Here is a 57,671-nt window from a genome sequence, read left to right as displayed (position 1 = left end):
GAATGGAACAGAGATGAACTGCTGAAGCAGTCCACCGATCTGATCCTGGAATATCTCGAACAGAAGAAATATTTCATGGCCAGAGACGAGCTGATGAAATATAATGCGGCGGATATTGCAGAGATGCTGGAGGAAGTGTCCGATGAGGCTTCCCTTCGTATGACCGTCATCCTGTTCCGCCTTTTGCCCAAGGACGTCTCGGTAGATGTGTTCTCCTATATGTCCTCCGACGGACAGGTGGATATCGTCAGCGAGATCACCGACAAGGAAACCCAGTTCATTGTGGATGAGCTGGATTTCGACGACAAGATCGACATTCTGGAAGAGCTGCCGGCCAATCTGGTGAACCGCATTCTGGAGAAGACGCCCCGCAGCGAACGCCACCTGATCAATACATTCTTGAATTATCCCGACAACAGTGCGGGGAGCCTGATGACCCCGGAGTTCGTCAGTCTGAAGAAGGACTGGACGGTGCGGGAAGCCATGGAGCACATCAAGGAAGTGGGCACTGATGCGGAGACCATTTACACCTGCTATGTGCGGGATAATGCCTGGAAGCTGATCGGCATTGTGCCTCTGAGCACACTGGTGGTCACCAATTCCGATACGAAAATCAACGAAGTCATGCGCACGGAATTTGTGTGTGAATACGTGGATACCGACCAGGAAGAAGTCTCCGACGACTTCCAGAAATACGACCTGATCGCCATTCCGGTGGTGGACAAGGAATACCGGCTGGTGGGCATCATCACCGTAGACGATATTCTGGACGTCATGGAAGATGAGGCCACCGAGGACATCGAGCGAATGAACGGTGTCATCGATCTGGATAATTCCGACAGTGATTATCTGGACATTTCGGTGATCCAGCATGCGAAGAACCGTCTGCCGTGGCTGCTGGTGCTGATGATCGCCTACATTTTCACGGGCATGATTGTCACGAATTTCGAGAATGCGCTGTCCTCCATGATTGCACTGGTCACCTATATGCCGATGCTCATGGGCACCGGCGGAAACTGCGGCTCCCAGGCGGCCACCCTGATCATCCGCGGCCTTGCCACCGGCGAGGTGGAGCTGGACGACTGGATGCGGATTATGTGGAAAGAACTGCGTATCGGCGTTGTGGTCGGTGTGGTGCTGAGCGCCGTGAACTTCCTCAGGGTTACGATCATAGACGGGCAGAGTGCGATCGTGGCGGTTACGGTGTGCACCTCACTTCTATTTATTGTGATGATCGCGAAGCTGATCGGCAGTATGATCCCTCTGATTGTAAAGGGCATTCACCTGGACCCGGCGCTGGTGGCGAACCCGGCGATCTCTTCGGTGTCCGATGCCATCGCACTTTCGATTTATTTCGTCATGGCCGGGCTGTTCCTGCATGTGTAGCGGAGTAAGACAAAGGTAAGGATTGACATAACCGATCGGACAGGGTATGGATATGAAAGAAGAAAATGAAAACAACAGAACAGGCTGTCCTTCCGAAACAGAAGAACAGAGGGAACTGACGCCGGAAGAAAGGGAAGACCTGGCCCGGCTGCACCGGCAGAATGTGAATCTGTACGGCGTGCGGGTGGACCCCAATGATCCGTTCGGCATCCGTGAGCAGGAAAACGGGGGGCCGTATGAGAACCAGGCCGGCCGGGATCCGGGAAAAGCCGCCGGAACGTTCTTCGGGCTGTTCCGGGAATACGGCAACATCGCAGTGCCGGTCATTGCCGTGGCTGCGTTTCTGATCTATCTGGCGGCAGCGAAATTTCATTTGTTTTAGACAAGTGTTCACGGGAAGTGCTGTATCCGGGACAGAGGAAAGAAGGTACTATGATCACGAATATCACCGGAACCATTACAGAAGAATATGTGCGGAAGGTGATCCGTCCCCGTCCCCGGGATATGCACAAGGGGGACTGCGGTCACGTGCTCGTCATCGCCGGAAGTGCCGGCATGACCGGCGCTGCGTGGCTGGCCGCCGGAGCCTGCCTGCGCACCGGATCCGGTCTGGTTTACGTGTGTACGCCGAAAGCGAATTTCAGTGTGATCCAGACGCTGGCTCCGGAGGCGATCTGTATTGAGTGGGATGAGGCCCTCCGTCTTCTGAGCGGGGACAACACGAATACCGGCCGCCATTTCAGCGGTTACGATGCAGTGGCCTTCGGGCCGGGGGTCGGAACGGGGATGCAGTCGAAGCGCCGCATGAAGGCTTTGCTGATGACCTACGGCGGGCCCCTGGTGCTGGATGCGGACGGGCTGAATCTGATCGCCGGAGACGATGAGCTAAAGGAGTTGGTCCGTTCCTATCCGGGAGAAATTGTCATGACGCCTCATGCGGGGGAAGCAGTCCGTCTGCTTCAGATCCGGGAGACGGGAGATTTGAAGGAAACAGAAACCCGCAGGCGCATGGCTTCCTATCTGGAAGAAACTTACGGCGTGACGGTGGTTCTGAAGGGCGCCGGTACTCTGGTGGCGGGCCGGGAAACGGAAGACGGGGTTCCCCGGTTCGTGATGTATGAGAATACCACCGGGAATCCGGGGATGGCATCGGCAGGCAGCGGAGATGTGCTCACCGGGGTCATCACCTCCCTGGCAGGACAAGGCATTCCGGTTACAGATGCTGCGAAAACCGGGGTCTGGATTCACGGCCGCGCCGGGGATCTGGCAGCAGCGGATCTGGGGGAATACGGTATGATCGCCGGGGATATTCTGCGGAAGTTGCCGGCGGCATTGAAACCTTTCGGGGAACGGTAGCGTTTCCGAGCGGCTGCCCGGGGATTTTTTGTCCCGGAACCGCCGAAAAAACCGAAAAGATTGACATGTTCATCATATGAGTTCATTATAAAAACTTACGAAGATATATTTTCGACGCTGCGCCGCAGCGCCTGGGAAAGGAACAGTATGCAGAGAGAAAACATTGAGTACTACGAGAAAATCGCCGCTCAGCTGCGCATCGATGCAGTGAAGGCGGTTTATCACGCGGGCTCCGGTCATCCGGGCGGCTCGCTGTCAGCGGCGGACATCGTCACTGCGCTTTATTTCGGAGAGATGAATATCGATCCGGAGAACCCGGAAATGGAAGGAAGGGATAAGTTCGTTCTGTCGAAGGGCCATGCGGCGCCGATTCAGTATGCCGCACTGGCGGAGAGAGGTTACTTCCCGGTGGAGAAGATGATGTCCCTGCGGAAGCTGGGCAGCAAGTTCCAGGGCCATGCGAATATGCACTACGTGCCGGGTGTTGAGATGTCCACAGGCTCCCTGGGTCAGGGAATTTCCGCTTCTGTAGGCATGGCGCTGGCAGGGAAGATGGACCATTCCGACGGACGGATTTACACCCTGCTGGGAGACGGCGAGCTGCAGGAAGGCATCGTCTGGGAAGCGGCGATGGCTGCTGCCCACTATCAGCTGGACAATCTGACCGCAATTGTGGACTGGAACGGTCTGCAGATCGACGGACGGAATGATGATGTCATGAAAGTGACGCCGATCGACGAGAAATTCCGTGCCTTCGGTTGGAAGGCCATTATGATTGACGGCCACGACTTCCGTCAGATCTTCGATGCGCTGGACGAAGCGAAGGCGACGAAGGGACAGCCTACGGTCATTGTGGCGAAGACTGTGAAGGGCAAAGGCGTGGATTTCATGGAAGATCAGGCCGGATGGCACGGCAAGGCGCCGAGTGAGGAAGAAGCGAAGAGCGCTGTCAAGCAGCTGGGAGGTGAGTGGTAATGGCTAACAAGATCGCAACGAGAGCCGCTTATGGCGAGTTCCTGGTGGAAGAAGGCAAGGCGAATCCGAACCTGGTGGTCCTGGACGCTGACCTGTCCGGTTCCACGAAAACGAAGAGTTTCGGCTCGGAGTATCCGGACCGCTTCTTCAATTTCGGTATTGCGGAGCAGGATATGATGGGCGCTGCGGCAGGCCTGGCTCTGTCCGGAAAGACTGTGTGTGCCTCCTCCTTTGCTATGTTTGCGGCGGGAAGAGGATTCGAGATTATTCGTAATTCCATCGGATATACCCATGCGAACGTGAAGGTCTGTGCCACCCATGCAGGCATTACGGTCGGCGAAGACGGTGCGACACACCAGACTTTCGAGGATCTGGCTCTCATGAGAACGATCCCGGGCATGACTGTTGTCAATCCGTGCGATGCTGCCAGCGCCAAGATTCTGCTGAAGCAGGTGGTGGAAATGGACGGACCGGCGTATGTCCGTCTGGGCAGAGCGGCTGTGCCGGTTTTCTACGATGAAACGGCGCCGCTCAAGCTGGGCAAGGGCAACGAACTGCGTCCGGGCAAGGATGTGACGGTTATCGCCACCGGCATCATGGTATCTGCAGCAATGGAGGCAGCTTCCATCCTGGAGGGCGAGGGAATCGACGTCCGCGTCATCGACATCCATACCCTGAAGCCGCTGGATGAGGAAATCATCCTGAAGGCGGCGAAGGAGACCGGCAGAATTGTGACGGCAGAGGAACATTCGATCATCGGCGGTCTGGGAAGCGCCGTGGCGGAAGTGACTTCCAGAAACTGCCCGGTGCCGATCCGCATGGTGGGACAGCAGGATACGTTCGGCGAGTCCGGCAAGCCGGATGAGCTGCTGGAGAAGTACGGCATGACTGCGGCGGACATCGTTCAGGCAGTCAGAGAACTGTATTAATCGGAGAACAGAAGTGCGGCCATATGGCTGTGGAAGCTGGGAAAGCTGGGAAATGGCGGACGAGTGGCCGCAGAAGGGTGCGATAATCGCGATTTTGGCGATTATCGCACCCTTTTTTCGTCGCTTTCCGGTACCGCTGGAGGGGAACCGAATATCGCAGGTGCGATAATCGTATTTTGTGGATTTTCGCACATGCCCGGAACCGGCAGGGATTTTCAGATCGTAATTTTATTTCCCGGGAATCCTCGGGTGGGTATATCAATTAAAAAGTGTGCATATTTACTTACGATGGTGGGAAAATTTTCCATAAAAACAGCTAAATACTTCAGGCGGGCATCCGGCCCATCCTGTTTTTCGGGTGCGGAAACGGGAGAATGTGGTCGTTTCGCACCTTTGGGCCGGCATTCTATATATTAATCGGGATTTTCTTTTGTTTTCGCACCCCGTTCAGCGTAAATTCGGGTGCGGAATCGGCCGAAATAGGTGATTCCGCACTTTTCAGAGATATGCATTCCTTTCAGAGCCATATCATATGGTAGATATTGTAAAAAATTTGGCGGCGTGGTAAAATATGGAAGTTGAACGCTGCGCCTGCGAGTGCGTTGGAAGTGAAGCGCTGTGCTTGCGAGTGCGTTGGCAGCAGAGCGCTGCGCTTGCGCGTGCGGTGGCAGCAGAGCGCTGCGCCTGCAGGCAGTGTGGGAAGTGAAGCGCTGCGCCTGCAGGGAAGCGTCATGCATCAGGAAGGGAGTGGGGTATGGGAACGATCGAAAGGATGTTTCTCCGGGAAAGAACCCGGTCGGGGTGGAATCATACAGAGCAGAAGCGAATTGCCGTCGCAGGAATGAGTCACTGCGCCGGCACCACTACGGTGGCATCCGGGCTGGCGCTGTTTCTTGCCGGGAATGGAAACAGTGTGTCGTTTGTGGAATGCGCCGACCCCAGGGAGGCGGAGGGGCTGTTTTTTGAATCCTGCGGCATGACCATGCGCTTCGGTCCCCGGACCTTCACCGATGTATATCAGAAACTGGCGATGGGAGAGCCGGTTCGGGAAATCCGGAATCTGGAGAAGGGCGTGAACTGGATCCTGATTACGCCGGAAGATGTGGAGCGGGAAATTGTACTGGATGGGGCCATGAAGGGGAGACTGATGCAGGCGCCCCGAGGGGATTATGTTGTTTTTGATATGGATCTCCGGCGGGATCCGGGATGGAAGGAATGGATTGCAGACATGGATTATCTGGTGGCTGTGATGGATCCCATGCCTTGCCGCATGATGACGAACAGAAAGTCTTTTGCACTTCTGAAATCCCTGGAACGGGAGATGGCAGGGCGGTTTACATGGATCATTAACCGGATGAACCGTGGCATATCCCGGCGCCAGGTCCGTCGATTTCTGGAAAGCGGACACATACTGGAAGTACCGGATGTGCCGGCGGAAATTGCGTATGGCAATGAGTTCTGCTGCCGGATTCATTATGAAGAGGAACATTTTCGGAAGGCGCTGGATCCGGCACTCCGCAGGATATGGGAGGCCTTCCCGGAGGCAGAGACGTACCTGCCCGGGAAGCATGACGGACCCGAAAACGGCGGCACCGGCGGGTGCAGCGGGAGCAGAACCGTTCACGAAAACAACACAAAGAAAAGAAACTCTTAAGGTTTCTTAAGAGGTGATATTGTGCTACAATGGGTGAGGTTTGTAAGTGGGTAAACCGAATCATTCGTGTATTGAGTATAATATTAAACAGATCGGCAGAAAGAGAGAACCCCGTCTGTGGGATATTCCGGGGTACTGCTCGAATAACTGACACGGAGAAGAAAGACCTGATTCATGATATCATTTAAGAACGTAACGAAAATGTACGACGGGAACATCGGACTGGAGGATGCGAATATCGACATCGAAGACGGCGATTTCGTTTTCCTGGTAGGCCCAAGCGGTGCCGGCAAGTCCACGTTCATCCGCCTGATACTGAAAGAGATCGAAGCAGATGCCGGCGAGATCAAGGTCGGCAAGTTCAATGTAACGGAAATGAGCAACCGTCAGATTCCGCAGCTTCGGCGGCGGATCGGGATCGTATTCCAGGATTTCCGTCTTCTTCCGAAGAAGACGGTGTTCGAGAATGTGGCGTTTGCCATGGAGATTCTGCATAAGCGCAGGAGGACCATCAAGCGCAGGGTGCCGGAGGTGCTGCGCCTGGTGGGAATCGAAGACAAGGCGAAGCGGTATCCCCAGGAGCTGTCTGCCGGTGAACAGCAGCGTGTGGCCATTGCACGGGCGATTATCAATAATCCCCGGGTGCTGATCGCTGACGAGCCCACGGGAAATCTGGATCCGATTACGGCGGACGGCATCATGCAGCTGCTGGACGAGATCAACGCCACCGGCACGACGGTGGTCATGGTAACCCATGCGAAGGACATCGTGGACAAGATGAACAAGCGGGTTGTGGCCATCGAATCCGGGCACATCGTCCGGGACGAGTTCGGCCAGTACGGGTATGAGGAGAAAGGAAAATTTAACGACGAGGAGGTATTCGGAGAATGAGAAGGGCGATCTATAACATCAGACAGGCTCTTCAGCAGATCTTCCGGAACAAGGGTATGAGCCTTGCCTCCGTCTTCGCCATTACGGCGATGATGCTGATCCTCGGCCTGTTTTTCATTATTTCCGTCAACGTCAATGTGTTTACAGAAGTGGTCCGGCAGGATTACGACCAGGTGGAGGTGTATCTGGATGACAATGTGACGGAGTCCAGTGCGGAACAGATCATGAACACGTTCAAGCAGACGGACGGTGTTTCGGAAGTGAAATACCGTTCGAAAGAGCAGGCGATGCAGATCATGAAGGAGCGCTGGGGAGAAAACGGCTATCTGCTGAATTCCCTGGATTCGAACCCGCTGCCGAATTCCATTCTGGTGAAGGTGGATAATCTGAAGGCGGCGAATAATATCAATGCCATTGCGAAGCGGACCACAGGGGTGGAGAGTACGAAGTATTACAAGGAGACGGTGGACAAGCTGACGAAGGTCACCAGTTTCCTGCAGATCGCCATGCTGGTGATCATGATCTTCCTGGTAGCGGTGTCCGTTGTGGTTGTATCCAATACCATCAAGCTGACGGTGTTCGCCCGTGCCCGGGAGATTTCCATTATGAAATATATCGGCGCCACGAACTGGTTTATAAGGGGACCGTTCCTGGTGGAGGGCATCATCATCGGCATCTTTTCATCGCTGATCTCTTCTCTGGCGCTGTATGCATTCTACGCAAGGGTGGTGGACTTCATGGGGGTCCGGGTGATGACGATTCTGTCTGCACCGATGGTGCCGGCAGGATATCTCGCCAGCAATCTGATCCTCATCTTCCTGGCAGTGGGGATCGGAATCGGATCCACCGGCAGTATCATCTCGATGAGAAAGTTCCTGGACAAGTAACTCCCCGGAAAGAAAAGGAGGCGGCATGACTGGAAAATTCAACCGAAAACTGATTGCATCCGTGCTGATTGCGGCGCTTTGTGTCACTTTCTTCCCGGTAACGGGATATGCGAAGACGTCGGAGAAGGCGGCGAAACAGAAGCTGGATACTGTCACGAAGCAGAAACAGAAAGTCTACAATCAGATGAAGGATCTGCAGGACAAGATTAAGACCCAGAAGAAAACCATCCGGAAACTGGACAAGCAGGTGGAGAAGAAGGACCGGAAACTCCGGGCCACCACCGTGGAACTGAATGCGGCCAGGGCTGATCTGGAGAAACAGAAGAATAATCTGAGCGCCCGGGTTCGGGCGATGTACAAGAACGGAACTGTGGGCTATATCGAGATCATTCTGGGTTCCCGCAGCGTTTCGGAGCTGGTCACCAACGTGGAGATGGTCCAGGACATCTACCGGAACGATCAGACCGTTCTGGACGAGATCAAGGAAAAGAAAAAACAGATTCAGGAGCGGGAAACGGATCTGAAGAAGCAGAAAGAGGAACTCACCAAGAAGCAGTCCCAGCTTGAGTCCAGCAAGGCGACTCTCACGGAATCGAAAAATGAACTGAACCGACAGTATAAGCAGCTGAAGAAGGAAGAGGATGCCCTGCGGGCGAAGATCGATGCGATTGAAGCTGCGAAGTCCGTCACCGACGTCAACGGGAACAAGGTCAGCCTTCCGTCCAGCTACAAGGGCGGCCGGTTCATGTGGCCGGTTGCTTCCACAGTTATCACAGCACCGTTCGGACAGAAGCGGTCCTACGAAAGTCACCCGGGCATCGACATTTCTGTGGCCACCGGCACGCCGGTTCATGCGGCGGCGGCCGGAACGATCACCATTGCGGGGTGGAACGGCGGATACGGATACTGTGTGGCCATCAGCCACGGCAGCGGCCTGACGACGATCTACGGACATAACTCCCAGGTGAAGGTGAAGGTGGGACAGCATGTGTCCAAGGGACAGCTGATCGCCCTCTCCGGCTCTACCGGCATGAGTACGGGTCCGCACTGCCACTTTGAGGTGCGCCGCAACGGTACTGCGGTCAATCCGATGAATTACGTCGGTCGTTAAGAGCGGTCATCCGTAGCTGCGGCCGAAAACAGAACGAATGGAAGTCCCGCCGGCCGGAGGCTGGCGGGACCTTCTGCATTATATCCCATTAACAGAAAGGAACGTCCGGATTATCATGGAACTGGAACCGAAATTACTGGAACTGCTGAGAAACAGAGGAATCGAGTCGGAGGAGGATATCCGGGAGTTTCTCTCGGACAAGCCCCGCAGAACGTATGACCCCTTCCTGCTTCCGGATATGGAAGAAGGAGTGGACTGCATTCTTTCGGCCATCGAGGACGGACAGAAAATCTGTATTTTCGGTGATTATGATGCCGACGGCGTCACCTCCACTACGATTCTGTGGGAGGTGTTGTCCCGGCTCACCGATAATCTGATGTATTATATTCCTTCCCGCTTCGGAGAGGGATACGGATTGAGCCGGGGTGCCATCGACCGGGTACGGGAGCAGGGGGCCGGCTTTCTGGTTACCGTGGACTGCGGCAGTGTCTCCGTGGATGAGGTGGCTTATGCCCGGTCTCTTGGCATGGGAGTGGTGGTGACAGATCATCACACCGTATCTGACCGCATGGCGGACTGTCCGGTGATCAACCCCGCCCGGCCGGACAGCGCATACCCGTTCCCCTATCTGGCGGGATGCGGTGTGGCGTTCAAGACGGCCCAGGCTCTGTCGGAAGTCACCGGCCTGCCGAAACGGGTTCTGACCCGAACCCTGGATCTGGTGGCCATCGGGACCATCGGTGATATCGTCCCCCTGAAAGACGAGAACCGGACGCTGGCGAAATACGGCCTTCGGGTCATCAACACCGGGGAGCGGAAGAATCTGGACCGGCTGATCCGGGCCTGCGGGCTGAAGCCGGGTCATGTGACCGCCGAAAATGTATCCTTTGTCCTCGTTCCCCACATTAATGCTGCGGGACGCATGGAGCATGCCCGGCTGGCTGCGGAGCTTTTCATGACAAAGGACAACGGGCAGGCGGACGCCCGGGTGGAAGATCTGATCCGGTGCAACAGCGGCAGGAAATCCGCCCAGGAACGGATTTACGAGGAATGTGTCAGGCGGGTGGAATCGGATTTCCGCCAGGACGATTTCCTGACGGTGGATCTTCCGGACGCCAACGAGGGGGTTACCGGCATTGCCGCCGGGAAACTGAAGGACAGGTACTACAAGCCGGCAGTGATCCTCACGCCCATCGGTGACGGGATGTACAAGGGAACCGGGAGAGGCATCGAAGGGGTCAATCTTTATGATATGCTGAAGGAGAATGAGGAACTGTTCACGAATTTCGGCGGGCATGCTGCGGCCTGTGGTTTTACTATGAAGGCGGGGGCACTGGAGACCCTGCGCTCGAATCTGAACCGGCAGGCAGCGGCGCTTCGGGCCGGGAAGCCTGAACTGTGGGAGCGGCATATCGTTCCGGATCTGGTGCTGGAAGCGGATGAGGTGAACCGGGAGCTGGCGGAGCAGTTCACGCTGCTGGAACCCTGCGGATGTCAGAACGAAAAGCCGCTGGTCCGGTTCCGGGCGGCGGCGGACAGCGTGCGCCGGATCGGGGAGAACGGGAAGTATCTTTGTTTTGATGCGGAGCTGGAGAATATGCGGCGGGTGCGCTGCATCGCTTTCCGGGCGGCGGAGGAAGCCCGGAGCGTGCTGGAGCAGGCAGGAGGAAGCGCGGTGCAGGTGACCGGTTCCCTGCAGGAGAAAACTTGGAACGGCAGATCCTATCTGGAGATGCTGGTAGCGGAGGTTGAGAATCCACGTGATTAAGATCAAGAAAGAGAAATTCATCATTATTCTGGTGTCTGTTGCGCTGGCTGCCGCTGCCCTGGTGGTGGTGGCATTCGCCGTTCATGACCAGATCACCGGAGAGGTGAAAGTGAAGCGGGAGACTTACGAGGAAATGGCCGCTGTGAAAAACCGCTATCAGAAACTGTACGAGCTCCAGGAGAAGGTGAATGCAGAGGGCCTGTACCGGACCAGCGAGTCGAAACAGATGGATACCATGTACCACGCGCTGGTGCACAGTCTGAACGACCCGTACAGCGCCTATATGACGAAGGAAGAGGCGGAATCCTGGGACGATGCGGTGAATATGAAGTATTACGGCGTCGGCATTTCCATGGAGGAAGAAGGCCGGGGAAATGTTGTGCTGCAGAATGTGTACGACGGAACACCGGCGGATGCGGCGGGACTGAAGAAGGGGGACCGGCTGCTGAAGGTGGACGGGAAATCCTATCACTCCGTTTCCGGATTCCGTCAGGCCATCCGGAGCAGGGAGCAGACGGAGGTGAGCATCACATACCGGCGGGACGGGAAGGATGATACCGTGAAGATTCTGCGCTCTGAGCTGGACAGCAAGTCCGTCTACGGCGGCGTTCTCCGGGGATCGAAGATCGGATATATTGCCATCTTGCGTTTTGCAGAGGACACTGCGGATGATTTCCGCTCCGAGCTGGACGATCTGACTGACCGGGGGGTGAAGAAAGTGATCATTGACCTCCGGGGGAACGGGGGCGGATACATGGACCAGGCGGTGGATGTGGCGGACCAGCTTCTGCCGGAGGGTACGATTACAGTCACGAAGAATGCTGAGGGCAAAAAGAAATATTACAATTCTGACGAGACCTGCACGAAGATGAAATATGCGCTGCTGGTGAACGGTGATACGGCCAGCGCCTCGGAGATTCTGGCCTCTGCTGTTCAGGATAATCACGGGGGACCGGTTGTGGGAACGAAAACCTACGGGAAGGGTGTGGTGCAGAGCGAGTATCACTTCGGAGACGGTTCCGGCCTCCGGCTCACCACCATGGAATATTTTTCACCGAAGGGCCGGGAAATCAACCACCGGGGTATCACGCCGGACCATGTGGTGAACCGGGGAAAGGGAAGCAGCGATCCTCAGCTCAGGGCCGCAGAGAAGCTGCTTTCTTAGTCCCGGGTATGGCGCCGGAAGAATCGCTTATGTTTTTCTGAACGTACATCGGAGCATTTTTTTGTCCCGGGAAAACAGACCGGCTGCATTTCCCCCTGTTTCCGAAAATCCGGCGGGTTTTCCGGGGAAAGTTGTTTGACTTTAGTATGTAAAAGTGTTACGCTGATTAGACGATATTTTCTGAAGTGCCGAAAGGAGCTGAACCGATGGCTTTCGAGTCGAAAATCAAGAGCGAAGAAGTAGACGAACTGTGTGATGCGATCCTGACTTTGAAAGACAGGGAGGATTGCTACCGTTTCTTCACAGATATCTGCACAATCAATGAGATCCGCGCGATTTCCCAGCGTCTTCAGGTGGCGAAGCTGCTCTCCGAAAAGAAAACGTACAGCGAGATTGAGGAGATCACCAAGGCGTCCACCGCAACCATCAGCCGCATCAACAAATGCCTGGTTTACGGTGCCGACGGGTACCGTCTGGTGCTGGACCGGCTGGCGGAAGAAGAAAAATAGACGAAGAGACAGCGTCCCGGTGAAAGCGGGCGCTTTTCTTTTTTCGGAAAGGATCGCCGGGAAACCGAAGGCGGCGGGAGACCATGGACATTATCTACACATATGAAGGAAAATACGGACACGGTGCCGCCGCAGACCCGATGGTCCGGGCCTGTGTTCTGGACTGGGCGGAGCGGAATCCCGCCGCACTTCCGGGAGCGCACCGTGACCGGCAGCGGATCCGGAATGCGGAAATCCGGCGGACGGAGAAGGGGAAACCGTTCTTTCCGGATCTTCCGGTGCATTTCTCGGTGACGAACAGCGGGGAGCACTGGATGTGTATGGTCTCGGACAGTCCCTGCGGCCTGGATCTGCAGCAGGTTCGGCCCGGCCGGGAACAGAAGCTGGCCCGCCGTTTCTTCCGGCCGGAGGAAGCGGCATATGTGGCGTCCGGCGGACCGGAGGCCTTCTTCCGGCTCTGGGTCTGTCATGAGGCTTATGGGAAAATGACCGGAGAGGGACTCTTCGGCAGTCCGCTCCCCCCGGCACTGGCGGATCGGGGACAGTGGAACGGCCGGCCTTACTGTTTCCGGGAGATCCGGGTCGGCGGAGGATTTCTGTGTGCTTCGGCCACGGAGACACCCCGGGAATATGAACTGCGGCCGCTGACAAAGAATATGCTGAAACGCGTTCGACCGGAGAAAGGAGAAGCCTGTGGAAAATGAGAAGAGGCGCCGGGCCTGTGAAGAGGCGGCGGCCCGGAAACTGGCCGCCCGGGCCATGACGGAATATGAACTGAGGCAGTTTCTCCGGAAAAAGCAGTTTCTGCCGGAGGAAACGGAGCCGGTGATCCGGATGCTTCTGGAATACCACTATCTGGACGACCGGCGCTATGCCATGGAGTTCTTCGATTACGCCTTCCGGAAGCGCTGGAGCCGGGTCCGGACTCTGGGGGAACTCAGAAAACGGGGAGTGGGTCCGGAAGTTTCCGAACCCGCCTTTCTGGATTATCTGGAGGACCATCCGGCATTCAGTGAACGGGAGATGGCGAGGCAGGAGGCGGAGAATGTGCTGCGGATGGCGGATCTGGAGCCCGGGGATCCGGTGCCGGACCGGATCCGGGGAAGAGTCGCCCGCCGGCTGGCTGCCCGGGGGTATTCTTCCGGACTGATTTACGATATCCTGAGTGACCTGGAAAACTGACGGAAGCAGGATGAAAACCGGGTGAAGAATTGAGAAATCCGGATTCAACCCGGGGCCGGTGTGGTATAATGCGTAAGGTCTGCGGCAGAAGCCGCATGAGAAACAGCATTCTGATAATGAAGATAGAAGAGGTGGATAACGATGGCTACGAAGGTAGATATTTTCTCCGGGTTTCTGGGCGCCGGAAAGACGACACTGATCAAGAAACTGATCGCAGAGGCGTACGGAGATGAACAGGTTGTGCTGATCGAAAATGAATTCGGCGAAATCGGTGTGGACAAGGGGTTTCTGGAAAGCACCGGCATTCAGATTAATCAGATGAATGCGGGGTGCATCTGCTGCACGCTGGTGGGAGACTTCGGCAGAGCGCTGAACGATGTGATCAGCCAGTACCATCCGGACCGGATCCTGATCGAGCCTTCCGGGGTGGGCAAGCTGAGCGACGTCATCATTGCCGTACAGGATCTGCAGAATGACGAGATTCAGCTGAACGGCTTCACCACAGTGGTGGACGCCAAGAAGGCGAAGATGTACCTGAAGAATTTCGGCGAATTCTACAAGAACCAGGTGGAGCACGCCAGTTCCATTATTCTGAGCCACACGGACGGGCTGTCCCGGGAGAAGATGGACCAGGTACTGGAACTGCTCCGGGGCCTGAACAGTGAGGCTTCCATCGTCACCACGCCGTGGGATCAGATCGACGGGAAAGAGATTCTGGACATCATGGAACAGAAGAAGACCCTGTCTGCAGAACTGGATCACCTGCGGGAGGAGGCGTACCGGGAACTGGAGGAGCATGAAGCGGAGCACGATCATGACCATGAGGATCATGATCATGAGCATCATCACGACCATGATCACGATGACCATGATCATGAGGAGCACGGGCATCATCACCATCATCACCATCATCACCACGGCCACGATGCCGATGAAGTGTTCGATGAGTTCGGCGTTGAGACGGCCCATACTTATACGAAGGAGCAGCTGGAGCAGGCGCTGGCATCTCTGCAGAATTTTGCGGAATGCGGCCAGGTGCTGCGGGCGAAGGGCATCGTTCCGGCAGTGGACGGCGGCTGGCTGGAGTTCGACTATGTGCCGGGTGAACCGGAAGTCAGAGAAGGGCATCCTTCTGCAACCGGCATGATCTGCGTGATCGGCACAGGACTGGAACAGGACAGAATCAAGGAACTGTTCGGACTCTAAGCCGGACGGATGACGCAGGGATAGAATGGAGAGACAGATTCATGGCAGATAATTTTACAGAAGTACCGGTATATCTTTTTACCGGATTCCTGGGATCCGGTAAGACGAAGTTCATTCAGGATGCTCTGGAAGGGGAGGACTTCAACGCCGGCGAGCGCACACTGCTTCTGCTTTGTGAAGAAGGAGAAGAAGAATACGAAACAGAGAAGTTCGCTTCTCCGAATGTGTTCATCGAAACCGTTGAGGAGGAAGAAGAGCTGACCACAGCTCTGATGGCCTCCCTGTATGCGAAGCATGCCTGTGAGCGGGTGATTGTGGAATACAACGGCATGTGGAATCTGGATACGCTGTATCGGAACATGCCGGAGGGCTGGATCATCTATCAGGAAATGACCTTTGCGGATGCAAACACTTTCCTGGTATACAATCAGAATATGCGCCAGCAGACCTTCGATAAACTGAAGAGTGCCGAGCTGGTGGTGATCAACCGCTGTGTCCGGGGAGACGATTTCGGCGAACAGCAGCTGGCCATACACAAGGTCTGCCGGGTGGCCAACCGGAAATCCCAGATTCTCTATGAATTCGGACCGGACGATATCATCATGGACGACATCGTGGATCCGCTGCCGTACGATATGAACGCAGATGTGATCAACATCGAAGATGACATGTATGCGGAGTGGTACCGGGATATCAACGACAACCAGGAGAATTACGAGGGAAAGGAACTCCGGGTGAAAGGCCGGGTCGCAGTGGGCGGCGGTCTGGAACCGGACAGTTTCATTTTCGGCCGTCATGTAATGACCTGCTGTGTCCAGGACATCCAGTTTGCGGGGCTGCTCTGCAAGTGGACGAAGGAAGCGCAGAATCTGGAGAACGGCAGCTGGGTGAAGATCCGTGCGACGGTGAAGGTGGAATACACACCGGTCTATGAAGAGGTGGGCCCGGTGCTGTACTGCACCACTGTGGCGCCGGCGAAGCCGTGCGACCCGGAGGTTGCCCAGTTCTGATCCGGGGCGGAATGTGAATTACACGTATATTCTCCGCTGTGCGGACGGCACACTGTATACCGGATGGACCAATGATCTGTCGAAACGGGTGGCGGCCCATAACAGCGGCACGGCAGGGGCGAAATACACCAGGTCCCGGCGGCCGGTGACACTGGTGTATTATGAGTGCCACGAAGACCGGAGGGAAGCGATGCGCCGGGAGTACCGGATCAAACGTATGACCCGGGCCGGAAAACTGCAGCTGATTGCCGGCGGTCCGTGCGCATCGTCGATGCCGTCAGAAGGAAAGAATGAGAAATGAAGATAATGCGGCGCACCGTCAGGGGAACGGAGCGCTGCGTTTTTTTTGACGGACCTGAGGAGAGGGAGGAAAGCATGAAACTGATCCATCTGTCGGACCTGCATCTGGGGAAACGGGTCAACGAGTTTTCCATGATCGAGGACCAGGAATACATCCTGAGACAGATTTTGGATATCGTGGAGGCGGAACAGCCGGAAGCCGTGCTGATCGCCGGGGATGTGTATGACAAGGCGGTGCCGTCAGCAGAGGCGGTGGGGCTGTTCGACCGGTTTCTGAACCGGCTGGCAGACGGAAGCCGTAAGATTTTCGTCATCAGCGGCAACCATGATTCGGCGGAGCGCATCGCCTTCGGCAGATCCCTGATGGACCGGAGCGGGGTGTACCTTTCTCCGGTATTTCACGGGCCGGTGGAGGGGATTCCGGTGTGGGAACGGAATGCCGGCCGGGAGGATGATCCGGTGATGATCTACCTGCTGCCCTTCATCAAGCCGATTCACGCCCGGAAAGCGTTCCCGGAACAGGAGGAGTCCATCAACAGCTACAGCGATGCACTGGATGCGGCGATCCGGGCCATGGACATTGATCCGTCGAAGCGGAATGTGCTGGTCGCCCACCAGTTTGTCACCGGGGCTTCCCGAAGTGATTCGGAGGAAATCAGTGTCGGCGGGCTGGATAATGTGAATGCGGATGTGTTCTCGGGTTTTGACTACGCTGCGCTGGGACACATCCACAATCCGCAGCAGATCGGAGAGAGTGTGCGGTACTGCGGCACACCGCTGAAATATTCGTTTTCGGAGGCGGGGCATGAGAAATCCGTGACCATTGCGGAACTGGGCCCCCGGGCCCGGAGCGGCCGGGAAACGGAGGTGGCGACCGGGCGTCCGGACGGCCTTTGTCCTCTCCACATCCGGGAAATCCCGCTGACGCCGGTCCGGGATATGAAGGAGATCCGGGGCAGCTTCGATCAGGTCACCGATCCAGCGTACGCAGAACAGGCGGGGGCAGACCGGAACTATTTCCGCATTATTCTGACTGACGAACGGGATGTGCCGGACGCCGTCGGCAGACTCCGGAAGGTATATCCTTATGTGATGCGGCTGGATTATGACAATGCCAGAACCCGGAGAAACCGGGAAATCGACAGCACGGAAGCGGTGCGGGAGCAGTCGCCGGAGGAGAATTTCGACGCATTCTATGCGCTGCAGAATAACCGGCCCATGACGGAAGAGGAGCGCCGCTGTGTGCGCACATTGATTGAGGAAATCTGGGGAGGAGAAGCATGAGACCGCTAAAATTGACCATGTCCGCTTTCGGTCCCTATGCGGGCGAAACCCGGCTGGATCTGTCCCGGCTGGGGGAAGGGGGACTGTACCTGATCACCGGGGATACCGGGGCGGGGAAAACCACCATTTTCGATGCAATCACCTATGCGCTGTACGGCGAGCCCAGCGGGGACAGCCGGGACAGCAGCATGCTCCGGTCGAAATATGCGGCGCCGGATGTGAAAACTTTCGTGGAACTGACTTTCCGGTACCGGGGGAAAACGTACCGGGTGAAGCGGAATCCGGAGTACCTCCGTCCGAAGGCCCGTGGAGAAGGCATGACCAGTCAGAAGGCCGAGGCGGAACTGGAGCTGCCCGACGGCACCGTGCTGACCCGGGTACGGGAGGTGACGGAGAAGATAACGGAGATCATCGGCATCGACCGGGAACAGTTCACCCGGATTGCGATGATCGCCCAGGGGGATTTTTTGAAATTACTTCTGGCGGACACCGCAGAACGCATCGGGATTTTTCGTAAACTGTTCCGCACCGGCCGCTATCATGATCTGCAGGAGCGATTGAAACGGCAGGCGCTGGACCTGTCCCGGGAGCTGGAACGGGGGAATGTGGCGGAGCGGCAGTACCGGGAGATGATCGTCTGCCCGCCGGATCCTGACCTCACCCGGCGTTACCGGGAGGGAATGGACAAAGATTTCACCGGAGAACCCGTTCTCACTCTGGTCCGGGAGATGATCGAAAGGGACCGCCGGGAAAAGGCTGGCCGGGAGGAAATTCTGAAGAAGGTCGGCGTGGAACGGGAACAGAAAAATCTCTGCCTGGGGGCCGCCCGGAGGCAGGAGAGTATGCGCCGGGATCTGAAGGAGAACCGGGAACGGGTGAAACAAGCGGCAGAGTATGCGGAATACTGCAGGGAACAGCTGAATGCGGAAACCCGCCGGGAAGCAGAGCGGGAGGCACTGGGAGAGAAAATCCAGGATCTTCGCCTGCAGATTCCGAAGTACGAGGAGCTGCAGAAATACCTGGATGAGGCGGAGGATCTGCGGAAGAAATGGAAGCAGGCAGAGAACGCCGCACAGCGGGAACAGAAAGAAGTCGAGAAGCTTGAGACGCAGCTGAAGGAAAAGGAGGAGGTCATCTCATCCCTGGGAGAATCCGCTTCGGAACGGGAGCGGGCGGAGAACCGGAAGAACCGGCTGGAAGAGCGGCAGACTGCGGTGGAAGGACTGGAAAGTCAGGCCGATGACTTCCGGAAGATGCAGGAAGAGCTGACCCGTGCCCGGGACATGTTCCGGGAAAAAGAACAGGAATTTCAGAACTGGGAAGCCCGGTATCAGCAGGAGCGAGGGGCTTTTCTTTCCGAGCAGGCGGGCATTCTGGCATCAGAACTTGCGCCCGGCCGGCCGTGCCCGGTGTGCGGCTCGCCGGATCACCCGGATCCGGCGGTTCTGACCGGTCAGGCGGTGACGGAAGCACAGCTCCGGAAGACAGAGCGGGAGCGGGACCGGGCGGACCGGGAGGCCAGGAGTGCCAGCGAAGAAGCGGCCCGGCAGGAAGGTGTTCTTCGCAGAAGCCGGGAGCAGCTGGAGCTTGAATACCGGAAAATCCTGGAGACCGAAATGCCGGAGGATCCGGAACAGGCCCAAAGCCGGATCCGGGAGGAAATCCATGCCGCAGCATTGATGCTGCGGGAGGCCGGAAGGGAACTGCAGGAGTGGGAACAGAAGCTGATGCAGTTCCGCACGCTCAGCAGTGAGATCCCGAAGATTCGAACCCTGAAGGAAGAGGCCGCTGCCCGGGGCGCTGCACAGTCTGCCGATGCCGCCGGGATCGGGGCGGCGCGGGAAGCAGCGGAGAAACAGACTGCGCAGCTCCGGAAAGAACTGAGGTACGAAAGCCTTCAGGAGGCAAAAAATGCGGGAAACTCCATGATAGAGGAACGGAAACAGCTGAAGAAAGCACTGGAAAGAGCCCAAGAGCAGGCGGTAAAGGCTGAAGCGGAACTGGGGAAATGGAAGGGAAAAGTGCAGGAACTGGAGAAGCAGCTGACCGATGCGCCCCGATACGATCTGGACCGGCTGGAGCAGGAGGTCCTGGACCAGAAAGAACAGGAGAAGCGTCTGCACGATGAAATCACAGAGATTTCCCATCGCCTCAGAACCAACGAGGCCGCACAGGATAAACTCTCCGGTCTCTATGATTCCCGGCAGGAGAAGGTTCACCGGTACCGGATGGTGCAGAACCTGGCGGATACGGCAGGGGGCAGCCTGACGGGCAAAGAAAAAATTCAGCTGGAGACCTATATCCAGATGCAGTTCTTCGATGAGATCCTGCGCCACGCCAATCTGCGGTTTCGCATCATGTCCGGCGGCCAGTACGAACTGGTGCGCCGGAAGGAGGCCTCCAACAACCGGAGCCAGACCGGACTGGAGCTGGATGTGATCGATCACTATAACGGGACGGAGCGGGATGTCCGCAGCCTCTCCGGCGGAGAATCCTTCATGGCCTCCCTCTCTCTGGCCCTGGGCCTGTCCGATGAAATACAGGCATCTTCCGGGGGAATCCGGCTGGACTCCATGTTCGTGGATGAAGGCTTCGGATCCCTCAGCGAGGATGCGCTGGAACAGGCGCTGCAGGCTCTGGGGAGCCTGGCGGAAAGCGACCGTCTGGTGGGGATCATCTCCCATGTCGCTGAGCTCCGGGACCGGATCGACCGGCAGATCAGAGTGCGGAAGGACCCGTCCGGTGGAAGCCGGGTGGAGATCGTCACGTAGCGGAATATTCCTCTTCGGAAGCGGCAGATTCCTGGGCCGGCGGAAGGGAAATTGCAGCCTGCTTCCCGGGGTGATATGATGGGGGAGACAAAGAAAAATCCCGCAGCCGTTCGCTCCCCGGCGGGGCAGAAAGGAGACAGTATGGCAGAGGAAATGAATAGAGAAAATACACAGCAGGACGTAATGACAGAGGAAGGGGAAAACAGGCGCCGGATCGCAGTGGTCACCGGCGCTTCCAGCGGACTGGGACGCCAGTTCGTGCGGATGCTGGACCGGGCCGGTGAGGTGGATGAAATCTGGGTGGTTGCCCGGCGCCGGTACCGGCTGGAAGAACTGCAGAACGTGGTGGATACCCCGCTGAAAATGCTGGCATATGATCTGACGGACCGGCAGGCGGTCCGGGATATTCAGGGAATGCTGAGTGACGAAGACCCGGACGTCCGGTGGCTGATTAACTGTGCCGGCATGGGGAAAATCGGCTCCATTGAAACCATCTCCATGGAAGATAATGAGACCATGATTGATCTGAACTGCCGGGCCGCCGTGACCATGACCCAAGCCTGTGTTCCATATATGGAAGAAGGCGCCCGGATCATGAATATCTGTTCGGCGGCAGGGTTCCAGCCGCTGCCGTACCTGAATGTCTATGCGGCAACGAAGGCCTTCATGATCCGGTTCAGCCGTGCCCTGGGAAGAGAACTGAAGGTTCACCGGATTTCAGTCACAGCCGTCTGCCCGTACTGGGTCAGCGACACCGAGTTCATTCAGATGGCGAAGAAGACCGGAAACAGTGAGTACATCCACAGTTTCCCGCTGTCCTCCCAGGAAAAATACGTGGCCCACAGAGCGTTCCGGGACACACAGAGAAGGAAGGCGGTTTCCACGCCAAGCGTTTTCGCAACCGTGGAGCGAGTGCTGGCGAAACTGTTCCCGTCTGGCGCCGCAATGTCCATCTGGGACGTGGTCCGGAAGCTGTAACCCATCGGACAACCGGGCGGATCCACAGTCGGATCCACAACCGGGTCCACAGCCGAATCCACAGAAGACAGAAATTTTCAGACAGGATGCTGCCGGCAGCATCCTGTTTCATATACTTTCGAACTGTGGTACAATAAAGTCATTCGACCCAGGGGCCGGGCGGGTGCGGCCGGGCGGTTGCCACTGGGAGAAGAGGCTGCCGGCTTGTGGGAGGTGCGAATTTCGGTTTTTTGCAAATTTCGCACCCTGATTCCCTCCGGGTTCAGTCTGCGGAAGAGAAGGCCGGATTTTCGAGGGTGCGGATTGTCCGAAAAATCCGTTTTCGCACCCTGCCATTTCAGGCACGAGTTGAATAATCGGAGATATTTTTCTATGAGAGCATGAGTATACGGAAATGCTTGAGTATATGCATGTGATCGAGAATATGATCTGTTCGAAAGAGTCTCTGAGGCGATGCGCTCGGTGGAATGGGGATGTATATTCAAGTAACTGGATATTGTTCCGGATTCGAGAGGTGCGAAATTGGTATTTATTTTCGTTTCGCACCTTCGTGTGGGCGGGTGATATTTAAATCGGGATTTATTTTTGATTTCGCACTCTGAACCAAGCCGTTTAGGTGCGGAATCGGGAGAAATGGTCGATTCCGCACCTTTCACCATTATTTAGCCGTGATTCATTTACAAACAGCCCCCCGGCGGCCATGCACCGGTAATATAACTGCAATTTGTATACAATCCACCTCGTACGACCCACACGTAGTATACATCTCATGCGCCCCGTACGACCCATGCGAAAAAAAGCCGTTGCCGAGGAGTGATTTTCGCTGTCCGTGCAACTGTCTTATTTCAGATACAGGAGTGAAGAAATGCCAATCAAAGTACCGAACGACCTGCCTGCGATCGACACACTGACGAAGGAAAACGTCTTCGTCATGACCGATACCCGGGCTATGACCCAGAATATACGTCCGCTCCGGATTCTTCTTTTGAATCTGATGCCGACGAAGATCGAGACCGAAACACAGCTCACAAGGCTGCTGGGAAATTCCCCGCTGCAGGTGGAGATGGAGCTGCTGCAGACCAGCACCCACGAGGCGCACAATGTTTCTCAGGAACATATGCTGGCCTTCTACAAGACCTTCGATCAGGTCAGGGACAATTATTACGACGGAATGATCATCACCGGTGCGCCGATCGAACTCATGGAGTTTGAAGAGGTGGACTACTGGGACGAACTCTGCGAGATCATGGAGTGGACGAAAAGTCATGTCCACAGCACCTTCCATATCTGCTGGGGCGCCCAGGCGGGGCTGTACTACCATTACGGCATAAAGAAACACGTACTGCCGGAGAAACTTTCCGGGGTTTTCCTGCATCACCTGGATTACCGGAACGGCATGCTGTTTCGGGGATTCGACGATGAATTCTATGTGCCCCATTCCAGAAATACCACCGTTTACCGGGAGGACATCGAGGCGGTGCCTCAGCTGAAGATCATCGCCAGCTCGGACAAGGCGGGGGTGTTCTGCGTGAAGTCGGACGATGACCGGCAGATCTTTGTCATGGGTCACTCGGAGTACGACTGGAACACACTGCTGAAGGAATATGAACGGGACAAGAAGGCGGGGCTTCATCCCCATGTGCCGGACAACTATTTCCCGGGAGACGATGATACGAAGCAGCCGGTGGTGCGCTGGCGTTCCTGCGCTAATCTGCTGTATTCCAACTGGCTGAACTATTTTGTTTACCAGTCCACGCCGTATGATCTGAATGCCATTGCCACCGAGGAGCTGGCGGAAGTGAAGAGGCCGGAAACGAATCTCACCGTGCTGAAGTTCGGCGGATCCTCCGTGGCCAACGCCGGGCAGTTCCGGAAGGTGAAGGACATTGTGACCTCCGACGCCGCCCGCCGTTATGTCATTGTTTCCGCACCGGGCCGCCGGGAGAAGGGGGACACCAAGGTGACGGACATCCTCATCGGCAGCACCGGTTCTGCGAAGAAATTCGGGGAAAGCATGGAGCAGGTCAGACAGCGTTTCGGGCAGATCATCCACACGCTGGACATCGACTTCGACATCCGGGGGGAAGTGGAGGAGATCAGCCGAAAGTACCGGTCCGGTTCCGCCGGCGGACTGTATATTGTCAGCCGGGGAGAATATCTGTGCGCCCGGGTTATGGCGAAATACCTGGGGTATGATTTCGTGGATTCCGCAGATCTGATCGTCTTCGGATATGACGGCAAGCTGAATGAAGAGGAAACCCGGAAGCGGATCCGGGAAACGCTGGCGAAGCATGAGCGGGCGGTGATCCCGGGTTTCTACGGCGCCTATGAAAATGGTGTCATTCAGACCTTCTCCCGGGGCGGTTCCGATATAACCGGGGCTCTGGTGGCAGAGGCTGTGGAGGCAGATCTGTACGAAAACTGGACGGACGTGTCCGGCCTGCTGATGGCTGATCCGGGAGTGGTGAAGCACCCTTTGTCGGTGCCGGTCATTACCTACAAGGAGCTCCGGGAACTCTCCATGGCAGGAGCGCAGGTACTTCACGAAGACACCGTGGCTCCGGTCCGCCGCATCGGCATTCCGGTGAATATCCGGAACACCAACGATCCGGAGGCGCCGGGCACCATGATCGTCCCGAGCGCAGACCATTATCCGGCGGTGCTGGACATCTCCGGCGTGTCAGGGAAGAAAGGCTATGCGGCGCTCTTGATTGACAAAGAGAAACTGGGTATGGATCCGGCCTTCCGCCTGGCCTGTGGAAAACTGTTTGCGAAATATAAGCTGCGGATGATCAGCGAGCAGGTGAATCCGGATTCCGTCAGCATCATTGTGGAAGAGAAGGCACTCCGCCGGTGCGGCAGGGATCTGGCAGAGGAGCTGAAGGATGCCGCAGAAACAGATAACGTGGTTCTGGATGTGGGCATTGCCATGATCGGTGTGGTGGGAAGGAACATCAATCGTACACCTCATGTGGCCGTGCGGATCTTCGAATCCCTGTCTGCGGAGCAGATCAACGTCCGGTTCGTCGATCACGCATCGGACCGGATCGCCATCACCCTGGGAGTGGATGAGGCGGACATGGACCGGGCGATCCGGGCCATCTACCGGGCATTTACCCAGCAGGTGCTGACGGCATAGTATAAAAAAAGAGAAGGGGTTTGCCGGGTGAAGTCCCGGCAAGCTCTTTTTGATTTCTACAACAAAAGCGGGACCGCCCGCCCGGACGATATTTTCCTCGTCCGGGCGGGCAGTCCCATCGTGTGTGTATTTTGCATGGTTTGACGAATGAACTTAGATTTCGTTTCCCGGGAACTGAGGGATTGCGTTGAAGCCTTCCTGAAGATCCTCGTCGGTCGGGATGTAGTCGGTCATGGTGCCGTCGTTGAACTGCTGGTATGCGGTCAGGTCGAAATAGCCGGTGCCGGTGAGGCCGAAGACGATGTTCTTCGCTTCGCCGGTTTCCTTGCACTTCAGTGCCTCGTCCATGGCAGCCTTGATTGCGTGGCTGCTCTCCGGTGCCGGCAGGATGCCCTCGCATCTGGCGAAGTCTTCCGCAGCCTGGAATACTTCTGTCTGTTCATAGGCTCTGGCCTCGATGATGCCCTGATGATGCAGTTCGGATACGATCGGGCTCATGCCGTGGAAACGGAGACCGCCAGCATGGTTCGGCGAAGGAATGAACTGGCTGCCCAGCGTGTACATCTTCGCCAGCGGGCAGACTTCACCGGTATCGCAGAAGTCGTAGAGATACTTCCCGCGGGTCAGGGAAGGGCAGGAAGCCGGTTCCACTGCGATGATCTGGTAATCCTTCTCGCCCCGGAGCATTTCTCCCGCAAACGGGGAAATCAGACCGCCCAGGTTGGAACCGCCGCCGGCGCAGCCGATGATGATATCCGGGGTGACGCCGTACTTGTCCAGTGCCGCCTTCGTTTCCAGACCGATGATGCTCTGATGCAGGACAACCTGATTCAGAACGCTGCCCAGCACATAGCGGTAGCCCGGTGTGGAAGTGGCGACTTCCACCGCCTCGGAAATCGCACAGCCCAGGGAACCGGTGGTACCCGGATGTGCCTTCAGGATTTCCCGGCCGACTTCTGTTGTCTCAGATGGGGACGGGGTGACGGAAGCACCGTATGTCCGCATCACTTCCCGGCGGAACGGCTTCTGCTCATAGGAAACCTTCACCATGAAAACCTTCAGATCCAGGCCCAGGTAAGCGCAGGCCATGGACAGGGCAGTACCCCACTGGCCGGCACCGGTCTCTGTTGTGACACCGGTCAGGCCCTGCTTCTTCGCATAGTATGCCTGGGCGATGGCGGAATTCAGCTTGTGGCTGCCGCTGGTGTTGTTGCCTTCGAATTTATAGTAGATGTGCGCCGGTGTACCCAGCTTCTTCTCCAGGCAGTAAGCCCGGACCAGCGGGGACGGACGGTACATCTTGTAGAAATCTCTGATTTCCTGCGGGATGTCGAAGTATGCTGTGTCATTGTCCAGCTCCTGCTCCACCAGTTCTCTGCAGAACACATGCTCCAGTTCCTCTGCCGTCATCGGCTGGTGGGTGGCCGGGTTCAGCAGCGGTGCCGGCTTCTCCTTCATATCAGCCCGGACGTTGTAATACTGCTTCGGCATCTCATCTTCTGTCAGGTAGATCTTGTACGGGATCTCGTTTCTGTTGGCTGTCATTTTCATTCTCCTTCTGTTCATTTCGCTTCGAGAGTCGGGAAAGAGTATCAAAAAAACTCCTGTCCCTCGCTTCCATGCTGGGACAGGAGTTCGATTTCCTGCGGTGCCACCCGGCTTGACGTAATTACGTCCTCTCGTGCGTACTGACATACGCGAAATTTCGTCACGAAGTTGTTTCTCCGTCTCTCCTACTGGGCGTCCGGCATGCCGGATGCGGTTCAGTTCGCCCTCGGGAGTCCATTCGTCCCCGTCCTCGCACGCCGCCATCCCACCATCAGCGGCTCTCTCCTGTGCCGGTGTCTGAGGAGTACTACTCTCCGTCATCGGTTTCGGTTATGGCTGAATCATATCACCCGGCACGATGTTTGTCAACTGGATTTGTGCGGTTTGACAAAAAATAATTTTGATTTACGTTCCCATTGTGGAAAGTCCACAGAGTGGTAGAATGGGTAATGATGACAGATCCGGCAGGTTCCGGGTCGCAGGAAGACGAAGCGGGAAAGGAGCATCTGAGATGACGGAATACTATGATAAGGATTTCGATCCGAAGAAAGTGAAAGACGAATTGGTGGAGTGGATCCGGGGGTTCTTCCGGGACAACGGACCGGACTGCAAAGCGGTGGTGGCGATCAGCGGCGGCAAGGACAGCTCTGTGGTGGCGGCGCTGTGTGTGGAGGCACTGGGCAGAGACCGGGTCTTCGGTGTTCTGCTGCCGAACGGGGAGCAGAAGGATATCGATGCATCGAAAATGCTGGTATCCCATCTTCAGCTGGATCATGCTGTCGTGAATATCAGAAAGGCCTATGAAGGGGCCGTGTCGGAGATGAAAGCGGCGGGGATTGAACCGACGGAGCAGATGACCACGAATCTGCCGGCCAGGCTTCGTATGGCAGTGACGTATGCGGTGTCCCAGACCATGAACGGCAGAGTGGCCAATACCTGCAACCTGTCGGAGGATTGGGTCGGATATGCGACAAGGTACGGTGACGGAGCGGGAGACTTCTCGCCTTTGTCCCACCTCACGGTGCAGGAAGTCCGTGCAGTGGGCATGGAGCTGGGACTGCCGAAGGAACTGGTTTTCAAAACGCCGATCGACGGTCTGACGCCGCTGACGGATGAGGAAAAGCTGGGATTCACTTACGATACGCTGGATCGTTACATCCGCACCGGCGTCTGTGAGGATGCTGCCACGAAGGAAAGCATCGACCGGAAACACCGGGGAAATGTGTTCAAACTGAAGCTCATGCCGCAGTTCGAGTACGGCGGACCTGTGAAAGCGGCGGAGTAATTGAAGAAAATTTGCAGAAAGGAATGAATTTCCATAACAAATTCTTATATTTGGTATCAAATTAAGTTATTATTGATATAAGAATACTATCCATGAAAGTTTCTTAAAGTTGGTTTTAAATGTACTAAAACTTGAAACGGAATGAAACTTTCTGTAACCGATTCGTTAGGGTTAGGGCAGTTGAAACAGGTTATTTCCGCCGGCCCGGATGCGCCGGCGGAAGAGAAGGTCAAGGTTACAGGAGGATAGTAATGGAAACGATTATGGCACTGAGCAGCCGCATCAACGGTCTCGTCTGGGGAATCCCGATGCTGGTTCTGATGGTAGGCTGCGGCATCTTCATGTCTTCGAGGCTGGGCTTCGTACAGTTCCGCCGGTTCGGCTACACCATGCGGAACACGCTGGGAAAGATGTTTGACAAGACAGAGGTGGAAGACGGTGCGCTGTCCCCGGTGCAGGCGATGACCACCGCTCTGGCAGGCACCGTGGGAACCGGCAGTATCGCCGGTGTGGCAGGCGCCATCGCCCTGGGCGGCCCGGGCGCTGTATTCTGGATGTGGGTTGCCGCACTGTTCGGCATGTGCACGAAGTTCTCGGAGATCACGCTGGCAGTGCGTTACCGGGAAAAGAATGAAGACGGCGAGTGGATCGGCGGACCGATGTACTATATCAAGAACGGTCTGGGCAAGCATTGGAAATGGCTGGGAGGCCTGTTCGCATTCTTTGCGGCGTGTGCAGCCTTCGGAACCGGAAACATGGCACAGATCAACACCATCGCCACTTCCATCGGCTCCATCTTCAAGGCCTTCGATCCGGCGTTCACCGATGCACAGTTGAAGACGGTGTACATCGTGGTTGGTGTGGCCGGCGCAGCACTGACAGCTCTGGTGCTCTTCGGCGGTATGAAGAGAATCGGCGCTGTAACAGAGAAGCTGGTTCCGGTTATGGCGCTGGCATACGTGGCCTGCACGGCAATTGTAGTCTTCGGTCACATCGGACAGATCGGTTTCGTGTTCCGTCAGATTTTCCAGGGCGCTTTCAATCCGTCCGCCATCGGCGGCGGTATGGCCGGCGCTGCGATTCTGGCAGTGGCGAAGGCCGGCATCGGCAGAGGTGTATTCTCCAATGAGGCAGGTCTGGGAACCGCCCCGATCGCCCACGCATCCGCCAACGTCAAGCACCCGGTACAGCAGGGTATCTTCGGCATCTTCGAAGTATTTACTGCTACTTTCGTCATTTGCACGATGACAGCACTGGCGATTCTGATGTCCGGTATGGCGCCGCAGTTCTACGGCAAGTCCGCCGGCACAGATCTGACGATTCTGGCTTTCGGCACCACCATGGGAACGAAGATTGCCTCCATCGTTATTGCACTGAGCATCGCAATGTTCGCATTCTCCACCATTCTGGGCTGGGCGCTGTACGGTGTCCGCTCCATGGAGTTCCTGCTGGGTTCCAAGGCAGTCAAGCCGTATCAGGTGATTTACGTCCTGATGGTATTCGTCGGTGCGAACCTGGAACTGGCTCTGGTCTGGCAGATTGCCGATACCCTGAATGCGTTGATGGCAATCCCGAACCTGATTGCGGTCATTGCTCTGTCTCCGGAAGTGGTGCGACTGACAAAGGAATTCTTCAGCAGAGAAGATCAGAATGCAGAGAAGGAAAAGAAAGAAGAACTGGCTGCATAACTGCTGCGGCAGATTGAAATTGCAAACAAGTGCATCCACCCAATAGAAAGAGGAGCGGGAGAACGGGTAATCGTTCTCCCGCTCCTCTTTCTATTCCTCTTTCTGTCGGGGGTCTGGCGAGATGGACGTGATACCGGTGAGGGTCATGCAAGGGAGGGTGAAAAGCGGGATTGCTTGGCTGTTGGTGTATACAAATCACGGTTTTAATACAGATGAATATCTGGCGGCGGTTTTTTGTATACGAATCGTGATTGTATATTGCTGGAAGGTGCGGAATTGCCATTTTTTCTGTCTTCGCACCAAAATCACGGATGCCAGGGTGCGAAAACCAAATTAAATCTTGAATTAAATATTCACCGGCCGGATGAAGGTGCGGAATGGACAGAAATGCTCATTTCCGCACTATGTGATGGCGCATAGGTATCCGGGTAATTGAATGAAAATCCAAATGCATCGGGGATGGCGTCCCTGAATCTCCGCTGGGCGGATGATTCTCTCTGTCGGGTGAATATTGACTGATATTTCTGTGTCATTATGCATCCGCAGAAAATTAGCGCTGATTATTTAACTCGTTCCCGGATCGGTCGGGTGCGAAATCTGGAAAAAACGAGATTTCGCACCTGCCTGGAGCGTGCACGCATCGGAACGCACCTGCCTGTGGTGTGCACGCATCGGAATGCACTGCCTGGCGTGTGCACGCACCGAGTCGCACCTGCCTGTGGCGTGCACGCATTGGATTCCCGGCCGCCCCCGCCCGCCGCAGCAGAAGGGGAGCAGGACTACAGGCGGACCGCTGTTTCCAGGGCGAGCTTCATCATGTTCGTGAACTGATGCTCCCGCTGCTCCACTGTGGCCTTCTCATCCAATACGAAGTGATCGCTGATGGTCATGATGCCCAGCGCATTCCGGTGCAGGAAGGCGGCGTTGGCGTACAGTGCGGCGGCTTCCATTTCCACCCCCAGTACACCCATCTTCTGCCACGGTTTCCACCAGTCCGGATCCGCCTCATAGAAATGATCGCTGGACAGGACGTTGCCCGCCGTGTAACGGATGCCGGCTTCTTCTGCCGCCTCCATGCACGGCTTCAGAATTGAGAAACTGGCGGACGGGGTGAAGGCGCCATTCAGGCCGAACATGTCACAGTAGTTCGAATCGGTGGAGGCGGCCAGTGCCAGCACGACTTCTCCTACGTGGATGTCCGGATGAAAAGAACCGGCGGTGCCCACCCGGATGATGTTCTGTACTCCGTGCTGTTGGAAAAGTTCCCAGGAGTAGATTCCCATGGACGGCATCCCCATGCCGCTTCCCTGAACGCTCACCGGGACGCCTTTGTATGTACCGGAATAGCCGTACATGTTGCGGATTTCCGAGTAGCGCCGGGGAGCGTCCAGGAAATTCTCGGCGATAAACTTCGCCCGGAGAGGATCTCCGGGCATCAGAACCGTTTCTGCAACCGGAATTTCTTCGCTGGCTGTGATATGAAGTGACATAATGACCTCCTGTAAACATAATGATGTACGATGGACGTACTGCAGACGTGCGATAACAGATACTTCCTCTCCACTATAGCACGGATGCTCCCACGTAAAAAGCCGATGGGAGACACACCATCGGCTTTCGCTGCTGTAATAGCAATGTGTACCCCAGCAGGTACACTCTGTGGGGACGGGTGAGATTTTACTTACCAGCTTTCGCTGCGTTAAGCGCTTTCGTTATCTGGGATACCTTTCTGCTCGCCTGCTGCTTGGAAATCGTGTGCTTCGCAGCTGCCTGCTTCAGGCGCTTCTCTGCATGCGTTCTCTTCTCGGCCGCAGCGTCCAGGTCACCGGAAGCGATCGTCTTGTTGTAATCCTTCATGATAGCCTTCAGCTCGTCCTTCACGGCTCTGTTCTGAGCAGTCTTCTTCTCGATAACTTTGATTCTCTTCTTTGCGGATTTAATATTAGCCATTGTTTACCCCCACTAATAAATTCAGCTTTTTAGAAATAAAATTCGCAGTGACAAGTATACAATGAAATACAACGCAATGCAAGGGTTTTCCCCGCTTTTCTCCAGGCAATCGGGCCGCCTCAACGTAAAGGGGACAGATTATATGGGCCTGTTTAAGAGAAAAGAAAAAACACTTTCTCCGGAGGAATGCGCAGCGAAGGAAGAGAACCGGCGGATGCTGGAGCAGTTTCAGGTAACGAAAGCCTGGGGGATCAAGAAATATCCCACGGCGATGCAGTTTATCTATGGTGAGACACACAGGTGATTCGCAGTGGCGGAGGGTCCTGTGGACACCTTCCCGGAGAGGGAACCATATGTGATCCGCTTCGACCAGGCGGACAGTGTGGCCGTGGAAGTCGACGAATACTGGTCTGCGTCCGTGGACCGGATGAGATGAAACAAAAAAAGCAGGGGCTGTCCGTTCGAGCAAGGGAACCCGCCGTTCCCCGGTTCGGACAGGCAGTCCTGCTTTCCTGTTCCGGGAAACGTTTACAATCCGCCCCGGTATTGGTAAAATAGAAAGGTATATAGAAATCACACAGAAACCAAACAGAAGTGCGCTGCCCCGGGGCCTTCGGGGGAGGACGGGCGGCGAATCAGGGAAGAAATTATATGAATCACGATAACGACTATCAGAAATATATTCGAAACTTCAGCATCATTGCCCACATCGACCATGGCAAGTCCACCCTGGCCGACCGGATGATCGAGAATACCGGTCTGGTGTCGAAGCATGATATGAAGGAGCAGTTCCTGGATAACATGGACCTGGAGCGGGAGCGGGGAATCACCATCAAGCTGCAGACCAGCCGGCTGGTCTTCCCCTCCGCAGACGGACACGAGTATATCTTCAATCTGATCGATACCCCGGGGCATGTGGACTTCAACTACGAGGTGTCCCGCAGCCTGGCCGCCTGTGAGGGGGCGGTGCTGGTGGTGGATGCCACCCAGGGCGTGGAGGCCCAGACCATGGGCAACGTCTATCTGGCGATCAACGAAGACCTGGAGATTCTGCCTTGTCTGAACAAGATGGATCTGGCCAGTGCCCGTCCGGAAGAGACGAAGGAAGAAATCGAGGAGATGATCGGAATCGATGCGGAGAACGCACCGGAAGTTTCTGCGAAAACCGGAATGGGGATTCAGGAACTTCTGGAGCGGATTGTCACAGACATTCCCCATCCGGAGGGGGATGTGGATGCGCCGCTGAAGGCGCTGATCTTCGATTCGGCTTACGATAATTACAAGGGTGTGGTGATTTATGCCCGGCTCTTCGAGGGTTCGGTGAAGGTGGGAGACACCATTCACATGATGGCCACGAAGAAGAATTATGAGGTCACAGAAGTGGGGGTCATGGCGCCGGGTCATGTACCGACGAAATTCCTCCGGGCCGGCGATGTAGGCTATATCGTGGCGGCTATCAAGCAGGTCCGGGATGCCCGGGTGGGAGACACCATCACCCTGGCGGACCGCCTGACGGAAAAGGCGCTTCCGGGCTACAAGAGGGTTCAGCCTATGGTTTACTCCGGGATCTACCCGGCGGAAGGGGAGAACTATGAATCCGTGAAGGACGCGCTGGAGAAACTGCAGGTGAACGACGCTTCCCTGCTGTTTGAACCGGAGACCTCCGCAGCGCTGGGATTCGGCTTTCGCTGCGGTTTTCTGGGACTACTGCACATGGAAGTCGTGGTGGAACGGCTGGAGAGAGAATTCAACCTGTCTGTCATCACCACTTCCCCGAGCGTTGTATACCGGGTGGTTATGACTGACGGAACGGTGCGGATGATTCAGAATCCGACCAATCTGCCGGACCCGTCGGAAATCGATCACATCGAAGAACCGATTGTGAAGGCGGACATCATGCTGCCGAAGGAATACGTGGGATCGATCATGGAGATCTGCCAGAACCGCCGGGGTGTGATGAAGGGCATGGAATACATCACCACAGACCGGGTGGAGCTGCACTACGAGATGCCTCTGAATGAGGTGATCTACGATTTCTTCGACGCTCTGAAGTCCCGGACCAAGGGGTACGGCTCCCTGGACTATGAATTCCTTCGCTATGAGAAGTCCGATCTGGTGAAGATGGATGTACTGCTGAACAAGGATATGGTGGACGCCTTCTCCATGATTGTCCACCGTTCCGAGGCGTACGCCCGGGGGCGGTTCGTCTGCAAGAAACTCAAGGAAGTTATTCCGATGCATCAGTTCGAGGTGCCGGTGCAGGCGGCAGTAGGACAAAAAGTAATTGCCAGAGAGACCGTTCGGGCGTACCGGAAGGATGTAATCGCCAAGTGCTACGGCGGCGATATTTCCCGGAAAAAGAAACTGCTGGAGAAGCAGAAGGAAGGTAAGAAACGGATGCGTCAGTTCGGAAAGGTGGAGGTGCCTCAGGAGGCGTTCACCGCTGTGCTGAAGTATGACGATGATAAGTAGGACGGATAATCAGGAAGGAAGCCGGCAGCGATTCCGCTGCCGGCCCGTTTTTCGGAAAGGGCGTATCATGAAAAAGAAACTGGGCATCTACATCCATATCCCGTTCTGTCTCTCCCGCTGCGGGTACTGCGGATTCTATTCCAACAGCGTGGGAAGCGGCGTCGTGGATGTGCCGGTTCCGATGAAGGGACTGCCGGAGCCGGGCGGAGACCCGGAACTCAGTGTGGTGTCTCTCCCGGCAGCGCTGGTGATGAAATCGTATTACGAGGGAATCCTGGAAGAGATCGACCGGACAGGGAAGAAATACGGGGGCCGGTATGTGGCGGATTCCATTTTCTTCGGCGGCGGCACGCCTTCGCTGCTGGAACCGAAATGGATCCGTTTCATGGTGGAACGGATCCGGGAACGGTTCGGCCTGACGCCGGATGCGGAGATTACACTGGAATCGAACCCGAAAACACTGGATCTGAAGAAGCTCCGTCAGATGCGTGCGGCGGGGGTGAACCGCCTCAGCATCGGACTGCAGTCCCTCTCTCCGAAGGTGCTGGGAATTATGAACCGGGTACATACTCCGGAGGATTTTCTCCGCTGTTATCATGATGCCCGGCATGCGGGATTCCACAATATTAATGTAGATATTATGTTCGCCGTGCCGGGGCAGTCCCCGGCAGACTGGATGGACACACTGGCTCAGGTGCTGGCGCTTCAGCCGGAGCATCTGTCCTTCTACAGCCTTCAGATTGAGGAGGGCACCCGGTTCTATGAGGATTACCGGGCGGGGCGGCTGGCGCTGCTGGATGATGAGACGGACCGGGCCATGTACCACAAGGGACTGGAGCGGATCCGGGCGGCGGGATACCGCCACTACGAGATCTCCAATGCGGCGAAACCCGGTTTCGAGTGCCGGCATAATCTGAAATACTGGCATTTTCAGGAGTACCTCGGGCTGGGAGCGGCGGCCAGTTCCTTTCTGGAGGGCCGCCGCATCACCCGGGCGTCTGACCTGCTGTACCGCTCGCTCCCGCCGGCGGAAGATCACGAAAATTCATTTGAAGACGATACGGGCGAGTATGCATTCACAGCCCTGCGTCTTTTGGAAGGGATCCGGTACCGGGATTTCGAGGCGCGCTTCGGCAGGCCGTTCCGGGATGTTTTCGGGGGACGCTGGGGGGAACTGGACGAATTCTTCCGGATGGGAGAACTGACAGAGGATGAAGAGGGACTCCGGCTCACGGAGAAGGGCATCGATATCTCCAACCGCATCATGGAAGTGTTCGTATAATGTTCGTATAGAAGGATCTGTCTCGAAAAACTTCCGAAGAAATGGTTGACATCGGGAGAGCCTGGGCATATATTATATACAGTGTTTAGCACTCGAGAACGATGAGTGCTAACAAGGGGTGATGAGAATGGAATTGACAGAAAGAAAACTGAAAATCCTCCAGGCAATCATCAATGATTATGTGATGTCTGCGGAACCGGTTGGTTCCAGAACTCTGGCCCGGGAGTTTAACAATGTCATCAGTCCGGCGACGATCCGGAATGAGATGAGCGATCTGGAGGCCATGGGGTATCTGACCCATCCCCACACGTCCGCCGGACGGGTTCCGTCGGACAAGGCATATCGCCTCTATGTCAACGATATGATGGGACGGGAGGAACTGCCGGAGGAATCGAAGCGGAGAATCCGGGAAACGCTCCGGGCTGATGTGAAGGAACTGGACCGGACGATTCAGCATGCTGCGGAGCTGCTGTCCGAGATTACGAATCTGGCGTCCTTCGCCATGAGTCCGACGCAGAAGCAGGACAAGCTGGAATATGTGAACCTGATTCCGGTGGATGCACGGCAGATCGTGCTCATGACCATTGCGGAGAGCGGGAAATCCTCCAGCAGTCTGCTCCGGGTAGATGTGCCATATACTCAGGAGACACTGAATGTCATTGCGAAGAGTCTGACCTATGATTACAAGGGAAAGAATCTGACCGATGTACTCCGGGAGAATCTGGCCACCGATGCCAGAACGGACATCACGGCGATGAGTCAGCTGACGAAGAACATCATGCCGAACTTCCTGAAAACCCTGGAAAGTCTGCTGAACATCAACCTGTACATGGACGGTATTGCGAATATTTTCGATCTGCCGGAGTTCAGTGACACCCAGCGGGCGAAGGGGTTCGTTTCCAAGTTCGAAAACGAGGGACGGACGAACTTCCTGAAAGAACTGACAGACCGGGATGACGGCGTGATCGTGACGATCGGCGACGAAAACCCGGATGTGGATATGAAGGACTGTTCCGTGATCACGGCGACGTATCATGTGAACGGGAAGTATGCGGGAAAGATCGGTGTTATCGGACCGACCCGGATGAATTATGGGAGAGTTACGTCGGTCATGCAGTACCTGACAGAAAATCTGAACGATGCTTTCCGGATGGATGATGAGGAGGATAACGATGAGCGATGAAGAAATGAAGAAGGCTGCGGGCATTTCCGACGAGACTGCAGAACAGGCGGAAGCCGGTGCTTCTGATGCGGAAGAGTCCGTTTCCGGCGCCGACGATGCCGGAGATGGGAAGAATGCAGATGCCGGAGAGGCCGAAAGCCGGAACGAAAAGAAAGAAGAGTCCCGGGAAGATGAGGCTGAGAAGAACGAAAGCGAAGAGAGCGGCGATGAGAAATACATGCGTCTGATGGCGGATTTCCAGAATTACAAGCGCCGGACCGAGAAGGAGAAGGCGGAAGTATTCTCCTACGCCAACGAGAAGATCGTTACGGAACTGCTGTCGGTGCTGGACAACTTCGAGAGAGCCCTGGCCCAGGAGTCGGCGGATGAGAAGTACGCCGAGGGCATGGAGCTGATCTTCCGGCAGATGCGCGATGTACTCACGAAGGCGGGGCTTGCGGAAATCGATGCGGTGGGAAAGGAGTTCGATCCTAATTTCCATCATGCGGTGATGACCGATGACAATGCGGATTTCGAAAGCGGTCAGGTCACTGCGGTTCTTCAGAAGGGCTACACCCTTCATGATAAGGTGATCCGGCCGGCCATGGTCCGGGTGAATAGTTAACTGATATCCCGGGGCCCGGGCAGGGTCCTTCAAGATATATCCAATATAGTGATCCATCGAATCCGGATCCTGAATCCGGGTTTTTAGAAATGTAGGAGTCAGAGGAGGCAATCAATATGGCTAAGGTAATCGGAATAGATCTTGGTACAACGAACAGCTGCGTATCCGTACTGGAAGGCGGCGAACCGACTGTTATCACGAATGCGGAAGGAAACAGAACCACACCGTCCGTCGTCGGTTTTGCGAAGAACGGCGAGAGACTGGTGGGTGAGACGGCGAAGAGACAGGCTGTCACGAATCCGGACAGAACGATTTCTTCCATCAAGCGTCACATGGGTGAAAACTACAAGGTGACCATCGACGGGAAGGACTACACACCGCAGGATATCTCTGCGATGATCCTGACGAAACTGAAGAACGATGCGGAAGCATATCTGGGTGAGAAGGTATCCGAGGCGGTCATCACTGTACCGGCATACTTCTCCGACGCACAGAAGCAGGCGACGAAGGACGCCGGCAGAATTGCAGGACTGGATGTGAAGAGAATCATTAACGAGCCGACAGCGGCAGCGCTGGCTTACGGCCTGGACAAGGAAAACGGATCCCAGAAGGTTCTGGTATACGATCTGGGCGGCGGCACATTCGATGTCTCTGTTCTGGAACTGGGAGACGGTGTCTTCGAAGTACTGGCAACCAACGGTGATACCCACCTGGGCGGCGATGACTTCGACAATGCGGTTATGAATTACCTGGCAGATGAGTTCGCCAAGGAAAACGGCGTTGACCTGAGACAGGACAACATGGCACTGCAGAGACTGAAGGAAGCGGCAGAGAAGGCGAAGAAGGAACTGTCCAGCGCCCAGACCACCAATGTCAACCTGCCGTTCATCACGGTAACGGCAGACGGTCCGCTGCACATGAATATGGATATCACCCGTGCGAAGTTCGATCAGCTGACCGCTGACCTGGTCAACCGGACCATCGAGCCGATGCAGAAGGCGATGGCGGATGCGAAAGTGACGAACGCCGACATCTCCAAGGTCATCATGGTAGGCGGTTCTTCCCGTATCCCGGCGGTACAGGAAGCCGTGAAGAGAGTTACTGGAAAGGAGCCGTTCAAGGGAATCAACCCGGATGAATGTGTCGCCATCGGTGCTTCCATCCAGGCCGGCGTTCTGACCGGTGAGGTCAACGACGTTCTGCTGCTGGATGTCACACCGCTGTCTCTGTCCATCGAAACACTGGGCGGTGTTGCCACGAAGCTGATCGAAAGAAATACAACGATTCCGACCAGAAAGAGCCAGATCTTCTCCACTGCTGCGGATAATCAGACTGCGGTTGACATTCATGTCATGCAGGGTGAGCGGGAAATGGCTGCAGACAACATCACACTGGGCCGCTTCCAGCTGACCGGCATCGCTCCGGCGCCGCGCGGCATTCCGCAGATCGAGGTAACCTTCGACATCGATGCAAACGGCATCGTCAACGTCAGCGCCAAGGATCTGGGTACAGGCAAGGAACAGAAGATCACAATCACTTCTTCCACGAACCTGTCGGAGGAAGAAATTAACCGTAAGGTGAAGGAAGCCCAGCAGTACGAGGCGGAAGACAAGAAGAAGAAGGAGGCCGTGGAAGAGCGGAACAAGGCTGAGAACCTGGTTTACCAGACAGAAACCACGCTGAAGAACGTGGAAGGAAAGATTGATCCGTCCGAGAAGACAGAACTGGAGAACCTGAAGAATGATCTGCAGTCTGCGCTGAATGCAAATAACCCGGATGACATCAAGGCGAAGGAAGACGCTCTGATGGCGAAGCTGAATGAAGTATCCACCAAGCTGTATCAGCAGGCGGGTGCACAGGCACAGCAGAACCAGCAGGCAGGCCCGGACATGGGCGGCCAGGCGGGCCCGAACATGGGCGGTCAGGCAGGTCAGAACCAGGGTCAGCAGAATAACGGCGGATTCAATGATGACAACGTTGTGGATGCAGACTACACTGTGGTAGACGACGATAAGTAGAAAGTAAGAGGGGAGCCGGTACGGTATGGCAGAGAATAAGCGCGATTATTATGAGGTCCTCGGGATCCAGAAGGGCGCCAGTGACGATGAGATCAAGAAAGCGTTCCGGAAGATGGCGCTGAAGTATCATCCGGACCGCAATCCGGGGGACAAGGAAGCCGAGGAGAAGTTCAAGGAAGTCAACGAGGCTTACGGCGTTCTGTCAGACCCGGAGAAGAAGGATAAGTATGACCGATTCGGATTCGCGGGAGTGGATCCGAATGCGGGATTCGGCGGCGGCGCCGGCGGCGGATTCAGCGGTTTCGGTGACTTCGGAGACATCTTCAGTGATATCTTCGGCGGCGGCGGATTCGGCGGATTCGGCGGGTTCGGCGGCGGTGCACAGCGCAGGAATCAGCCTCAGAAGGGCAGAGACCTGCAGGCGGGCGTCCAGATCAAGTTCGAAGAGGCGGCCTTCGGAACGAAGAAGACCATCCAGCTGAACAAGTATGTGAAGTGCAAGACCTGCTCCGGAGAAGGGACGGCGCCGGGAACCCACAAGCGCACCTGTTCCCGGTGCGGCGGTTCCGGTGTCATCACCCAGGTGCGGAAGACCATGCTGGGCCAGATGCAGACCCAGTCTCCGTGTCCGGACTGTAACGGGACGGGCTCCGTGATCGACACACCGTGCAGCGATTGTCACGGCACCGGAAAGGTGAAGAGCCGGGTGAAGATCGAGGTCAACATCCCGGCAGGAGTGGATAACGATTCCGTGATTCCGATCCGGGGACAGGGTGAGCCGGGAGAGAACAACGGACCGAACGGCGATCTCTATGTGGTGATCAAGGTCAAGCCCCACGAGATTTTCCAGAGAAACGGAAGCGACATTCGTCTGGAAATTCCGATCAGTTTCGATCAGGCAGCCCTGGGCGATGAGATCGTGGTACCGACGCTGGACGGAAAGATTCAGTACAGGGTGCCGGCAGGCACACAGCCGGGAACCACATTCCGCCTGAAGGGAAAGGGCATCCGGAATATCCGGACCGGCCGCCCGGGAGACATGTACGTCACGGTCACCGTGGAGGTGCCGACGAAGTTGAACAGCGCACAGAAGAAGGCGGTCCGCACCATGGCGGAGCACTTGAAAGAAGGAAGCTGTTACAAGAAAAAGCAGAGCTTCTCCGACAAGGTGAAGAAGTTCTTCGAATAAGGATCCGATTCCCCGGCTGGGGAACGGAAGGAGGGAAGCCCCGGGAAGCAGAGAAACCTGCTTCCCGGGGCTTCCTGCTTCGACGGGGCGGAACCGGATCCCGGGGCATCTTTTTTCTTGTGATTTCTGTGCACAGTTTCTCTTTTTTTTCCTTCTGAGTGCGTATATAATGTTATGATGGTATGCCGGAATGGAGAGAGTTCTCCGGCATATGCCGGCTATGGCCGGTGATCCGCTGGTTTTCATGGGGCAGGAGAGCTGCCCGGTTGGAAAGGATGTGCCGATGGCAAGAAATCTGGTGGAACTCCGCCACATAACGAAAGTGTATGATGACAATGTCGTTCTCGACGATCTGAGTCTGGATGTGGGTGAAAACGAATTCATCACTCTTCTGGGACCTTCCGGCTGTGGGAAGACCACAACCCTTCGGATCGTGGGCGGGTTTGAAAAACCCGACAGCGGCAGTGTTTTTTTTGAGGGAAAAGACATTACGGATATGCCGCCGAATCAGCGTCAGCTGAACACGGTGTTTCAGAAATATGCGCTGTTTCCGAATATGAACGTGGGGCAGAACATCGCCTTCGGACTGCGGATCCGGGGCAAGTCCGACGCCTATATCCGGGACAAGATCCAGTATGCCCTGAAGCTGGTGAATCTGCAGGGATTCGAACGCCGGAAAGTTGAGTCTTTGTCCGGCGGACAGCAGCAGAGAATTGCCATCGCCCGGGCTATCGTGAACGAGCCGAAACTGCTGCTGCTGGATGAGCCCCTGGGGGCCCTGGATCTGAAGCTGCGGGAGGACATGCAGTATGAGTTGATTCGGCTGAAGGAGGAGCTGGGTATCACATTCCTCTACGTCACCCACGATCAGGAAGAGGCGCTGACCATGAGTGACAAGGTGGTTGTGCTGAATAATGGCTACATTCAGCAGATGGGCACGCCGGAGGAGATTTACAACGAACCGCAGAATGCCTTTGTGGCGGATTTCATCGGTGACAGCAATATTGTGGACGGCATCATGCTGGAAGACCGGCTGGTGGAAATCCAGGGGCAGAAGTTCGAATGTGTGGACACCGGGTTCGGCGTGAAGGAGCCGGTGGATGTCATGATCCGTCCGGAAGACCTGATCGTCGGGAAACCGGGGGAAGGACAGATGGACGGTGTGGTGACCCACAACGTGTTTATCGGTGTGCACTACGAGATGGAGATTATGGCCAACGGGTTTGAGTGGCTGGTTCAGAACACGGTCAGCTATGCCGTGGGTGAGCATGTCAGCCTCAGCGTGATTCCTTACAACATCCAGATCATGCACAAGCCGAAGACGAAGGAAGCCGAAGCGTTCAGCATGGACGATTACGACAGTTAGGAGGGAACTATGGCAAAGAAATTACCTGCGGCGCCTTTCCTGCTGTGGATCCTCTGCGGGACACTGATTCCGCTGCTGATGGTTTTTTACTATGGATTTACGGACCGTACCGGTGCGTTTACGATGAATAACATTCTGGCGATTTTCCAGCCGGTGCATCTGAAGGCGCTGGGGCTGTCCCTGCTGCTGTCTCTGATCAGTACAGTGATCTGCATGGTGCTGGCGTATCCGCTGGCCCTGGTGCTCAGGTACAGCAGTTTCGGAAAGAAAGGCTTCATCATCTTCATTTTCATCCTGCCGATGTGGATGAATTTCCTGCTCCGGACCATGGCCTGGCAGGTCATTCTGGAGCGGAACGGAATTTTCGAGATCATGCTCCGGCATCTCCACCTGCCGATGCCGGCGATTATCAATACGCCGGCGGCGATCGTGCTGGGTATGGTGTACGATTTTCTGCCTTTCATGGTACTGCCGATCTACAATTCGCTGATGAAAATCGATGAGAATCTCATTGAAGCGGCCTATGACCTGGGAGCAACGAAATGGACCGTTTTCCGGTTCGTCATCGTTCCTCTGACGGTGCCGGGGGTTGCCAGCGGCGTGACGATGGTGTTCGTTCCGTCCCTGACCACCTTCGTTATTTCCAACATTCTGGGCGGTGGAAAGATTTTCCTGATCGGAAACATCATTGAACAGGAATTCACCACCAGCGCCAACTGGAACCTGGGTTCCGGCATATCCCTGGTCATGATGCTGTTCATCGTGATCAGTATGACTGCTCTGTCCAGACTGGATCGTTCAGGGGAGGGAACGTACTTATGAAGAGATATTTTCGTACACTCTATCTCATCATCATTCTGCTGTTTCTGTACCTGCCGATCCTGACGCTGGTGGTGCTGTCCTTCAATTCCTCCAAGTCCATGTTCGCCTGGCGGGGACTGTCCCTCCGGTGGTACCGGGAAATGTTCCACGATACCATGATTCTTCATGCGGTGTGGAATACATTTTCCATCGCCGTCGTTTCCTCGGTGATCGCTACGATCATCGGGGTGCTGGCCTGTGTGGGCATCATGAATATGAAGAAGCGCACCCAGAGCGTGATCATGGGGCTGAACAATATCCCGCTGCTGAATGCGGATATCGTCACCGGTATTTCCCTGATGCTGGCTTTCATCGCCTTCGGGTTCTATCTGAACTGGGGGACCGTGCTGCTGGCCCACATCACCTTCAGCATCCCTTATGTGATCCTGTCTGTGATGCCGAAGATGAAGCAGATCGGGCGGCAGAGCTTCGAGGCGGCTCTGGATCTGGGGGCTGCGCCGGTATACGCATTTCGGAAGGTGGTTCTGCCGGAACTTCGGCCGGGCATCATCTCCGGATTTCTCCTTGCCCTCACCATGTCGGTGGATGACTTTGTGGTCACCCATTTCACCCGGGGTGCCGGCATTAACACCATCTCCACACTGATCTATTCCCAGGTGAAGGTGGGCATCCGGCCGACGCTTTTCGCCCTGTCCACGGTGATATTCATTCTGGTGCTGGCGGTGCTGCTCGTTGCCAACTACGCCGGGAACCGGGAGATTGAGGATGAGTTCATTTACGAGACGGCCCAGGGTTAGGCGAAAGGACAAAAGAAAAGATCGGGCTCCGGTCGAAAGGAGGAATATCATGTTCCGGAAACCAAATAGACGGATCATCAGTCTGCTGCTGGTTCTGCTCATGACCGTTCTGACGGCCCTTCCGCTGGCTTCCTGCGGAAGGAAGAACCAGAACGAAGTGGCTGTGTTCACAGCCGGCGATTACATCGACCCGGCGGTGGTGAAGCAGTTCACGAAGGAGACGGGGATCAAGGTGGTGCTGGATACCTTCGATACAAACGAGGAGATGTATCCGGTGATCAAGAATCAGGCGGGGGTGTACGACGTTATCTGCACCAGTGATTATATGGTGGAGCGGATGCGCGGCGAAGGCCTGCTCCAGAAGATCGACTTCTCGAAGGTGCCGAACAACCGGTATATCGGCAGCCGCTACAAGGCCATCGCCGACCGTGCCTACGACCCGGGAAACCATTACTCTGTGCCGTATCAGTTCGGTGTGCTGGGCATCATGTACAACACGAAGAAGATTCCGAAAGGATCCGTCACTTCCTGGAACGATCTGTGGAATCCGAAATACAAGGGGAAACTGCTGATGCAGGATTCCCTCCGGGATACGCTGGCTGCGGCGCTGAAGGCGCAGGGGCACTCGCTGAATACGAAGAAGGAATCGGACCTGAAGCAGGCTGTCCGCTACCTGATCCGGCAGAAGCCGCTGGTGTATAAGTACGCCAATGACTCTGCCCGGGACCTGCTGCTGGGAGGGTCCGCCGATATCGGTGTTGTGTGGAACGGCGAGATGCTGTACAGCCAGAAGCTGAATCCGGCCCTGGATTTCGTCATCCCGAAGGAGGGCACGGAAGTGTTCATCGATGCGTGGGTCATTCCGAAGAATGCGTTCCATGTGTCCAATGCGGAGAAGTGGATTAACTTCATGTGCCGGCCGGATATTGCCTATAAGAACTTCAAGTATCTGACCTATGCCACACCGAATGAGGGGGCCAGGAAGAAAATGCCGAAGAAAATCCGGGAGAATCAGAAACTGTTCCCGCCGGACAGTGCCCTGAAAAAGAGTGAAGTCCTCCGGGATCTGGGCCCGGACGGAGATGATCTGTATTCCATGTACTGGAAAACGTATAAGTCGGAAAACTAAGAAGACGAAAAAAAGCGTGGGTGCCTCCGGACGATGGTTCATTCGTTCGGGGCACCCCGTTATTTCTCTTCCGTCAGCAGCAGAGGCAGAGAGGGATCGTGGAGCACAGCAGGCCGGTGGCTGCGGCGTCTCCCATGGAGGAATAGCCCTGGGCGCCGGAATACCCACGGTACATATTTCCCGCATTCTGCATCTGGTTGTAGGCGGCCCGGTATTCTGCATTGGACGGATCCTGCTCCATGGCTTTCTGAACGTTGGAGATTCCCTCGGCGATCAGCCCCTTCGAGTAGGAAATGACGCCCCGGAGGAACAGCCATTCCGCCTCCTGGGAACGTTCCGGAATGGACTGAAGCAGGCGTTCCGCCGCTCCGATATCGCCCCGGTTGATGCAGGAGCGGATCTGATTATATACCGGGGAACTGCTGCTGTAGGACCCGTAATTCCCCGATCCGTAGCCTGCCTGTCCGCTGCCGTAGGCGCTGCCACCGGCATATCCGCCGCTGAACGGCTGGGCGCCGTACGGAGAAGCGCCGTTCCCGGCCCCGCTGCTCTTCATCAGCAAATCATAGGCCTCATTCACTTCCTGGAGTTTCTCCTGGGCCAGGTCTGCCAGGGGATTCCCCTGATACTTGTCCGGGTGATATTTCTTCACCAGTTCCATGTACGCTCTTCTGATTTCATCCTTAGATGCGCTCCGGCTTACACCCAGCACTTCATATGGATCTTTCGATGTCATTCTGCTCTGCCTTTCGTTGTGCTATGTCGTTCTTCCTGTCGCTGTATGACGGATCCAGAACCTGGTCGGTCTTCCGACGGAGGCCCAGATAGAGGATGTTATTCAGCAATTCCCGGTTCTTCCGGATGTCCAGCAGCTCGTAGGCGTCGGTCATCCGGCCCAGATGGTGGTACAGTACGGGCCGGATCTCTTCCCGTATCAGGGCTTCATCCTGTCCGCCGTCCGCTGCCGCCAGAAGCGGATTATAGGCACCGCTGGAGCGGTCCTTCTCCAGATCATCCGCCGCATCCAGCAGGTAAATCCATCTGCCCAGATGGGACGAAAACTCGCTGACAATGCGGCGGACGTTCGCATCCGCCCCTGTCTGCCGGAGCCTGCCGTCGAAAACCGTCTGCATCACCTTCGCGAAAGCTTCTGCCGGAAGGTCCGGCCTGCTGCAGTTCTGCTCTTCCAGAGCCCCCAGAGCTTCCAGGGCTTCCCGGATCCCTGCGGCGGTTTCCGGGTGATTTCCCCGGGCCTTCTGATATGCCCTGTGTAGTCCCGGGGCCGAGGCGGTCTTCAGCAGGCGCTCTGAGAGCGGATCCCGGTCTGTGTCCCGGTCCTTCCGGTCATCCAGATAGTTTTCCCAGCCCAGCAGCGCCATCATGTCTGCCGCATAGGCCAGAACGGGATCATATACCACATTCTTCTTCCGGACGGGATGGGCGATGCAGTGCTCCTGCCGGATGGTCTCCGGCCCTTCCTCCAGTGCGCCCAGAAACAGACCCAGGAAGGCCATGTCATAACTGAGACCCAGGCGAAGGAGCTGCCCGTAATCCCTGCCTGCCTGCTTGCAGAGCCCGCAGTACCATCCGTTGTAAATGGCGAACTCCCGGAGCCTGAGTTCCGGCTTCTCCGCTTCGATGTATCCCAGCATAATCATACCCCTTATAATCAATTCTATCATAGGATATCAATATGATTCTTAGATAACGGGAATGTGATGGTAATGTGTGGCGGACGGTTTGACACCCTGCGGCGAAATATGCTATGATAAAAACATGTTTCTTAAGATTTCTTAAGTACACGGCGTTCCTGTTGGGGGAAGGGCGCCGGAATGGGATGACAGAGAAGAAAACAGAAGGGGGAAGAGATGAACAGGAAAACCGTTTCAAGGAATGCGATATCGTTTCTGGTATCGCTTTTTCTGGTGCTCTCGACGGCGTTGGTCATCGGAGAATTGACATCTTACGGGAAGACCACCAGCACGGTGGACGGAACGAAGTACACGCATCTGAGTCGGTACCAGAGCGACCGGTACCGGGTGTTCGACGGGATTGATGTATCCTGGTGGCAGTACACGAACAACTGGGAGAAAATCAAGAACGACGGCGTGGATTTCGCTATCATCCGCTGCGGATACACCGGCATGAGCGGCAGCTTCAAGATGGTGGAGGATTCCACTTTCGAGAGAAATCTGGTCAATGCCGTGAATAACGGGGTGAATGTGGGGGTTTACTATTATTCCCTGGCAACGAACCAGAGCGAGGCGGCGAAAGAGGCGAATTTCGTCGTCTCTCTGCTGAAAAAATATGAAGACCGTTACGGAATCCGGGTCAATATGCCGGTGGTCATGGACTATGAATTCACCAACGGCGACCGGGGCGGAGCGGCATATAACAAGGCGAAGAATTCCAATGGAGTCGCCTATGCACGGGCGAAGATGACGAATATTGCGGTGAAGTGGCTGGATACCGTGGAGGACGCCGGTTATACGCCCATGTTCTACAGTTACCGGAACATGGTGGATCCGTCCTTTAATTCCGGCTACAAGTTCAATATGTCGAAAATCAACGGCAGCAATCAGTATCCGTTCTGGCTGGCCCAGTACAGTACCACGAACGCCTACAGTGGAAATGTCACCATGTGGCAGTACACCAGCAGTGGCTCCGTGAACGGCACCGGCAGTTCCCGGACGGACCGGAATTTCTACTATTATGACACCAACGGCAGCGGCACGAAGAGCGGAACGAAGAGCATCCGGGACTGCAGTATTCAGCTGGCTTACTCGGAGATGAAGTACGACGGAGACCCGAAGGAACCGTACGTTACGGTGAAAGACGGGGATCAGGTACTGACAAAAAACAAGGACTACACGGTCGCCTATTTCAACAACCGGAAGAAGGGAACGGCCAGCGTGGTCGTCCAGGGAATCGGCAGGTATTCCAACGATATGATGAAGACGTTTACCGTCGGATCGGAGAACCGCTCCGACGGCGGCGCCGGCAATACCATTACGCCGGATACGCCGAAATCCTGGTCCACTTCTCTGGATGCCGATCAGGATACGCTGACCGTCCGGTGGAACCCGTCGGCCAATGCGACGGACTACACGGTGGCCTACCGGGTGAACAACGGTTCCTGGAATACCGTGTCCACCAACCAGACGAATTACGTTCTGGAACTGGACGAGGACGATCTGGTGGATGTGAAGGTACGGGCGGAGAACCGGAGCTCCGGGACGTCCTACAGCAGCAGCTATACCACAGAGAAGCACCGCTTCATCGGGGATGCGGATGCATCCACCTCCCTCAGCATGAAGACGAAGGTCATGACGCTGAAACTGCCGAAACTGACCGCCGGTGTTTCCTCTGCCCAGCAGAGCTATGACGTGAAGATCAGCACAGACGGGGGTTCATACAAGACCCGGAAGGCATCCGGAAGTTCCCTGCCGATCAGCGTTGCTTCCGGGAAACGTTATGCGGTGAAGCTGTGTCCGGCGCCTACCGTGGGCGGCACCCGGTATGTGGGCGGCTACGGCAGTACTTCCCGCCGGTATGCAGTGCAGAATACGATTCACACCGTGTCCGGATTCGACGGAAAGGCACTGGTGACCTTCGATCATCAGGAGGGAACCGGCGTACAGCTGAACTACGCCGCCAAGTCCAGCATGTCCGGTGCGAAGACGAAGAATCTGAGTTCCGGCGCCACCAATGCAACGGTGACCGGACTGGGAACGGGATCCACCTATTATTTCCGGGTCAGAACCAACAAGGCTGTGGGAAAATACATCTTCACCGGTGCTTACAGTCCGAAGAAGAGTGTGAAGCCGGTGCAGATCACTCCGGGAAAGGTGGGAAAGGTGACAGTATCCGTTAACGAGGCATCCCGCACCATCGGCCTCTCTTTCAAGGCAGTGCCGCTGGCTTCGGATTATGAAGTGGCCTACAGGCTGAATGATGAAGATACCTGGCGCAAGGTGTACACCGGGGGGCAGACAACCTGGAAGATCACGACGCCGGAAGCCGGGGACACGGCGGCTGTCCGGGTCCGGGCGCTGAAGACCGTGAGCGCGGGCGTCGGCGGATACACCGTCAGCGGAACCTACTACGGTCCGTACACCGGCATCTATTACCGCTGGGTGAAGAAAATGTCCCTGGAGAATGTGGCGCCGCTGTCTGCCGGATTCCGTGTGACGCCGTCGGATATTGGTCAGAGTTCATATAAAGTCTACTATTCACCGTATGCAAGTCTGAGTGGAAGAAAGATTCTGCAGCAGACCGGAACCAAGACCCTTTCCGTGAAGAAACTCTCCCGGAAGCAGACCTATTACCTGAAATCCCGGGCGATCCTGACGAAGGACGGGCATGATTATTACGGCCAGTACTGCCCGGTGACCCAGGTGATCACGAAGTAAGGCCGGAAGAGGCAGAAAACGGAATGATATAGAAGAACCATTAGAAAGGCCGCTGCATGAAGCTGAAAATCGTGCTTCATGCAGCGGCCTTTCCGTCTTCCTTCGGCGGCCTTTCCGTCTTCGCTGTGAAAATCGGATGGTCCGGCCGCCCCCCGTTATCCGGCCGTCAGTTTTTCAGGCTTTGCATCGGCGCCGGAATCCGGCCGCCCCGCCGGATCATCTTTGCCGAAGACTGTCTGTGCACCTTCACCACCGGGCCGCTGCCCAGCAGCCCGCCAAAGTTCAGTTCTCCGCCTTCCTCCAGACCGATCGCCGGAATCACCCGGACTGCCGTGGTCTTGGAGTTCACCATCCCGATGGCCGCTTCGTCCGCAATGATGGCGGAAATCGTTTCTGCCGGCGTGTCTCCCGGGATGACGATCATGTCCAGGCCCACGGAGCAGACTGCGGTCATGGCTTCCAGTTTTTCCAGTGTCAGTGTTCCGGTGCGGGCGGCGGAAATCATGCCCTCATCCTCTGTGACCGGAATAAAGGCGCCGGAAAGGCCTCCCACACTGGAAGATGCCATGAGGCCGCCCTTTTTCACCGCATCATTCAGCATGGCCAGTGCCGCCGTGGTGCCGTGGGTGCCGCACTCCTCCAGGCCGATTTCCTCCAGAATCCGGGCCACCGAATCCCCCACCGCCGGCGTCGGTGCCAGGGAAAGATCCACGATGCCGAAGTTGACGCCCAGAATGTCGGCGGCTTCCCGGCCCACCAGCTGGCCCATCCGGGTGACTTTGAATGCGGTCTTCTTGATCGCTTCCGCCACCTCGTCCATCGGCGCATCATCCGGCATGTTCTTGATGACGGCCCGCACAACCCCCGGCCCGGATACACCGGCGCTGATGCAGCAGTCGGCATTTCCCACTCCGTGGAATGCACCCGCCATGAACGGGTTGTCTTCCACCGCATTGCAGAAGACGACCAGCTTCGCATTGCCGATACAGTTGTTGTCCTTCGTCAGTTCGGAGCACTGCCGCACGGTTTCACCCATGATGCGGACCGCATCCATGTTGATGCCCGCTTTCGTGGAGCCGATGTTCACGGAGGAGCAGACCAGTTCCGTTTCTGCCAGTGCTTCCGGAATCGCCTGAATCAGTTCCCGGTCCCCGTTGCTGAAGCCCCGGTCCACCAGTGCGGTGAACCCGCCGATGAAATTCACCCCGACCTCATGGGCGGCCCGGTCCATGACCCGGGCGTACTTCACCGGATCGCCGCCGCTGGCGCCGGCGAGCAGGGCGATCGGCGTGACAGAAACACGTTTGTTGACAATGGGGATGCCGTATTTTCGTTCCAGCATTTCCCCGGTAGGGACCAGCTTCTCTGCCTTCCGGCAGATCTTTTCATAAATCTTCTCGCAGGACCGGTCGATATCCTGGTCGGCACAGTCCAGCAGGGAGATTCCCATGGTAATCGTGCGGACATCCAGGTTTTCCTCCTGGATCATCCGGACGGTCTCCAGAATATTATCAAGCTTGAGCATAATCTCGTCCTTTCGTATTCTTCCCGCTTCTTCCCGCAATGGTTAGATCGTATGCATTGCGTTGAAAATGTCTTCGTGCATCACGTGAATCTGCATTTCAGGAAGTTCATTCACGATATTCTCCTGCAGATCCACCAGTCGGACGTTCAATTCGTCGATCTCGATGATCATGGCCATATGGAAGATCCCGTCCATGACGGATTGCGAAACGTTTACGATGTTGCCTCCGGCCTTCGCAACCTCCGTGGCGGCGGCGGCGAGGATGCCCTTGCGGTCCTTGCCGGATACAGTAATGACAGCCTTTTCCTTGTCCATGTGTTGTTCCTTTCTCTGTACAGCTGCGGCAGAAACTGCCGGGTGAAAATGGAAATTTGTGATATGTAACGATTTCGATTGGTGATTCTCGTCCCTATTTTATAAATTATCTATGATATTCCTCGGCGTGTCAAGGGGGATGCTTTACTGCGGGAAAGTGACGGCAAAAAAATACCGGAGGAACCGGCCGGCTCCCCCGTGAAAATGCCGGAAAGCGTCCGGTGGACGTTTTCCGGCAGGAAAATGTATCTCTGTTGTTCGTTGTGACAGCCCCTCTCCGGTTACCGTGCCCCGTCGCCGAAAATGACATTCCGCAGCATGGCCTGCAGCTTCCGGTTCTGATCTTCCGGGAGAATGTCCGGCCGGTCGATCATGTCGTCGATCAGATAACGGAGGCAGGCAACCGTGATTTCGTTTAGGAGACTGATGTTTTCCTCCGTGACCCGGGTGTGTTCCTTCATCATCGGCCGAAGGGTGATCATGCAGCGGTCGATGATATTGCTGGCGTAGTACATGTCGCTGATTTCCTTGGAGTATTCTTTCTTCTCCTCCGGAAACAGATCGTAGTAGATACTGAATACTTTCCCCAGCTCCTGGCTGTGCTTTCCGAAGAAGAAGTTTTTCCACATACGCGGACGGGCGAAGATGGTTTCGCCGAAGGCGTACCATAACTGAAGAAATTCCTCCACGGGGGACAGGTCTGTGTTGGAATGTTCATAAAGCCACTTGCTGTATTCGTTGAAATGGGTCAATGTTGCCAGAAGAATCAGTTCGTCCAGATCTTCGAAATAGACATAAATCGTGGAATTGTGGAATCCGGCCCGTTCTGCGATCTTCCGGACACTGATCTTTTCCAGCCCGATCTCGTCCACCACTTCCCGGGCGGCCAGAATGAAACGGGTCATCGTCTCTTTCTTTTTCTGATCATGTACTGCCATTATCAAACTCCTCTTGTTGTTGATTTCAGGTGGTCTGTACGATCCTGATCCTAAGCGCGCTTAGAAATGTGTGGATTCTAATACAAACGAGTGATATTATATCGCAGTTAATTTGTCCGGTCAACTAATTACAACGTTTTCGCCAAACATGAGAATTCCTACCAGTATGCTTTCATATTGATGGGATATCGGAACAGCTGAAAAATGTATAGATAGAATCTATTTATTTTTGATAATTCATTGACAATAAGCACGCTTATGATATTATAGAACAAGAAAGAGTAAGCGCGCTTATGTATAAATTCGATTTATTATTCCGGCATGGATCCGGCCGGTTGTGCGAGGAGCTGAAGAACAGCTTCTGTGAACGCAGACGAATCACCCTTTGTCTGTAAGGAGGAGAATATGAGGCTTGAACTTGGCAATTTCCATGTGAAAGATATTGCTTTCGGCGATACGCTTTCGTTCAAGGATGGTGTACTGACGATCAATAAGCAGGAAGCGCTGGACTTCATCATGGAAGATGACAGAATTACAGAGGCTGACCTGTACATTGCGAAGCCGGGAGACCACATTCGTATGTGCCCGGTGAAGGAAGCAATCGAACCGCGGGTACGTCCGGACGGAAGAGGTCTGTTCCCGGGATACACCAGTGAACTGAAGAAGTGCGGAGAAGGAACCATTCACGCACTGAAGGAATGTAGTGTGCTGGTGGTCGGAAAGCACTGGGGCGGATTCCAGGACGGTGTCATCGACATGTGCGGCGAAGGTCAGAAGCTGACATACTTCGGACAGCTGAACAATATCGTGCTGGTTGCCGATACAAATGAAGAATTCGAACGGTATGAGCAGCAGAAGAAGAATGATGCGCTGCGTCGGGCAGGCCACAAGCTGGCAGAGTACATCGGCAGTGCGGTGAAGGATCTGGAACCGGAAGATACCGAAGTCTATGAATCCACACCGATGACGAGAAGAGATGCGGAAATCGAGAAGCTGCCTTCCGTTGTATACGTTATGCAGCCGCAGTCCCAGATGGAAGAAATGGGATATAACGACCTGGTTTACGGCTGGGACTGCAACCACATGCTGCCGACAGTCATGGATCCGAACGAGATTCTGGACGGCGCTATGGTGTCCGGCAGCTTCATGCCGGTGTCCTCCAAGTGGTCCACCTATGATTTCCAGAACTGCCCGGAAATCAAGGAACTGTATAACGCACATGGAAAGACAATCAACTTCCTGGGTGTGATCATGGCGAACCTGAACGTGGCACTGGAGCAGAAGGAAAGAGCGGCGATTTTCGTTGCACAGATTGCCAAGTCTCTGGGCGCAGACGGCGCTGTGGTAGCGGAGGAAGGCTACGGAAATCCGGATGCGGACTTCGTCGGATGCATCGTTGCACTGGAAGATGCGGGTGTGAAGACGGTGGGTGTCACCAATGAGTGCACAGGCCGTGACGGAAAGTCCCAGCCGCTGGTTACGCTGGATGAGAAGTGCGATGCCATCGTGTCCTGCGGAAACGTATCGGAGCTGATTGAGCTGCCGCCGATGGAGACAGTTCTGGGCGAACTGGAAGCACTGGCGAGAGACGGCATGTCCGGCGGATGGGCCGGAGACGAGATCCTTGGACCATCGGTCAGAGAAGACGGTTCCATTATTCTGGAGAACAACTCGATGTTCTGCGGCGATCAGGTACTCGGCTGGTCCCCGAAGACAATGAAGGAATTTTAGCGGAGGGATTTGGCGATGAAAAAAGCAATCATTTACCTGAATCAGTTCTTCGGCCAGATCGGCGGAGAAGATAAGGCGGGCACAGAACCGGAGATCCATGAAGGAACTGTAGGTCCGGCCATGCAGTATAACAGAACCCTGGATGCGGAAGTAACACATACTGTTATCTGCGGTGACAACTATATGGGTTCCAATACAGAGGAAGCTGTTGCGACAATCCTCGGTATGCTGGAAGATAAGGAATTCGATATCTTCATTGCGGGACCGGCATTCGACGCCGGACGTTACGGCGTTGCCTGCGGAACGATCTGCAAGGCCGTACAGGAAAAGTTCAATGTTCCGGTTCTGACCTCCATGAATGAGGAAAACCCGGGAGCCAATATGTTCAAGAAGGATATGATCATCCTGAAGGGCGGTGCTTCTGCGGCGAAGATGCGGAAGGACCTGAAGGCTGTGGTCAATGTGGCAAATAAGATCCTGAATGACCAGCCTGTAGGCTCCGCTGACGAAGACGGATATTTCGAGAGAGGCATCCGTCACCAGACATGGCTGGAGGACGGCAAGCCGGCTTCCAAGCGTATGATCGAGATGCTGGTGGCGAAGCTGAACGGAGAACCGTTCCAGACGGAGCTTCCGATTCCGAAGATCGACAAGGTTCCGATCGCACCGGCGATCAAGGATCTGGGCAATGCGAGAATCGCGCTGCTGAACACCGGCGGTATCGTACCGGTGAATAACCCGGATCACATCCAGTCTGCATCCGCGACACGCTGGGGCAGATATGACATTTCCAAGATGGACAGACTGGAAAGCGGCGTCTTCAAGACGATCCACGCAGGATTCGACCCGGCGGCAGCCAATGCCGACCCAAATGTCATCACACCGGTTGACGCACTGAAGGCTCTGATGAAGGAAGGCGTCTTCGGCAGCATGCATGACTACCTGTACACCACAGTAGGTACCGGTACAACGGAGGCGGAAGCGGCGAGAATGGCGAAGGAGATCATTCCGTATCTGAAAGAGGATCTCGTTGACGGATGTATCCTCGTCTCCACCTGAGGAACCTGTACGCGTTGCGGTGCAACGATGGTCAAGGAAATTGAGAGAGCAGGATTCCCGATCGTGCATATGTGCAATCTGATCCCGGTATCCAAGACAGTCGGTGCGAACCGAATTGTCCCGACAATCTCCATTCCATATCCGCTGGGCGATCCGCAGACTTCGAAGGAAGATCAGTGGAAGCTCCGTTACCACAGAACAAAGGTGGCTCTGGAAGCCCTCGCGACTGATATCGAGGAACCGACTGTTTTCCATGTATAGGAGGGCAGCGGTATGAAAAAAGAAAATAGTAAAACGGTGTTCATCGCATCGATCGTCCTGTCTGCCATTGTGGCAGGCACGGCGATCATCTTCAGCGAAGGGTTCGCCGCTTTTTCCGGGAAGTTGTTCACCTTTCTGACAACGGATTTCGGATGGCTGTATCTGCTGACTGTGTTTTTCTTCGTGGTCTTCTGTGTTGCCATCGCCGCCAGCCGGTTCGGAAAGATCAAGCTGGGGGATGACGACTCCGAGCCGGAATACAGCACAGTATCCTGGTTTGCCATGCTGTTCGGATGCGGCATGGGCGTAGGACTGGTGTTCTACGGCGTCGCGGAACCGATTTCCCACTTCGTCAACCCGCCTTCCGGCATGGGGCTGACGGCAGGGACTGAAGATGCAGCGAAGTTCGCCATGCGCTCCGCCTTCATGCACTGGGGCATGTCCCCGTGGGCGTGCTATGCGGTGGTGGGACTGGCGCTGGCCTACTTCATGTTCCGCCGGAAGAAAGCGGGCATGGTCAGTACCGTGCTGGAACCTCTTCTGGGAGAGCATCGTATGGACGGATGGCTGGCAAAGCTCATCGACGTGCTGGCAGTGTTCGCCACCCTGGCAGGTGTGGTGACGTCCCTGGGACTGGGAACGATCCAGATCAACAGCGGTCTGAATTTCCTGTTCCGTGTTCCTGTGGAGATGAACGTTCAGATCGTGATCATCGTTCTGATTACTCTGGTGGTGGTCTGGTCTGCGGTATCCGGCATTGACAAGGGAATTAAAATGATTTCCGACGCCAACCTGTATATCGCCATCGGCATCATGCTTCTGGCCTTCCTGGTGGGGCCGAAGGTGGAAATGCTGAACAATCTGACCAACGGCATGGGACAGTATATCCAGAACTTCATCGGCGATTCTCTGGCGATCAACCCGCACGGAGACAACTCCTGGCTGGGCAGCTGGCGGGTATACTACTGGGCATGGTTCATTGCCTGGGGTCCTTTCGTCGGTGTCTTCATCGCCAGAATTTCCAAGGGAAGAACCGTCCGGGAATTCATCCTGGGCGTGGTGCTGGCGCCGTCCCTGGGATCCATCTTCTGGTTCTCCATCTTCGGTTCTCTGGGGCTGAAGCTGGGACTGGACGGAACCCTCTCCATGGATCAGTTGAAGCAGATTGCCGCACAGCCGGAAACGGGACTGTTCGTGGTGCTGAACCAGTATCCGCTGGGGAAAGTGCTCTCGATTGTCGCAATTGTTCTGCTGTGCACGTTCTTCATCACTTCGGCGAACTCGGGAACCTTCGTCCTGTCCATGCTGACATCCGACGGAAACCTGAACCCGCCGAATAACCGGAAGATCCTCTGGGGAATTCTTCAGGCTGTCACGGCTGTCGGCCTGCTGATGGCCGGCGGACTGAAACCGCTGCAGACGATTTCCATCGCCGCAGCATTCCCGTTCATCTTCATCATGATTGCGATCTGTATCGCAGCTGTGAAGGCGATGCGGCAGGATCCTCTGATGCTGCCGGTGCATGATCCGGCAAAGAAATAACTTTTTTGCTTCGAAAGACTGTGAAAGTCTGGAATACGGTTCTGTCATGCGGGAACCGGTGTACTGCCGCCCGGAAAGCGGGCGGCAGTACAAAAAAAGAGGAAACACAGAATGGACAGATGTCGGGAAACACGAGATCGGGAAGAACAGGAACTGGACACTGTACTTTCGGCAGATCCCGTCCGTCTCTGGACCCGTCAGGATCCGGCTGTCTGCAGGGAAATGATAGAAACCGGTTTTTACAGGGTAAGAGAGGAGTATATCCGAAGAAAAAACGATACAATCTCCGAATATTATATCGACCTGTATCGCTGGCTGACGAAGGAAGCCAAGAAATATGTGGACATTCCGCAGGGCGCTGCATTCCCGATCTGGCTCACCATGAGCCGGTCGTCGAGTTTCGAACCATCTCCAGGAACGGTGGTGATGACGTTCGAAATCCCGAGAGAATGTGTTGCCGTACTGAATGTCACAGCATGGGGATACCGGCAGAATTACTGGTATGTGCCGGAGAACCGGGACGACGAGATGCGTTTCCGAAGTGAGCTGGTGCGCTGTGGGGTGAAGGAACAGGATGAACTAATTTCTTCCGGAAAGGGAAACTTCTACCCCCTGCTGACCCGGCAGATCCGTGCGAGCTGGAGCCGTGTGTTCACCATGCGTCCGAAGAATTTCGATGATGCCAATGCCCTGGTCTGGGAACTCCGGGCGGAATGGCTGAAGGAGATCAGAGAGTATGAATGAGCGTGTGACCATGTGGTCATCCCAGACGCCGGAGGTGCTGAATATCATCCGGCGGGACGGGGTTTCCACAGTGAAGCGGGCCTACATTCGGAAGAAGTACGGCGAAACGGCATGGATCTTCCTGGAGGCTTACGACTTCATGAACGGGGCGCTCCGCCGGAAGGTGCCGCAGCCGGAAGGCGCGGAGTCACCGGTGTGGATGTTCCGGGATCCGTCCCGGGCTTCCATGGATGCCTCGTCGGTGCTGCTGGAGCTGTCGGTTCCGGCGGATCAGATGATCTGCTTCGACCTCAGGGAATGGCAAAAAATTCTGGGGCTGTCCTTTCTGGGGAGCCGGGAAGAGACAGAGGCATTTCAGAGGAAATTAAAGCGCTTTGGGATCAGAGAGGTGTCCGATGTATTCGGCAGCGGATTCTATCCATCCCTGCGCAGAGAGGTTATCAACAGTTGGCAGAATCTGTTTTCTGACACTGCGATATATGAAGAGTATATTCAGGGAGCTGCATGGTGCATCCGGAAGGAATGGATCATCAGCGTGACTGAAGGAGGGCAAACCAATGAGTAAACTGTATGATGTGATCATCCTGGGTGCAGGCCCGGGAGGTCTGGCGGCAGGCATCTATGCCGGCCGGGCGAGACTGAACACACTGATCATCGAGCGGGCACAGGACGGCGGACAGATCGCGATCACCAATGAGATCGAGAACTATCCGGGACAGATGCTGGAAGGCGAGTCCGGTCCGTCCCTGATCGAGCGGATGACGAAGCAGTGCGAGAAATTCGGCTGTGAGAGAGTGTCCGACAACATCAAGGAAGTGAAGCTGGACGGTCCGGAGAAGATCCTGATCGGCGCCAACGGAGAGTATCACGCCAAGGCGGTGATCATCGCCACCGGTGCCCATTCCCGGCCGATCGGCTGCAAGAACGAAGGCAAGTTCCGGGGCAAGGGCGTGTCCTACTGCGCCACCTGTGACGCCAACTTCTTCGAAGATCTGGAAGTCTACGTGGTGGGCGGCGGCGATGCAGCGGTGGAAGAAGCCATGTATCTGACGAAGTTTGCCAGAAAGGTGACTATCATCCACAGAAGGGACCAGCTCCGTGCGGCGGAATCCATTCAGGAGAAGGCGTTCAAGAACGAGAAGCTTAACTTTATGTGGAACACGGTTGTGAAGGAACTGGACGGCGACGGCATTCTGGACACCATGGTGGTGGAGAATACGAAGACCGGCGAGCAGACCACAATTCATGCGGATGAAGACGACGGATTGTTCGGTGTGTTCGGCTTCATCGGAACGGTGCCGAATACGGAA

Annotated in this window: 50 protein-coding genes (1 of these 50 running past the window's edge); 42 read left to right on the top strand and 8 right to left on the bottom strand. The window is 55.7% G+C overall.

The features are described from left to right. The 21 genes from mgtE to metA all read left to right on the top strand — a co-directional run. On the top strand, positions 1 to 1,386 hold the 3' portion of the coding sequence (gene mgtE, locus BLQ24_RS04510) for a magnesium transporter (RefSeq protein ID WP_090163105.1). The gene continues 12 nt to the left of window position 1, outside the view; the window shows 1,386 of its 1,398 coding nt (coding positions 13-1,398); its start codon lies off the left edge, out of view; it ends in the stop codon at positions 1,384 to 1,386. A gap of 52 nt (positions 1,387 to 1,438) precedes the next feature. Further along, positions 1,439 to 1,768: a hypothetical protein gene (locus BLQ24_RS04505; RefSeq protein WP_143004246.1), complete on the top strand. Its 330-nt coding sequence runs from the start codon at positions 1,439 to 1,441 to the stop codon at positions 1,766 to 1,768. A 50-nt stretch (positions 1,769 to 1,818) separates the two neighbouring features. Continuing rightward, positions 1,819 to 2,742: an NAD(P)H-hydrate dehydratase gene (locus BLQ24_RS04500; RefSeq protein WP_090163102.1), complete on the top strand. Its 924-nt coding sequence runs from the start codon at positions 1,819 to 1,821 to the stop codon at positions 2,740 to 2,742. A gap of 147 nt (positions 2,743 to 2,889) precedes the next feature. Further along, complete coding sequence (locus BLQ24_RS04495) at positions 2,890 to 3,717, top strand: transketolase (RefSeq protein WP_090163100.1); 828 nt, start codon at positions 2,890 to 2,892, stop codon at positions 3,715 to 3,717. Next, complete coding sequence (locus BLQ24_RS04490) at positions 3,717 to 4,646, top strand: transketolase family protein (RefSeq protein WP_090163098.1); 930 nt, start codon at positions 3,717 to 3,719, stop codon at positions 4,644 to 4,646. The genes BLQ24_RS04495 and BLQ24_RS04490 overlap by 1 nt, the downstream gene beginning before the upstream one ends. Before the next feature lie 754 nt (positions 4,647 to 5,400). Further along, a complete protein-coding gene (locus BLQ24_RS04485; RefSeq protein WP_090163097.1) occupies positions 5,401 to 6,300 on the top strand; it encodes a hypothetical protein in 900 nt (299 codons plus the stop codon). A gap of 174 nt (positions 6,301 to 6,474) precedes the next feature. Next, complete coding sequence (gene ftsE, locus BLQ24_RS04480; RefSeq protein ID WP_090163095.1) at positions 6,475 to 7,191, top strand: cell division ATP-binding protein FtsE; 717 nt, start codon at positions 6,475 to 6,477, stop codon at positions 7,189 to 7,191. Continuing rightward, positions 7,188 to 8,078, top strand: a complete 891-nt coding sequence (gene ftsX / locus BLQ24_RS04475) for a permease-like cell division protein FtsX (RefSeq protein WP_090163093.1) — start codon at positions 7,188 to 7,190, stop codon at positions 8,076 to 8,078. Before ftsE ends, ftsX begins: the two co-directional genes overlap by 4 nt. A gap of 25 nt (positions 8,079 to 8,103) precedes the next feature. Next, complete coding sequence (locus tag BLQ24_RS04470) at positions 8,104 to 9,189, top strand: murein hydrolase activator EnvC family protein (protein ID WP_090163091.1); 1,086 nt, start codon at positions 8,104 to 8,106, stop codon at positions 9,187 to 9,189. A 115-nt stretch (positions 9,190 to 9,304) separates the two neighbouring features. Continuing rightward, complete coding sequence (recJ, locus tag BLQ24_RS04465) at positions 9,305 to 10,957, top strand: single-stranded-DNA-specific exonuclease RecJ (protein WP_176755857.1); 1,653 nt, start codon at positions 9,305 to 9,307, stop codon at positions 10,955 to 10,957. After that, positions 10,950 to 12,122 carry a S41 family peptidase gene (locus BLQ24_RS04460; RefSeq protein ID WP_090163087.1) on the top strand — a complete coding sequence of 391 codons (1,173 nt, stop codon included), beginning with the start codon at positions 10,950 to 10,952 and terminating at the stop codon, positions 12,120 to 12,122. Before recJ ends, BLQ24_RS04460 begins: the two co-directional genes overlap by 8 nt. A 206-nt stretch (positions 12,123 to 12,328) precedes the next feature. Beyond that, positions 12,329 to 12,631, top strand: a complete 303-nt coding sequence (locus BLQ24_RS04455) for a YerC/YecD family TrpR-related protein (RefSeq protein ID WP_090163086.1) — start codon at positions 12,329 to 12,331, stop codon at positions 12,629 to 12,631. A gap of 83 nt (positions 12,632 to 12,714) precedes the next feature. Then, positions 12,715 to 13,335, top strand: a complete 621-nt coding sequence (locus BLQ24_RS04450; RefSeq protein ID WP_090163084.1) for a 4'-phosphopantetheinyl transferase family protein — start codon at positions 12,715 to 12,717, stop codon at positions 13,333 to 13,335. Beyond that, positions 13,325 to 13,813: a regulatory protein RecX gene (locus tag BLQ24_RS04445; protein ID WP_090163082.1), complete on the top strand. Its 489-nt coding sequence runs from the start codon at positions 13,325 to 13,327 to the stop codon at positions 13,811 to 13,813. Before BLQ24_RS04450 ends, BLQ24_RS04445 begins: the two co-directional genes overlap by 11 nt. 141 nt (positions 13,814 to 13,954) lie before the next feature. Next, on the top strand, positions 13,955 to 15,019 hold the full coding sequence (locus BLQ24_RS04440; protein WP_090163080.1) for a CobW family GTP-binding protein: 1,065 nt from the start codon (positions 13,955 to 13,957) through the stop codon (positions 15,017 to 15,019). Between the two features lie 41 nt (positions 15,020 to 15,060). Then, positions 15,061 to 16,029 (top strand): TIGR03943 family putative permease subunit, encoded by a 969-nt coding sequence (locus tag BLQ24_RS04435; RefSeq protein WP_090163078.1) that lies wholly within the window; start codon positions 15,061 to 15,063, stop codon positions 16,027 to 16,029. A 13-nt stretch (positions 16,030 to 16,042) separates the two neighbouring features. After that, entirely contained in the window at positions 16,043 to 16,330 is a 288-nt protein-coding gene (locus BLQ24_RS04430) for a GIY-YIG nuclease family protein (protein ID WP_090163153.1), read from the top strand. A 74-nt stretch (positions 16,331 to 16,404) separates the two neighbouring features. After that, positions 16,405 to 17,613: an exonuclease SbcCD subunit D gene (locus BLQ24_RS04425; RefSeq protein ID WP_090163151.1), complete on the top strand. Its 1,209-nt coding sequence runs from the start codon at positions 16,405 to 16,407 to the stop codon at positions 17,611 to 17,613. Then, complete coding sequence (locus BLQ24_RS04420) at positions 17,610 to 20,384, top strand: AAA family ATPase (RefSeq protein ID WP_090163076.1); 2,775 nt, start codon at positions 17,610 to 17,612, stop codon at positions 20,382 to 20,384. Before BLQ24_RS04425 ends, BLQ24_RS04420 begins: the two co-directional genes overlap by 4 nt. Before the next feature lie 141 nt (positions 20,385 to 20,525). Next, positions 20,526 to 21,362 carry an SDR family NAD(P)-dependent oxidoreductase gene (locus tag BLQ24_RS04415; protein ID WP_242869584.1) on the top strand — a complete coding sequence of 279 codons (837 nt, stop codon included), beginning with the start codon at positions 20,526 to 20,528 and terminating at the stop codon, positions 21,360 to 21,362. 865 nt (positions 21,363 to 22,227) lie between these two features. Beyond that, complete coding sequence (gene metA, locus BLQ24_RS04410; RefSeq protein WP_090163074.1) at positions 22,228 to 24,501, top strand: homoserine O-acetyltransferase MetA; 2,274 nt, start codon at positions 22,228 to 22,230, stop codon at positions 24,499 to 24,501. A gap of 153 nt (positions 24,502 to 24,654) precedes the next feature. Here the strand turns inward: metA and BLQ24_RS04405 are convergent, their stop codons facing one another. Further along, positions 24,655 to 26,046 (bottom strand): TrpB-like pyridoxal phosphate-dependent enzyme, encoded by a 1,392-nt coding sequence (locus BLQ24_RS04405; protein ID WP_090163071.1) that lies wholly within the window; start codon positions 26,044 to 26,046, stop codon positions 24,655 to 24,657. Between the two features lie 514 nt (positions 26,047 to 26,560). Here BLQ24_RS04405 and nadE point away from each other — a divergent pair. Together nadE and BLQ24_RS04395 are read left to right on the top strand one after the other, a co-directional pair. Then, complete coding sequence (gene nadE, locus BLQ24_RS04400) at positions 26,561 to 27,334, top strand: NAD(+) synthase (RefSeq protein WP_090163070.1); 774 nt, start codon at positions 26,561 to 26,563, stop codon at positions 27,332 to 27,334. A gap of 251 nt (positions 27,335 to 27,585) precedes the next feature. After that, positions 27,586 to 29,022: an alanine/glycine:cation symporter family protein gene (locus BLQ24_RS04395; protein ID WP_090163068.1), complete on the top strand. Its 1,437-nt coding sequence runs from the start codon at positions 27,586 to 27,588 to the stop codon at positions 29,020 to 29,022. Positions 29,023 to 29,801: 779 nt separating this feature from the next. Here BLQ24_RS04395 and deoD read toward each other — a convergent pair. Beyond that, complete coding sequence (deoD, locus tag BLQ24_RS04390) at positions 29,802 to 30,512, bottom strand: purine-nucleoside phosphorylase (RefSeq protein WP_090163066.1); 711 nt, start codon at positions 30,510 to 30,512, stop codon at positions 29,802 to 29,804. 187 nt (positions 30,513 to 30,699) lie between these two features. Next, positions 30,700 to 30,972: a 30S ribosomal protein S20 gene (gene rpsT, locus BLQ24_RS04385; RefSeq protein WP_090163064.1), complete on the bottom strand. Its 273-nt coding sequence runs from the start codon at positions 30,970 to 30,972 to the stop codon at positions 30,700 to 30,702. Positions 30,973 to 31,114: 142 nt separating this feature from the next. On the opposite strand from rpsT, the gene BLQ24_RS10055 reads away from it, so the two are divergent. The 12 genes from BLQ24_RS10055 to BLQ24_RS04335 all read left to right on the top strand — a co-directional run bounded on the left by BLQ24_RS10055 (position 31,115) and on the right by BLQ24_RS04335 (position 43,834). Further along, positions 31,115 to 31,276 (top strand): hypothetical protein, encoded by a 162-nt coding sequence (locus tag BLQ24_RS10055; protein ID WP_163427240.1) that lies wholly within the window; start codon positions 31,115 to 31,117, stop codon positions 31,274 to 31,276. A gap of 6 nt (positions 31,277 to 31,282) precedes the next feature. Further along, positions 31,283 to 31,408 (top strand): hypothetical protein, encoded by a 126-nt coding sequence (locus tag BLQ24_RS10430; RefSeq protein ID WP_272867336.1) that lies wholly within the window; start codon positions 31,283 to 31,285, stop codon positions 31,406 to 31,408. Between the two features lie 215 nt (positions 31,409 to 31,623). Then, entirely contained in the window at positions 31,624 to 33,444 is a 1,821-nt protein-coding gene (lepA, locus tag BLQ24_RS04380) for a translation elongation factor 4 (RefSeq protein WP_090163062.1), read from the top strand. Positions 33,445 to 33,511: 67 nt separating this feature from the next. Then, positions 33,512 to 34,726 carry a radical SAM family heme chaperone HemW gene (gene hemW / locus BLQ24_RS04375; RefSeq protein ID WP_163427239.1) on the top strand — a complete coding sequence of 405 codons (1,215 nt, stop codon included), beginning with the start codon at positions 33,512 to 33,514 and terminating at the stop codon, positions 34,724 to 34,726. 127 nt (positions 34,727 to 34,853) lie between these two features. Next, positions 34,854 to 35,909 (top strand): heat-inducible transcriptional repressor HrcA, encoded by a 1,056-nt coding sequence (hrcA, locus tag BLQ24_RS04370; RefSeq protein ID WP_090163148.1) that lies wholly within the window; start codon positions 34,854 to 34,856, stop codon positions 35,907 to 35,909. Next, complete coding sequence (grpE, locus tag BLQ24_RS04365) at positions 35,899 to 36,513, top strand: nucleotide exchange factor GrpE (protein ID WP_163427238.1); 615 nt, start codon at positions 35,899 to 35,901, stop codon at positions 36,511 to 36,513. The genes hrcA and grpE overlap by 11 nt, the downstream gene beginning before the upstream one ends. 116 nt (positions 36,514 to 36,629) lie before the next feature. Further along, a complete protein-coding gene (dnaK, locus tag BLQ24_RS04360) occupies positions 36,630 to 38,531 on the top strand; it encodes a molecular chaperone DnaK (RefSeq protein ID WP_090163056.1) in 1,902 nt (633 codons plus the stop codon). Positions 38,532 to 38,556: 25 nt separating this feature from the next. Next, positions 38,557 to 39,720: a molecular chaperone DnaJ gene (gene dnaJ / locus BLQ24_RS04355; protein WP_090163054.1), complete on the top strand. Its 1,164-nt coding sequence runs from the start codon at positions 38,557 to 38,559 to the stop codon at positions 39,718 to 39,720. Positions 39,721 to 40,003: 283 nt separating this feature from the next. Beyond that, positions 40,004 to 41,086, top strand: a complete 1,083-nt coding sequence (locus BLQ24_RS04350; RefSeq protein WP_090163146.1) for an ABC transporter ATP-binding protein — start codon at positions 40,004 to 40,006, stop codon at positions 41,084 to 41,086. 9 nt (positions 41,087 to 41,095) lie between these two features. Continuing rightward, positions 41,096 to 41,908: an ABC transporter permease gene (locus BLQ24_RS04345; protein WP_090163052.1), complete on the top strand. Its 813-nt coding sequence runs from the start codon at positions 41,096 to 41,098 to the stop codon at positions 41,906 to 41,908. Next, on the top strand, positions 41,905 to 42,705 hold the full coding sequence (locus BLQ24_RS04340) for an ABC transporter permease (RefSeq protein WP_090163050.1): 801 nt from the start codon (positions 41,905 to 41,907) through the stop codon (positions 42,703 to 42,705). The genes BLQ24_RS04345 and BLQ24_RS04340 overlap by 4 nt, the downstream gene beginning before the upstream one ends. 49 nt (positions 42,706 to 42,754) lie before the next feature. After that, on the top strand, positions 42,755 to 43,834 hold the full coding sequence (locus tag BLQ24_RS04335) for an ABC transporter substrate-binding protein (RefSeq protein WP_090163048.1): 1,080 nt from the start codon (positions 42,755 to 42,757) through the stop codon (positions 43,832 to 43,834). Positions 43,835 to 43,907: 73 nt separating this feature from the next. Here the strand turns inward: BLQ24_RS04335 and BLQ24_RS04330 are convergent, their stop codons facing one another. Together BLQ24_RS04330 and BLQ24_RS04325 are read right to left on the bottom strand one after the other, a co-directional pair. Next, positions 43,908 to 44,570, bottom strand: coding sequence for a J domain-containing protein (locus BLQ24_RS04330; protein ID WP_090163046.1), 663 nt, complete (start codon positions 44,568 to 44,570; stop codon positions 43,908 to 43,910). Then, positions 44,548 to 45,486 (bottom strand): DUF5685 family protein, encoded by a 939-nt coding sequence (locus BLQ24_RS04325; protein WP_090163044.1) that lies wholly within the window; start codon positions 45,484 to 45,486, stop codon positions 44,548 to 44,550. Before BLQ24_RS04325 ends, BLQ24_RS04330 begins: the two co-directional genes overlap by 23 nt. A gap of 216 nt (positions 45,487 to 45,702) precedes the next feature. Between BLQ24_RS04325 and BLQ24_RS04320 the strand changes: the two genes are divergently transcribed. After that, positions 45,703 to 48,246, top strand: a complete 2,544-nt coding sequence (locus BLQ24_RS04320) for a GH25 family lysozyme (RefSeq protein ID WP_090163042.1) — start codon at positions 45,703 to 45,705, stop codon at positions 48,244 to 48,246. A 166-nt stretch (positions 48,247 to 48,412) separates the two neighbouring features. Here BLQ24_RS04320 and BLQ24_RS04315 read toward each other — a convergent pair whose 3' ends face one another. From BLQ24_RS04315 to BLQ24_RS04305, 3 genes are all read right to left on the bottom strand, one after another. Continuing rightward, a complete protein-coding gene (locus BLQ24_RS04315; RefSeq protein WP_090163040.1) occupies positions 48,413 to 49,771 on the bottom strand; it encodes a PFL family protein in 1,359 nt (452 codons plus the stop codon). 42 nt (positions 49,772 to 49,813) lie between these two features. Next, positions 49,814 to 50,086: an ACT domain-containing protein gene (locus tag BLQ24_RS04310; protein WP_090163038.1), complete on the bottom strand. Its 273-nt coding sequence runs from the start codon at positions 50,084 to 50,086 to the stop codon at positions 49,814 to 49,816. A 281-nt stretch (positions 50,087 to 50,367) separates the two neighbouring features. Beyond that, the gene (locus tag BLQ24_RS04305; protein WP_090163036.1) at positions 50,368 to 51,024 is read right to left on the bottom strand and encodes a TetR/AcrR family transcriptional regulator; all 657 of its coding nucleotides are present in this window, start codon (positions 51,022 to 51,024) and stop codon (positions 50,368 to 50,370) included. Between the two features lie 405 nt (positions 51,025 to 51,429). On the opposite strand from BLQ24_RS04305, the gene BLQ24_RS04300 reads away from it, so the two are divergent. From BLQ24_RS04300 to BLQ24_RS04275, 6 genes are all read left to right on the top strand, one after another. Next, positions 51,430 to 52,755 (top strand): glycine/sarcosine/betaine reductase component B subunit, encoded by a 1,326-nt coding sequence (locus tag BLQ24_RS04300; protein WP_090163034.1) that lies wholly within the window; start codon positions 51,430 to 51,432, stop codon positions 52,753 to 52,755. A 15-nt stretch (positions 52,756 to 52,770) separates the two neighbouring features. Continuing rightward, positions 52,771 to 54,075 carry a betaine reductase selenoprotein B gene (grdH, locus tag BLQ24_RS04295; protein ID WP_090163033.1) on the top strand — a complete coding sequence of 435 codons (1,305 nt, stop codon included), beginning with the start codon at positions 52,771 to 52,773 and terminating at the stop codon, positions 54,073 to 54,075. A gap of 12 nt (positions 54,076 to 54,087) precedes the next feature. Further along, a complete protein-coding gene (locus tag BLQ24_RS04290; protein ID WP_090163031.1) occupies positions 54,088 to 55,617 on the top strand; it encodes a BCCT family transporter in 1,530 nt (509 codons plus the stop codon). A 111-nt stretch (positions 55,618 to 55,728) separates the two neighbouring features. Further along, positions 55,729 to 56,361 (top strand): DUF3841 domain-containing protein, encoded by a 633-nt coding sequence (locus BLQ24_RS04285; protein WP_090163028.1) that lies wholly within the window; start codon positions 55,729 to 55,731, stop codon positions 56,359 to 56,361. Continuing rightward, positions 56,354 to 56,926: a DUF3841 domain-containing protein gene (locus BLQ24_RS04280; protein ID WP_090163027.1), complete on the top strand. Its 573-nt coding sequence runs from the start codon at positions 56,354 to 56,356 to the stop codon at positions 56,924 to 56,926. The genes BLQ24_RS04285 and BLQ24_RS04280 overlap by 8 nt, the downstream gene beginning before the upstream one ends. Continuing rightward, positions 56,919 to 57,671 (top strand): NAD(P)/FAD-dependent oxidoreductase (locus BLQ24_RS04275; RefSeq protein ID WP_090163024.1); only part of this gene is annotated, 753 nt, incomplete at its 3' end. The genes BLQ24_RS04280 and BLQ24_RS04275, both read left to right, overlap by 8 nt.

The organism is Eubacterium pyruvativorans (assembly GCF_900102225.1).
Taxonomy (GTDB): Bacteria; Bacillota; Clostridia; order Peptostreptococcales; family Anaerovoracaceae; genus Aminicella; species Aminicella pyruvativorans.
This window is presented reverse-complemented; position numbering and strand designations above follow the sequence as displayed.

What these genes read in the sequence shown, in the direction of transcription:
- BLQ24_RS04505 (WP_143004246.1), top strand. Translation starts at nt 1,439, where the DNA reads ATGAAAGAAGAAAATGAAAACAACAGAACAGGCTGTCCTTCCGAAACA.
- BLQ24_RS04500 (WP_090163102.1), top strand. Translation starts at nt 1,819, where the DNA reads ATGATCACGAATATCACCGGAACCATTACAGAAGAATATGTGCGGAAG.
- BLQ24_RS04495 (WP_090163100.1), top strand. Translation starts at nt 2,890, where the DNA reads ATGCAGAGAGAAAACATTGAGTACTACGAGAAAATCGCCGCTCAGCTG.
- BLQ24_RS04490 (WP_090163098.1), top strand. Translation starts at nt 3,717, where the DNA reads ATGGCTAACAAGATCGCAACGAGAGCCGCTTATGGCGAGTTCCTGGTG.
- BLQ24_RS04485 (WP_090163097.1), top strand. Translation starts at nt 5,401, where the DNA reads ATGGGAACGATCGAAAGGATGTTTCTCCGGGAAAGAACCCGGTCGGGG.
- ftsE (WP_090163095.1), top strand. Translation starts at nt 6,475, where the DNA reads ATGATATCATTTAAGAACGTAACGAAAATGTACGACGGGAACATCGGA.
- ftsX (WP_090163093.1), top strand. Translation starts at nt 7,188, where the DNA reads ATGAGAAGGGCGATCTATAACATCAGACAGGCTCTTCAGCAGATCTTC.
- BLQ24_RS04470 (WP_090163091.1), top strand. Translation starts at nt 8,104, where the DNA reads ATGACTGGAAAATTCAACCGAAAACTGATTGCATCCGTGCTGATTGCG.
- recJ (WP_176755857.1), top strand. Translation starts at nt 9,305, where the DNA reads ATGGAACTGGAACCGAAATTACTGGAACTGCTGAGAAACAGAGGAATC.
- BLQ24_RS04455 (WP_090163086.1), top strand. Translation starts at nt 12,329, where the DNA reads ATGGCTTTCGAGTCGAAAATCAAGAGCGAAGAAGTAGACGAACTGTGT.
- BLQ24_RS04450 (WP_090163084.1), top strand. Translation starts at nt 12,715, where the DNA reads ATGGACATTATCTACACATATGAAGGAAAATACGGACACGGTGCCGCC.
- BLQ24_RS04440 (WP_090163080.1), top strand. Translation starts at nt 13,955, where the DNA reads ATGGCTACGAAGGTAGATATTTTCTCCGGGTTTCTGGGCGCCGGAAAG.
- BLQ24_RS04435 (WP_090163078.1), top strand. Translation starts at nt 15,061, where the DNA reads ATGGCAGATAATTTTACAGAAGTACCGGTATATCTTTTTACCGGATTC.
- BLQ24_RS04425 (WP_090163151.1), top strand. Translation starts at nt 16,405, where the DNA reads ATGAAACTGATCCATCTGTCGGACCTGCATCTGGGGAAACGGGTCAAC.
- BLQ24_RS04420 (WP_090163076.1), top strand. Translation starts at nt 17,610, where the DNA reads ATGAGACCGCTAAAATTGACCATGTCCGCTTTCGGTCCCTATGCGGGC.
- BLQ24_RS04415 (WP_242869584.1), top strand. Translation starts at nt 20,526, where the DNA reads ATGGCAGAGGAAATGAATAGAGAAAATACACAGCAGGACGTAATGACA.
- metA (WP_090163074.1), top strand. Translation starts at nt 22,228, where the DNA reads ATGCCAATCAAAGTACCGAACGACCTGCCTGCGATCGACACACTGACG.
- BLQ24_RS04405 (WP_090163071.1), bottom strand. Translation starts at nt 26,046, where the DNA reads ATGACAGCCAACAGAAACGAGATCCCGTACAAGATCTACCTGACAGAA.
- nadE (WP_090163070.1), top strand. Translation starts at nt 26,561, where the DNA reads ATGACGGAATACTATGATAAGGATTTCGATCCGAAGAAAGTGAAAGAC.
- BLQ24_RS04395 (WP_090163068.1), top strand. Translation starts at nt 27,586, where the DNA reads ATGGAAACGATTATGGCACTGAGCAGCCGCATCAACGGTCTCGTCTGG.
- deoD (WP_090163066.1), bottom strand. Translation starts at nt 30,512, where the DNA reads ATGTCACTTCATATCACAGCCAGCGAAGAAATTCCGGTTGCAGAAACG.
- rpsT (WP_090163064.1), bottom strand. Translation starts at nt 30,972, where the DNA reads ATGGCTAATATTAAATCCGCAAAGAAGAGAATCAAAGTTATCGAGAAG.
- BLQ24_RS10055 (WP_163427240.1), top strand. Translation starts at nt 31,115, where the DNA reads ATGGGCCTGTTTAAGAGAAAAGAAAAAACACTTTCTCCGGAGGAATGC.
- lepA (WP_090163062.1), top strand. Translation starts at nt 31,624, where the DNA reads ATGAATCACGATAACGACTATCAGAAATATATTCGAAACTTCAGCATC.
- hemW (WP_163427239.1), top strand. Translation starts at nt 33,512, where the DNA reads ATGAAAAAGAAACTGGGCATCTACATCCATATCCCGTTCTGTCTCTCC.
- hrcA (WP_090163148.1), top strand. Translation starts at nt 34,854, where the DNA reads ATGGAATTGACAGAAAGAAAACTGAAAATCCTCCAGGCAATCATCAAT.
- grpE (WP_163427238.1), top strand. Translation starts at nt 35,899, where the DNA reads ATGAGCGATGAAGAAATGAAGAAGGCTGCGGGCATTTCCGACGAGACT.
- dnaK (WP_090163056.1), top strand. Translation starts at nt 36,630, where the DNA reads ATGGCTAAGGTAATCGGAATAGATCTTGGTACAACGAACAGCTGCGTA.
- dnaJ (WP_090163054.1), top strand. Translation starts at nt 38,557, where the DNA reads ATGGCAGAGAATAAGCGCGATTATTATGAGGTCCTCGGGATCCAGAAG.
- BLQ24_RS04350 (WP_090163146.1), top strand. Translation starts at nt 40,004, where the DNA reads ATGGCAAGAAATCTGGTGGAACTCCGCCACATAACGAAAGTGTATGAT.
- BLQ24_RS04345 (WP_090163052.1), top strand. Translation starts at nt 41,096, where the DNA reads ATGGCAAAGAAATTACCTGCGGCGCCTTTCCTGCTGTGGATCCTCTGC.
- BLQ24_RS04340 (WP_090163050.1), top strand. Translation starts at nt 41,905, where the DNA reads ATGAAGAGATATTTTCGTACACTCTATCTCATCATCATTCTGCTGTTT.
- BLQ24_RS04335 (WP_090163048.1), top strand. Translation starts at nt 42,755, where the DNA reads ATGTTCCGGAAACCAAATAGACGGATCATCAGTCTGCTGCTGGTTCTG.
- BLQ24_RS04330 (WP_090163046.1), bottom strand. Translation starts at nt 44,570, where the DNA reads ATGACATCGAAAGATCCATATGAAGTGCTGGGTGTAAGCCGGAGCGCA.
- BLQ24_RS04325 (WP_090163044.1), bottom strand. Translation starts at nt 45,486, where the DNA reads ATGCTGGGATACATCGAAGCGGAGAAGCCGGAACTCAGGCTCCGGGAG.
- BLQ24_RS04320 (WP_090163042.1), top strand. Translation starts at nt 45,703, where the DNA reads ATGAACAGGAAAACCGTTTCAAGGAATGCGATATCGTTTCTGGTATCG.
- BLQ24_RS04315 (WP_090163040.1), bottom strand. Translation starts at nt 49,771, where the DNA reads ATGCTCAAGCTTGATAATATTCTGGAGACCGTCCGGATGATCCAGGAG.
- BLQ24_RS04310 (WP_090163038.1), bottom strand. Translation starts at nt 50,086, where the DNA reads ATGGACAAGGAAAAGGCTGTCATTACTGTATCCGGCAAGGACCGCAAG.
- BLQ24_RS04305 (WP_090163036.1), bottom strand. Translation starts at nt 51,024, where the DNA reads ATGGCAGTACATGATCAGAAAAAGAAAGAGACGATGACCCGTTTCATT.
- BLQ24_RS04300 (WP_090163034.1), top strand. Translation starts at nt 51,430, where the DNA reads ATGAGGCTTGAACTTGGCAATTTCCATGTGAAAGATATTGCTTTCGGC.
- BLQ24_RS04290 (WP_090163031.1), top strand. Translation starts at nt 54,088, where the DNA reads ATGAAAAAAGAAAATAGTAAAACGGTGTTCATCGCATCGATCGTCCTG.
- BLQ24_RS04285 (WP_090163028.1), top strand. Translation starts at nt 55,729, where the DNA reads ATGGACAGATGTCGGGAAACACGAGATCGGGAAGAACAGGAACTGGAC.
- BLQ24_RS04280 (WP_090163027.1), top strand. Translation starts at nt 56,354, where the DNA reads ATGAATGAGCGTGTGACCATGTGGTCATCCCAGACGCCGGAGGTGCTG.